Genomic DNA, 50,974 nt, shown 5'->3' on the forward strand with positions numbered 1-50,974 from the left:
ATTAGTTATTTTTTTCTCATAAAGACTCATTTTTTGATTTTAAAAAAATATTCTAAAAAATAGAAAATCAGAGAAAATCAGAGAAAATCAGAGAAAATTTAAGAAAAATAGAGAATTTTGCAAGTAAAAAGCAGCACATCGAGATGAACTGCTTTGTTAAACAATTGGTAAAATTAGCTTAGCCCGTATTACGTAAACCAGCAGCAATACCTGCAATACTTACCATAAGTGCATGGTCAACAGGAGTATGTTCTGCCTGACGCTCAGCGAGATAATCTCGGCGGCGTTTCATGAGTTCAGCCTGTAAAAGATGCAAAGGAAGTAAGTATGGTTTACGAACCTGCATTGATTGATCAAGAACTTCGTTATTGCTAAGAAGCTTTGATTCATCTTTCAATTTAAGTAGTGTTTCAACAGCATCTTTTAAGCGCTGACGTAATTGATTACCGAGCACTTTTAAATCTTCATCTTCAGTCAAATGAGACTCGTAATAGAGTGCAATGTTGGCATCGGATTTAGACAATACCATTTCCAGCATATCAATCAGCGTCTGGAAATAAGGCCATTGCTGGAGCATTTCATCAAGCGTTGCTTTTTGCTGATCGGCAATCACTTCATTAATTGCAGCACCAGTACCTAGCCATGCAGGTAACATCAAACGGATTTGAGTCCATGCAAATACCCATGGAATCGCACGTAAAGACTCAATACCACCACTCACTTTACGTTTTGCTGGACGCGAACCTAGTGGCAACATTTGTAACTCAAGCTCAGGGGTAACAGTACGTAAATATTTTACGAAGTGTGGGTTTTCACGCACTGTTTGACGATACACCTTAACAGAATGATCTGTCATACGGTTCATGATTTCACGCCACTCGGCTTTAGGCTCTGGTGGCGGTAATAAAGTCGCTTCGAGTGTTGCTGCGGTATAGATTTCAAGGTTTTGCATGGCAATTCCTTCTAAACCGAACTTGAAGCGAATCATTTCACCTTGTTCTGTAACACGAATTGCACCAGAGATAGAGCCAGGGGGTTGTGAAAATAGTGCCTGTTGGGTTGGAGCACCACCGCGACTGATTGAACCACCACGGCCGTGGAACAGAGTCAACTGTACGCCGTGTGTTTGAGCAATTGCAGTCAGCTCTTCTTGAGCACGATATTGGGCCCAGTTAGCCGACATGAAGCCAGCATCTTTTGCAGAGTCGGAGTAACCGATCATGACTTCGTGTTTACCCTGAATGTGCTGCTTATACCAATGCATATTGAACAGCGTATTTATGGTAGTTGCAGCGCCATCTAAATCTTTTAAAGTTTCAAATAGAGGAACTACACGTAAAGGATGTTGAATACCTGCTTCTTTTTGCAACAGCAATACAGCTAAAACATCACTTGGATATTCAGCCATAGAAATAATATAAGCCCCTAAAGATTCAGGCGGTTGGTCTGCCAAAGTACGCATGGTTGCAAATACTTCTTGGACATCTGGGTGTCCAATCAAACTGCCTTCAGGTTCATTAATATATTTCGGTAAAAGCGGGCGTTTACTTTGTAACTCCTGAATCAGGAAGTTTTGGCGCGCTTGTTCAGTCCACGATTCAAAATTACCTAAACCTAAATATTCGGTAATTGCTGAAATCGCTTGGCGGTGACGACCTGATTCTTGGCGAATGTCGAGTTTAAGTAGTTCGATACCAAAACAGTTCACACGGTAAATAAAGTCGAGAAGTTGACCATTCGCAATCTCAGGCAAGTTGCTGTCGATTAAAGAGCGATAGCACAGCAATAATGGTTGTAAAAGCTCATCTTTGCTTTTAATGACATTGCTGTCGTCTGCTTCTAAGCCTTGCAAGCGTTGAGCTAACCAGTGGCGAGTCGCTTTTAAGCGTTCGCGTGTTGCACGTAAATATTCACGATAAGGTTCTGCATGTTGGTTACCAATAGCCTGAATCATTTCTTCGGAACAGGTTTGGATCGAAAGTTCCCAACGTAAGTTTTCGATATCTCTTAGGTAAAGGTCGGCAGCTTGCCAGCGTGATAACCACAGCACTTCTTGTGTAATTTGATGAGTAACATTTGGGTTGCCATCACGGTCTCCACCCATCCAAGATGCGAAACGTACCGGTGCAATGTTAAGTGGTAAGTTTTGTTGGCAATTTTCTTGGACCAACTCATTTAACTCGCGAACAAATTTAGGTACAGCATTCCAGAGCGTTTGTTCGATGGTTGCAAAGCCCCATTTTGCTTCATCAACAGGAGTCGGGCGGTGTTGACGAATTTCATCTGTTTGCCATGCTGAACTAATTTGTTGTTTTAAGTTGGCAAGCGCGCTTTGACGTTCACGTGGAGTAAGTTTTTGCTGATCAAGCTGTGAAAGGCAGGCATTGATATCATCATATTTTTGAATGAGAGTACGCCGGCTGACTTCAGTCGGATGTGCTGTAAGGACTAGCTCAATATTAAGATCACAAATTTGCTGGAATAGTTTTTCTGTCGAAATACTTTTGTCTTTAAATTTTTGAAATAGATGAACAAGTGGATTTGGAGAATTAGCCTCCGAATCAAACTCTGCCTGTCTGCGGCTACGCACTACATGATATTGCTCGGCAATATTGGCAAAATTTAAAAAATGAGAAAAAGCGCGGGTAAGAGGTAATAGCTCTTCATCGGGCAATTCTAAAAATAATTGTTCTAATTGCTTTTCGGCTTCAGCTTGACCATCACGTGCACCTTTGGCAAGAGCACGGATTTGCTCGATCTGATTAAACAGTTCTTGTCCTGCATGTTGTTTTAGGGTTTCACCTAACAAATTGCCAAGTAAACGGACATCCTCACGCAGTGGCGCATCGATTTGCTGAACCATGCTATTTTCTCCTGTTCTTATTCTTATCGAATATAGCGCGATTAACAAACATTCCAAGCTTTGAGCGTAAGAAAATGTGAATTTTTGCTTAAAAAATAACATTTAATTCGCTTATTGCGACTTAAAAGTAGACATGCACTCAGTGCAACTTTTAGCAATCGGACTTTGGTTTAATTCCGATATTTGAGCAGGAATAACGTAATTGCATCTCGAATAATTCGCTCTAGCTCTTGTGCATTAGGTACAGCAATAATTCTAAGTAGAACCTTATGGTGACGTACACCAAGCAACAAAGTTAAAAGAAGCTCTGTTTGATAAATTGGATCATCGGCTTGGATAAAACCTAATTCAGCTGCTTTTTGGAAGAAAGCAGCTAACTGATTTTGAAGTCGAGTATGAGATGCAGTAAAAAATTGTTCAGCTAAAGGGCTTTGTTCTGCTGCGAGTTCAAATAATACATGTTCAAGCTTTAGTGCTTCAGGTGAATAAATAATCTGTAAGGCGCGTGAACATACAATAAAGAGTGCTTGATAAAAGTCTGCTGATGCATCTAATTCAAATTGTTTAGGACTCAATGTCTCTTCACAGGTTTCTGTAATCGCACAGATAAACAGGTTCGCTTTGTCCTGAAAGTGGTTATATACCGTGAGTTTAGTGACACCTGCTTCCTGTGCAATCTGGTTCATGCTAGTACCGTGATAGCCAGATTTTAAAAAAATAGCTTTCGCGGCTTGTAGGATACGAGCACGTTTTTCTAGATCTTTGGGGCGACCACTTTGATTAACTGTTTGCACAAAATCCTCTGATAAAAATTTAAAAAAATAGCAATTTATAAGTTTTTCTTTAATTAATGTACCGATGAGTATATTAATTAAAAAATAAACAATTTATGATGCAAGCATATTGTGCCTTAAAAAATCAGTTTGAATAAGAGCGATAAGATATGAATCTGTTAAAACCTCTCATCATGAGTATGGTGATTGTTTGTACGGTCACATTAATGGGGTGTAGTAAAGAAGCCCCAAAAACAGAAGAAATACCCTATGTGATGGTGGCTCAACCCTTGACCACCCTCAATGAACAAAAAAGCTATGCAGGGGATGTGCAGGCCAGACAACAAACGGCTTTAGCATTTCGGGTCGGTGGACAGGTTACGGCACGTTATGTAGATGTCGGTGATCGAGTTAAAGTCGGACAAGTTTTAGCAAAGCTTGACGTGGCAGATGCTCAGCTACAATTAAATGCCGCTAAAGCCCAACTGGACAATGCACAGGCTTCAGCAAAAACAGCAGCAGATGAACTTAAACGTTTTCAGCAATTATTGCCGATTAATGCGGTGAGCCGTTCGCAATTTGATACGGTAAAAAATCAATATGACGCTGCACAAGCGGCTCTACAGCAAGCTCGTTCTAACTATGAAGTTTCTGCAAACCAAACAGGTTATAACCAACTCGTTTCCAATAAAAACGGGGTGATTACTGTGCGAAACATTGAAATTGGACAAGTGGTTGCTGCGGGTCAAGCGGCTTATCAACTGGCCATTGATGGAGAGCGTGAAGTTGTCATTGGCGTGCCAGAACAAGCGGTTGCCGAGATCAAGGTTGGCCAAGCAGCTTGGGTAACTTTATGGTCTAAACCGAATGACCGATTTGTTGGTTATGTGCGCGAAGTTTCCCCAGCGGCGGATCAGTCCCGTACATTTACAGTCAAAGTTGCACTCAAAGAAGGTCAATCTGCTATTCAGCTTGGACAAAGTGCACGCGTATTTTTTAGCTCGACTCAAACCAATGTGATGAGTGTCCCACTTTCGAGTGTTTCGGCAACAGATAATCAGCCTTATGTCTGGGTGGTTAATGCGAATCAGACTTTACGTAAAGTACCTGTAACGATTGGTGCATATGGCAAAGATAGCGTACCTGTGTTATCAGGTTTGGCCCCAAACGATTGGGTCGTGATTGGCGGTGTACATTTGCTACGTGATAAACAGAAGATTCATCCGATTGACCGTGAAAACCGCGGGGTGAAAATTCAGGGAGCAACCCAGCCATGAAATTCAATCTCTCGGAATGGGCATTAAATAATAAAGGCATCGTCCTTTATTTTATGCTGTTGCTTGGCATTATTGGTGCAATCTCTTATTCAAAATTATCACAAAGTGAAGACCCACCCTTTACCTTTAAGGTAATGGTGGTACAGACCTACTGGCCTGGGGCGACTGCCAAAGAAGTTTCTACTTTAGTTACGGACCGTATCGAAAAGGAACTCATGACAACAGGGCAGTATGACAAGATTATGGCTTACTCCCGTCCAGGCGAGTCGTTGGTCACTTTTGTGGCCAAGGATTCACTTACTTCTGACAAGATTCCCGATGTTTGGTACAACGTTCGTAAGAAGGTCAATGATATACGCCATGAACTACCAAACGGTGTACAAGGTCCATTTTTCAATGACGAATTTGGAGACACTTACGGCAATATTTATGTACTGACAGGCAAAGACTTTGACTATGCGCTTTTAAAAGAATATGCAGATCGTTTGCAATTACAGCTTCAACGCGTCAAGGATGTCAGTAAGGTTGAACTCATTGGTCTACAAGATCAAAAAATCTGGATTGAGATTTCTAACACCAAAGCGGTACAGCTTGGTATTCCGGTGACTGCGATTCAAGATGCCTTACAAAAGCAAAACAGTATGGCAAGTGCAGGTTTTTTTGAAACAGGCACAGACCGCATTCAGATTCGCGTAAGTGGTCATTTACAAAACATTGATGAAATTAAGAAAATGCCTTTACTGGTAGGTGATAAAACCATTCAGCTCGGAGATGTCGCTGATGTCTACCGTGGTTTTAGTCAACCTGCTCAGCCACGTATGCGTTTCATGGGTGAAAATGGCATTGGTATTGCTTTATCGATGCGTAAGGGCGGTGACATTATTGCTTTGGGTAAAAATCTCGACACAGAATTTGCCCAACTGCAAAAAACTTTGCCTTTAGGCATGAAGCTCCAAAAAGTTTCTGACCAACCTGTAGCAGTACAACGCAGTATTCATGAGTTTATAAAGGTACTCGCTGAAGCAGTTATTATTGTCTTGTTAGTGAGTTTTTTCTCTTTAGGTTTCCGTACAGGATTGGTTGTCGCTTTTTCTATTCCTTTAGTTTTAGCAATGACCTTTGCGGGTATGAGCCTATTCGATGTTGGCCTACATAAGATTTCACTGGGTGCCTTGATTCTGGCGCTGGGTCTGTTAGTCGATGACGCCATTATTGCCGTCGAGATGATGGCAATTAAGATGGAGCAGGGTTATAGCCGAATTAAAGCCGCCGGATTTGCGTGGAAAACAACAGCGTTTCCAATGCTCACCGGAACACTGATTACTGCGGCTGGTTTCTTACCGATCGCTACGGCTCAATCTGGTACAGGTGAATACACTCGCTCTATCTTTCAGGTGGTGACGATTGCCTTATTAGTCTCTTGGGTTGCAGCAGTTTTATTTGTACCTTATTTAGGCGAAAAGCTATTACCCGATTTTACTAAAACAGGTCATCAAGCACCTTGGTATGTCCGTTTATGGGCGAGGTTAACCAAAAAACCGCAACCACAAACTGTGGCCATTTCACAGGACCATCACTACGATCCTTACCAATCTAGCTTCTATTTACGTTTTAGAAAGATGGTCGAGTTTTGTGTGACTTACCGTAAAACCGTAATTGCGACAACGGTGGGTATTTTTGTGATATCTGTGTTGATGTTTAAGATCGTTCCTCAGCAGTTTTTCCCACCTTCGAACCGTGCCGAGATTTTAGTCGATTTAAAACTTGAAGAAGGCGCTTCCTTAACAGCGACAGAACAAGCTGTGAAAAAGGTTGAAAAATTCCTGTCTAAACAAAAAGGTATTGATAACTATGTGGCATATGTCGGTACAGGTTCACCACGTTTTTATTTACCGTTAGACCAGCAATTACCGCAAGCCAGCTTTGCTCAGTTTGTTGTACTCGCATCATCGCTTGATGATCGTGATGAAATTCGACGCTCATTAGACACACAAATTAAGCAATTACTTCCGCAAGTTCGTACTCGCGTGTCATTACTGGAAAATGGCCCACCTGTTGGTTATCCATTGCAATATCGTGTGTCGGGTGAAGATCAAAATCTGGTCCGTCAAGAGGCACAGAAAGTCGCTAAACTGGTTAGCGAAAATCCAAATACCACCAATGTGCATTTAGATTGGGGTGAGCCGAGTAAGATTATTTCAATTCAAATTGACCAAGATCGTGCTCGACAAATGGGTGTTTCTAGTGTTGATTTAGCGAACTTCATTAATGCATCAATTACAGGGAGTGCGATTGAGCAATATCGTGAAAAGCGTGAACTCATCGAAATCCGTTTACGCGGTGATCAGAGCGAACGAGTTGAAGTGGCTTCCCTAGCAAGTTTAGCTGTACCAACAACCAACGGAACGACTGTGCCTTTAGCCCAGATTGCTAAAATTGAATATAAGTTTGAAGATGGTTTAATTTGGCATCGTAACCGCTTACCAACCATTACTGTTCGCGCAGATATCCGCACTCAATTACAACCAGCTACAGTGGTTGGCGAGTTAGCTGAATCAATGGATAAGTTACGTACTGAATTACCAAGTGGTTATCTGGTTGAAGTTGGTGGAACTGTAGAAGAGTCTGCACGTGGGCAAAATTCCGTTAATGCGGGTATGCCACTGTTCTTGGCTGTGGTCATGACATTACTGATGATTCAGCTCAAAAGCTTATCACGCGCGACCATTGTGTTGTTAACAGCTCCGCTGGGTTTAATTGGTGTGGTTTTATTCTTGCTCCTATTTAACAAACCATTTGGCTTTGTGGCGATGTTGGGCACAATTGCGCTCTCTGGGATGATCATGCGTAACTCGCTTATTTTGATTGATCAAATTGAACAAGACAGGCAAGCAGGGCATCCAACATGGGAAGCAATTATTGAGGCGACAGTGCGTCGATTCCGTCCGATTATTTTGACTGCTTTAGCCGCAGTTTTGGCCATGATTCCACTTTCACGAAGTATTTTCTTTGGTCCGATGGCAGTTGCGATCATGGGCGGATTGATTGTTGCCACCTTACTGACATTATTTTTCTTACCTGCGCTCTACGCAGCGTGGTTTAAGGTGAAAAAAACCGCATAAAATACATAAATTTTTTGTGAATAAAGGTGCGAAATATTGAAAACTCCAATATAGTAGCACCTGTCTTTACACAAAAAATACAGGATTATTTCACTGCATAAAAAATAGGCTAAGTGCAGTGAATTGAGGTGAAATACAGATGGGGCAAGACCATATCGAACAGCATCGCCGTTATATAGTAATTTCTTATGCGTTCATGTTTCTTGCATTGTTTACGGTTATTTTTGCGGCCTTTGCTTATTTGGTCGCTCGTAAAGTGGCGGTTGTAGATAATGCAGAAGTTTGGATTCATGCGCATGCACTATGGATTATGCGAAACGGGATTCTATTTCTTTGTATGGCAATTTTTGCTGCGGTCTGGTTTATTCCGCTCTTCTTTTTTGCATGGGACAGTAACCTTTGGGTAACCGCCTCTACGGTTGCTGGTGTAGTATTTAGCGCTATTGCGTGGTTATTTCTATTAAATGCATGGTTAAAAGGCTTGTCTAAATATTTAAAAAATAAGGCAGTTTTTTAATATATCTATTTTTTAAACATTTTACCCTTGTAAATTCGGCTAAAGCCCCCCATTTAGTCGGCAATAGAGTATTGATAAAATTCCGTGAGGAGCACCGCCAAAAATGGCTAAACGTGATTATTATGAGGTTTTAGGCGTTTCAAAAACCGCAAGTGATGATGAGATCAAAAAAGCCTACCGTAAATTGGCGATGAAATATCATCCAGATAGAAACCCTGACAATGCCGAAGCTGAAGATAAATTTAAAGAAGCTGCTGAAGCTTATGAAGTTTTATCGGACAGCGAAAAGCGCAGCATGTACGATCGCATGGGTCATAATGCGTTCGAAGGCGGCTTTGGTGGCGGCGGTGGTGGTGGTTTCGGCGGATTTAGTGCAGAAGACATTTTCAGCCAGTTCGGTGATATCTTCGGTGGTGCATTCGGTGGTGGTGGACGTCAACAGCGTCAACGTCGCGGATCAGATTTACGTTATGTAATGGAACTTACCCTTGAAGAAGCTGTAAAAGGGGTGAAAAAAACCATTACTTTTACTGCTCCAGCACCATGTGATGTGTGTGATGGTAAAGGCTCTAAAAATCCAAAAGATGTTGAAACTTGTAAAACTTGTCATGGTTCAGGACAAGTTCGTATGCAGCAAGGTTTCTTCTCTGTACAACAAACATGTGGTACTTGTCGTGGCCAAGGTAAAATTATTAAAAACCCTTGTCAGGCATGTCATGGTTCAGGTGTAGCCGATCGCCAGCAAACGTTGGAAGTTACAATTCCAGCGGGTGTAGATAATGGTGACCGCGTTCGTTTGAGTGGCAAAGGCGAAGCAATTCGTGATGGCCAATCAGGTGACTTGTACGTTGAAGTGGTTGTTCGCGAACACGAAATTTTCCAACGTGATGGTGCCGATCTTTATATGGATGTACCAGTAAGCATTGCTGATGCTGCACTGGGTAAAGAGCTTGAAATTCCAACATTGGAAGGTCGCGTTAGCTTGAAGATTCCTGAGGGAACTCAAACAGGCAAATTATTCCGTTTACGTGGCAAAGGCGTTCGTCCAGTACGTAGCAGCATGGTAGGTGATTTACTCTGCCGTATTGTGATTGAAACACCGGTCAACTTAAATTCTCGTCAACGTGAATTACTTAAAGAGTTGCAAGCTTCTTTTGATGGCGAAGACAGTGCTTCTTCACCAAAGAAAAAATCATTCTTTGATCGTTTGTTCGATTAATACGTGATTAGATAAGAAATTAAAAAGAAGGCGGATATTGATAAAATATCCGCCTTTTTATTGCGCTGATTCATCTTATTATTTTTATTCTGCTTAAAAGTAAATTACGTCTGCTTACTCTGTAGGGTGAGCAACATCGATGTCGTCAACACTTACAGTCGGTTCGCTAGAAGCAAGAGTCGGAGCACTTTCGATAGCTGGTGAGGCTACTGTTACTGCCTGTACGGCTACTTTAGGTACTTCTGCTGTTGTTTCGCCAATAATCGGGTCAATATCTTCAACTTTAACGTCTGTATTGGCATCGGTTGCTACACTTGGTTGAGCTGTAGGCGCTGCTGTTTGAGTGCTTACGTTAGTTGTAATACGTGCTTTAGATAAGCTCTCTAATGTGTCTCCTGGCTGGATTGCAGGCTCTGCAAACGCCACTGAACTCATAATCCCCATCATCACTGTGAAGCCAATAATTCTCGAATGCATGCTGAACTCCTTATAGTCATCTTTTTTTCATTCGTGGCTGAGTAGTGTGCCGATCAATTCTTTAACTTTTGTGAAAACAGATTAAATTTCAGCTGATATTAAAAAATAATTTTTACTTTTTATCGTGAGCAAAGAGTTTTGATATAGTAGACAAATTACGTAAAACAGAAGATTGGAAAGGATTATGTCAGCAGCTCCACGCATTGGTGTTTTAGGTGCAGGCGGTCGTATGGGCCGTACGCTTATTCAAGCAGTTCAACAGGCAGGCTATCAATTGGCTGCTGCAGTAGAGCGTCCGGAAAGTAGTTTGGTCGGCACTGACGCAGGTGAGCTTGCTGGTATTGGTTCAGTGGGTGTGAAGGTTTCAGGAAGCTTGTCAGATGTTCTGAAAGACTGCGATGTAATTATTGATTTTACTGCGCCGGTTGCGACTGCTCAGCATTTGAAGCTTTGCCGTGAAGCTGGGGTTGCCATGGTTATTGGCACAACAGGTATGTCAGATGAGCAAAAAGCTGAGTTAGACGAAGTTGCGACTCATACACCTGTGGTTTACGCTGCGAACTATTCGGTAGGCGTAAATGTATCAATCAAGTTACTTGAGCTTGCAGCAAAAGTATTTGGCGATACAGTAGATATTGAAGTCATTGAAGCTCATCACCGTCATAAAGTAGATGCGCCGTCAGGTACAGCGCTAATGATGGGTGAAGCGATTGCAGATACTTTAGGCCGTAACCTAAAAGAAGTTGCTGTTTATGGACGTGAAGGACACACAGGCCCGCGTGACCGTCAAACGATTGGTTTTGAAACTATCCGTGGTGGTGATATTGTTGGCGAACACACTGTGATGTTCATTGGTGAGGGTGAGCGCGTTGAAGTGACTCATAAAGCAACGAACCGTATGAACTTTGCTGCTGGTGCAGTACGAGCTGCGGCATGGGTTGTGGGCCGTGAAGCGCGTAAATATGACATGAAAGATGTTTTAGGATTGAACGACGTACAGGTTTAAAACCCTGTCCGTATTCCATGTGTAGCGAGAAAAACAAGATAGAGCAGAACATGAATAAAAAACAAATTGCCCTGACCACTCTTCTTTGTTTAAGTAGCCTCTGGACGGGGGCTGCTTCTACAGAAAAAGCTAAATTAAGCTTAGACCGCAATAATATTAAAGTCTGGACCTATCAGAAGACTGATAATCCAGTCTTTCAATATAAAGCAGAAACGACATTTGATGTGCCACTCGAACGTGCTGTCGCCGTGATTTTAGATGTGAATCGTGCCGATCAGTGGGTGCCTTATATGGGCAAAGTTGAAATGTTGTCTCAAGATGAGAAAAAAGGTGAGTTCACACTGTATATGGTGTTGGATTTTCCATTTCCTTTGAAAGATCGTGATGTGGTTGTAAAAGGAAAAATGAGCAAGGCTGCAAATGGCGTTGTGACAATTAAAAATACTGCAATTAGCGGAAATTATCCGATACAACCCGATGTGGTGCGCTTAACACGCTATGAAGGGGACTGGACATTCCAGAAACTTGCAAATAATAAGGTGAAAGTAACCACCAGTGGTTATGCTGACCCAGCTGGTGCAATTCCATTAAGTTTTGTGAATATGTTTGTTCAACAGCAGCCTTACCAGATGTTGCTTAAAATGAAGCGAGAAGTAATGAACCCTATTTATGAACAGCCTAAACTGCCTGATATTTTAAAATAAATAAAGCATAAAAAAGCGCCTGATTTCAGGCGCTTTTTATTAATCTGAACACTGCTGTAATGCTTGGGCGGGACTACTCTCGCGTTTGATCTGGAATAACACCAATAACAAACCTAACCCTGCTAACAATGCACCAGCAAATGATACTGCGCTATAACCCCAACCTAAATCGAGTACTAATGCGCCTGCTGCTGCTCCAACTGCGTTACCTAAGTTAAAGGCACCGATATTTACTGAAGAAGCAAGGCCTGGTGCTTCGTGAGCGACAGACATTACTCGCATTTGTAAAGGTGGAACTAAAGCAAAGGTTGCTGCACCCCAGATTACTAATGCAATGGCTGCTCCAATTTGGCTTTGTGCAAGGATTGGGAAAATCACCATCATCACAATCAACAGAACCAAGAAGCCAATCAGGGTTTTATTGATAGACAAATCTGCAAAGCGACCACCTAAATGGTTACCAATTGAGAAACCGACACCAATCAACATCAGCATAAACGTAATGAAGGTCGGTGAAGCATGCGTAAACTCAGTCAAACTTGGCGCAATATAGGTATAGAGCGTAAACATTGCACTTGCACCGAGTACGGTGGTGAGTAGAGCAAGTATTACAGGAGTGCGCGTTAACACTTTTAACTCAGCTTTCACATTCGGTTTCTGGGCAACCATACCTTGTGGTAATGCTTTCCATAAAGCGAGCATAGTAATCACACCAAGCAATGAAATCGCAAGGAAAGACATACGCCAGCCAATGTTTTGCCCAACCCATGTTGCCAAAGGTACACCGCCAATATTGGCAATGGTTAAGCCCATAAACATGGTTGCTACAGCACTGGCCTGTTTATGTGCGGGCACAATGCTTGCTGCTACAACTGAACCGATCCCGAAGAAAGCACCATGGTTCAGGCTTGTGATGAGACGCGCACCTAATAAGCTCATATAGCTTGGTGAAAATGCCGCTATCAGGTTACCTACCGTAAAGATCGCCATCAGAAAGATAAGCGCATTACGTCGTGCAAAACCACCAAACCATAGGGTCATGAACGGAGCACCTAGCATGACGCCAAGTGCATAGCCCGTAATTAACATTCCGGCTGTTGGAATTGAAATCCCTAAATCATTAGCGATATTCGGCAATAATCCCATTGGTGAGAATTCCGTGGTGCCAATGGCAAAGGCGCCAATTGCCAATGCCAATAACGAGAATGCCGTATTTGATTGAGTGTTCATGAGTTTAGTCCCAAACTGGTGCCCATGGCTCTGGGCTAACTTCACGACTGTTACGATCAAGTTCGGCAATCATTTGCATTTCAGCTGAAGTTAACTCGATATCCTGTGCTTTTAAATTGCTCATCAGGTTTTCACGTTTAGTCGAAGATGGAATGACTGCAAAACCGCGTTGCAATGCCCATGCCAGTGCAATTTGCGCTGTCGTTGCTTGATGAGCTGCTGCAATTTTAGCTAGAACTGGGTCTTGAAGCACTTTACCGTACGCAAGCGTCATATATGAAGTGACATCAATATTCTTCTCTTGTAAGAAGTTCACAAGTTTGTGGTTTTGAAGATAAGGGCTTAGCTCAATCTGATTAGTTGCAATATGCTCTGCACCAATTGTGTCAATTGCTTGTTGGGTAAGCTCAATATTGAAGTTTGAGATACCAATTTGTTTAGTAAGGCCTTGTTGCTTTGCCTCAAGTAAAAGCTGCATGATTTCAGGAATCGAAACGCCTAAGTCCGGTGCTGGCCAGTGAATCAACGTTAAATTGACATGGTCAGTACGAAGCTTTTGTAAGCTCTCTTTTAAGCTTGGAATAAACTTATCTTGAGCAAAATTATCTACCCAGATTTTTGTGGTTAAAAATAAATCCTGACGTGATATGCCGCTTTCAGCAATGGCTTGACCAATCGCTGCTTCATTGTCATAAATTTGAGCAGTATCAATTGCACGGTAACCTACATCTAAAGCATTTTTAACCGAATCAATCACCGCTTGCTCTTTTAGACGGAAAGTTCCTAGGCCAAAACGTGGGATATTCATGTGTTCACCTGAATTTAAATAATTGTTTAACTTGAGATGCATTTTGCTCGGATTATTGTTGCGAAAAAATAGATGAATAAGCAAAATATCTTTGATCATTAGTCAATAATAGAATAAGCCATGAAATCAACAATTGAAGAACTTGTTGCCTTTATCACAATTATTGATACAGGCTCATTTGTAGCTGCAGCAGAGCATTTAAAACAAACACCTTCGGGGGTCAGTCGCTCTTTAACACGCTTAGAGACTAAGTTAGATGTGACCTTGTTAGAGCGAACGACACGTAAGTTGAAACTGACTCAAGAAGGGCAACAGTTTCTGGTAAAGGCCCGTAAAATCTTAAATGAGCTGAATGCAGCTGAAGAAGAACTACAAAAATCTGATCAGGGTACGGCAGGACTCATTCGTATTGATTCGGCTACTCCGTTTGTTTTACACGTGATTGCCCCATTAATGCATAAGTTTCGAGAGTGTTATCCAAATATTGAAATTGAGTTAAATAGCAATGATCAGGTGATTGACTTGCTGCAACATAAAACTGATGTGGCATTTCGGTTTGGGGAGCTTAATGATTCGAGTCTTCATGCCAAACTAGTTTGTAAAAGTCGCTTATTTATTGTGGCGAGCCCGGAATATTTAGTGATTAAGGGCACTCCAACACAACCAGAAGAACTCGAACAACATGATCTGATTGGTTTTACCAGACCTGCCTATATTAATAGCTGGCCGATTAAAGTCGGTGATGAATATTTTTTTGCACAAGCAAATATTAAAGCTTCTAGCGGTGAGACGGTACGCCAACTCACGATTAGAGGCCATGGTATTGCTCGGCTATCTGAATTTGAAGTTTGGAAAGATATTCAAGAAGGCCGATTGATTGCATTATTCGAAGACCAAATTGAACATCAATATCAAAGCATCCATGCTGTGTATTATCAACAAGAGCATCTACCAAAACGAATCCGTTTATTCATTGAGTTTTTGGTAGAACAGTTAAAAGATGGTTTTAAAAGCGCTCTCTAAAAGTAGCATACCCATCAGTTGGAAAATGAACTTCTAAAATTGGAGTGATTTGTCCCTCTGGGGAATGCTGTGCCAGAAAATAGCTTTTTTGCTGTTGTCGGCAAGTAAAATATAGTTTGGAATAGGCCGAATTCACCATGACAACTTCATTTGAGCTATTACGCTGATATTGATAATGAGAAATCGTACTAGACTCATCATCAGTGCGCTGCTCCATTTTATAGTCTTGTTGATTGGTTATTTTTAAATAACCTTCAATCAGGCTTTGGCAAACGGTATGCCTGTACTGCTCGTTTTGTGGCTCAGTTTGGCAACCTGCTAAAACAACAGTAAATAACAATATAGCTTTTAATTTCATGTTCTTGCTACTCTTGGAGTTGATTTATATAGCGTAAAGGTGTTCTATAAACCAGTACAGATACAGAAATTTTTAAAAAAGCAGCACAGAATGACTTTTCAATATCAGGTTCTTGCGAATCAATTAGCACATCGAATTTATCAAGATGAGCTCAAACCTCATCAAAAGCTGATTTCTTTACGAGATTTCTCTCGTCAGCACAGTATTAGCTTAAGCACGGCAAAAAGTTGCTATGAGTTGCTTGAGGCGAGGGGGCTCATTTATGTAAAGCCAAAGTCGGGTTATTTTGTGGTTGCTCGTACCCAGTCTAGCCCTATTCCTGATAGCCCCGATTTTTTGTCTTTACCTCGGCAAGTTTCAAATCTAGAGTTGCATAACCAAATTCAAGAAGCAGCCTTACAAAGCCATCTTGTACCGTTGGGTTCGATTCAGTTGACGCCGCATTTTATTCCGATAGAGGGTTTACGTCGTTCTATTCAACGAGCTTTAAAAAATTGCCAGCCCCAAGACTTTCTCTATTGTAATAAACAAGGACATGAGCAATTAAGAAAAGCACTTTCTGATCATTGGCGTGAAGATGGAATCTTCATTGCGACGGAAGATATTTTTATTACCAATGGTTGCATCCCTGCTTTGTCTTTAGTGATTCAGCACCTAACAGAAGTAGGCGATAGTATTTTGATTCCGACACCTACTTTTAATGGGCAGCTACAGCTTTTAGCAAGTTTAAAACGGCAGATTATTGAAATTCCAGCGCATCATCGTGGCATTGATCTTGAACGTTTAGAATCATTGATGCAGCAGGGTTTGGCGAAGATTTGCCTGATGACAGCCAACTATCAAAATCCTTTAGGATATTGTTTAAGTAATGCAGAAAAACAAAAGATTGCTGAATTAGCTGCAAAGTATCAGTGCTTTATTATTGAAGACGATATTTTTGGTGAATGTGGCTACAGCAACGAACGCCCGCTACCGATTCGCTATTGGGACCGTGAGGGCTATGTCATTTGGTGTGGGTCGGTTTCTAAGTCGCTATCGAGCGCATATCGGGTAGGGTGGTTCTGCCTAAGTGCAAAGCTACAGCATTTAAGGCTTGAGCTGCTGGCAAGCAATATTGGCGTAAATACACCGCTACAATTAGGCTTAGCTGATTTTATTTATAGTCGTGGTTATCGAGAACATTTAGAGCAGCTACGACCCAATCTAATGCGACAAGTCGAGCAATATCGCAGTTGTATTTTAAGAGCCTTTGACGGCCTTCCGATTGCGTTAAGTCAGCCAGAAGGCGGCTATGCACTCTGGATACAGTTACCTAAGGACGTAGATACTTTAGCGCTGTATTACACTGCGAAAGCTCAAGGAATTACCGTGGTACCGGGCCATGTTTTTGGTGAGGATGAACGATATCGACATTTCATTCGTTTAAATGCGGGGCATGAATTAACAGCAGATGTCCGCCAAGCAATTAGTGACTTAGCGGACTGGTCACGACAACAGATGAAAACCGTAAGTTAGTATTTATTCTGCAAAGTCTGCTTTCAGCACAATGCGATAGCGTGCTTGACCTGAGTGTAAACGTTCAATTGCCTCATTAAGTTCTGACATTGGAAATAGCTCAATTTGAGGCGCAATTTTTTTGCGTGCCGCAAACTTTAAAAGTTGACGCAGGGCAGCTGGTGAACCCGTAGGTGAGCCTGTCACTGACTTAGCACCACTAATAAGTGAACCTACAGAGACAGGAACAGGTTCAAGGGTCAGCCCCAAGAAATGCAACGAACCGTTTGGTGCTAGCGTAGAAATGAAAGCACGCCAATTTAAAGTCACGTTTACTGTGCTGAGCAATAAATCAAATTTCCCTTTTTGTGCTGTTACCGCGTCTGTATCGCGGCTATTCACGACATGATCTGCTCCCATTGCTTTAAGTTCCTCTGTTTTATCAGGGTTGGAACTAAATGCAGTGATCTCACAGCCCCAAGCTTTAAGGAGCTTAATGGCTATATGACCTAAGCCACCAATGCCAATCACACCGACATGATGTGTTGCTTGAATCTTATGTTTAAGGAGTGGGTCAAAAACGGTAATTCCGCCACAAAGTAAAGGACCAGCACTTTCAGCGTCTAAATCATCAGGGAGGGGAATAGCCCACTGCCAGCCTGCACGGACTTTATCCGCAAAACCACCAGCATGTCCCACGATTGTTGCTACATTTCCGCCAGTACAAAGTACTTGCTGACCACCAATACATTCATCACAGGCTTGGCAACTTTCAGCGGTCCAGCCAATGCCGACACGTTGCCCGATTTGTAGACCTTTGGCTTCTGAACCCAAAGCAACAATTCGTCCAATAATTTCATGACCCGCAACCACAGGGTACACAGTTGAACGCCATTCATTGTTCAAAACAGAAATATCAGAATGACATAAACCACAGTATTCAACTTTTACCTCAACTTGATGCGGCTGCAATTCACCTGCGTCAAATTGGTAAGGAACCAGTTTCTCACCTGCCTGCATTGCAGCATAAGCCTGAATCGTATTATTGCTCATCGGAAACTCCTTAAGCGGCTTTGAACCGTTATGGTGGGTTATGAAGCTTTAAATTGACAATCGTTTTCATGATCATCGACCATGCCTACTGCTTGCATAAAAGCATAACAAGTGGTTGGGCCGACAAATTTGAAGCCATTCTTCTTAAGAGTTTTGGAAAGTTTTACGCTGAGTTCAGTTTGTGCAGGAGCCTTACGATAATCTACAACATCATTGTGTTGTGGAGCTGCATCTACAAACTGCCAAAGCCATGTTGGAACGTCACCCACTTGTGCTTTGAGCTCTTGCCAAGCAATTGCATTATCACGAATAGCTTTGAGTTTGCCTAAGTGACGAATTAAACCCGCATCTGATAATTTTAGTTCTAAAAAGTCATCTGTGAATGAAGCGATATCTGCAATTGGGTGATTAAAGAAGTGCTCTCGGTAACTTTCTCTTTTTTTGAGTACGGTAATCCAAGATAAACCAGCTTGCTGGCCTTCAAGGCAAAGCATTTCAAATAGTCGAGCTTCGTCGTGTTCTGGTTTGCCCCATTCTTCATCGTGGTAAGCAATATAGAGAGGATCGTTGGAACACCATCCGCAGCGTTGAGTTTTCATGTGATGATGCTCCTTATATTTATCTTAGAATTTTAAAGTTTAAACAGCACCCATTCATTTGGGCGCGTATCCCAATAATACAGTTCAGCTTGAGTTAAGTCTTCAAACTTTAGCCAAAAGTCTTTACCAACTTTATCTGAAAAACCGGTACTGATTAGCAGGGCATCATCACTGATTTCCATGATCCAGCCTTGATAGCTATTGCCATTTAAAATGATCTTTTGCTGATTGCCTGACTCGGCAAACTCTACTAAGCGATTGATCAGCGCTTCCGACATAAAGTGTTCCTAGCGTAAATAAGAATAAGGGTTAACAGCACCACGTCCTTTACCATCTAGATAAAGTCCGTAATGAAGATGAGGTGAAGTATAACGTGCATTGCCCGTATTACCGACATAACCGATTAGATCACCTTTTTTGATGTAGTCACCTACATTTAAGCCACGTTTGTGACCATCAAGATGAGCATAATAATGCCATGTTCCCGCTGGGCCTAAAATCCAGATGACTTTGCCACCTAAGTTGTTATTACGAAGATCGGCAACGAGTCCTTCGGTTGCACTGTACACTTTGGTTCCACGTGGAGCCAAAATATCAATTCCTTCGTGATTACGACCCTGACTGCGAGCAGCTCCCCATGTGTCTTTTAATTCATCTCGATCGACACCTTTCACTGGAACTGGAAGTCGATTCGGAAGCTGCATACTTTTGAGCTTGCTGACTTGAGCGGGTGGAAGAGGGGCAGGTTTTTTGGGTGCACTGGCACAGGCAGCCAATAGAATAATGAGAAAACCAAGTGAGAAATGAGAAACAAAACGTCGCACAAAATACTCCCTGTCACAGCCATATCAAAATTATTTTACCCACTATGTCACGAACGACTCGTCGAGATCAATTTTTTCATAGCTGTTGGAACACCTTTAGAAATAGCTTGTTCTGGGCTTAGCCATTGGCCTTCAAGTTCAATTGCTAGATGTTCTTTTTGGTCAGGTTCCACGTGGAACACATGAGCATTAAGTAACCATGTGAAGTGAGTGAAGCTATGACTAATTTGAAAGGTCTGTGGTTGAGGTTGCAGTTTAAATTGCTGACTTAAGCTTAGTCGCTCATGTTCATTTTCTAAAATAGGTAAACAGATTAAACCGCCCCATAGACCATGAGCTTGGCGTTGTTGCCAAAACCATTCGTCTTCGCACTGAATAATAAGAACATCTGCTGTTCTAACAGGTGGTGTTTTTTTCGGTTTTTTAAAAGGTAATTCTTGTTCTAAACCTTGCTGGTAAGCTTGGCAATGTTTTTGCATTGGACAATATAAACACAGCGGTTTTTTTGGCGTACAGATGGTCGCACCGAGATCCATAATTGCTTGAGTGTAATCATGGTTACGCTGGGTTGGGCAAAGCGCTTCAGCGAGTTTCCACATTTCACGTTCGTGTAGAGGTTTGCTTAAATCATCTTCAATAGCAAAGAAACGGGCTAAAACGCGTTTCACGTTGCCATCCATAATGACGCCGTACTGACGTAAACCCAAAGACATGAGCGCACCTGCGGTAGAGGGACCAATGCCGGGTAGTGCAATCCATTCTTCTAGTGTTTCAGGAAACTTGCCCTGTTGAGTAACAAGACCAGCAGCTTTATGCAAATTGCGTGCACGAGCGTAATAGCCAAGACCAGCCCAATAAGGCGCTACTTCATCCCAAGTTGCATGACCTAACGTCTCTACAGTGGGGAAGCGCTCCATAAAGCGTTCAAAATATTGCAGAACCGTTTTCACCTGAGTCTGTTGTAGCATAATCTCAGAAACCCAAACCTTATACGGATCATCTGCGACTTGCCAAGGCAAATCATGACGACCATGTTGATCGAACCAGTTTAAAAGGGCATCAGAAAAAGAAAATTCAGGCATGAACAGCTATAGACGAGAAGTAAGGGTTAAATTATAGCTGAAATTTAGATGAAATTTTGTTTAAAGCAAGCGAACAGCGAGAGTATGTTAAAACAGAGATTACCTGATAATGAGCAATCTCTGTTTCATGTATAAAAAGGATTAATCCTTTTGTACACCCCAACGTTGGTCAAGTTTCAACGGTTGGTTTTTGTAGTATGGAATGACATGAATGTGGAAATGATCAGAATTTTGTCCGAACACTTCACCATCATTGAAACCAATATGGAAACCGTCTGGTTGATGGCGAAGTTGTGTTTCGTGGCGCGCAATTTCAAGAAGTGTAAGCAAGCCTTGATGTTCTTTAGACGTGATATCAAAAAAAGAACGAACATGTCGTAGTGGTGTTACCACACAGTGGCCTTTAGATAGCGGATTAGAATCAGGCAAAATTACAGCAAATTCATTCTTATCAATGATGTCATATTCATCAAATTCGCAATACGGACATTTCTTGTCAGTCATTGTTGTATCCTCTCATGTTATTCCATTAAACCCCGAGTGCGGGAAATAAGACTAGGCTTTGCTCTAGCTCAACGGGAGTATAGTTATTGAAGTATGGTTTAAAAAATACAGTAAAAATATTGCAAAGTCATAAACATTTAAGGGAGCAAATGCGAAAAAACATTTGCTCCAAATTGGCTTCTTTTATTTTAAAGTACGATCTAACAAAGCGTACATTTTAGCAAGGCCTTGTTTTTCAGCTTCGCTATTGTAGCCAAGGTCTACACCGTTTGCTTTCGCTTTTTCATCTGCAAGCGGGTTACTAAAGCCATGTTTAGCACCTTCTAAAACCACTACTTCGTGTTTAACCTCAGCAGCTTGCATCTCTTTTTCAAAATTAGCAACATCTTCTAAGGTGACCATGCTGTCTAGTTCACCATGTAGTACTAAAACTTTACCTTGAATGCTGCCTTTTTGAGCAGGTGCTTTCGGAGCTAATGTAGCATGGAACGTTATAATTGATTTAAGTGGCGCACCTGAACGAGCAAGGTCTAATACGACTTTACCACCATAACAAAAGCCAATTGCAGCAAGTTTTTCACTATTTACTTCTGGTTGGGCCGCTAAAGTTTGAAGCGCTGCATTGGCACGATCAGTAACTGTGTCTAAATTTTCAAATGTTTGCATCATCCATTCATAGGCTTGAGCGGCAGTCGAGGTCACTTTTTTATCGCCATACATATCAATTGCAAGCGCAGCATAGCCATGTTCAGCAAGCTCACGTGCACGTTGTTCAGTATATTCGTTACGACCCCACCACTCAGGACCAACAATCACACCCGCAACAGGTGTTTCACTATCTGGAGCCGCAAAGTAACCAATTAAATGGCTGCCATCTGGTGCAGTATATTGAATTTCACGGGTTTTAATTGCTGTACTCATGACCTTAATCCTGAAATTTAAAGAGATTTAAACACGCTTGATTAAAGCATAAAAAGATAAAAGTAATATCAATAACTGTGTAAGAATCTACATCAAAAGAAAAGATAGAAAACTTCACGCAATAAAAAAGAAGGAAACGAGTTCCTTCTTTTTAGGTGATCATGATTAGGTTACGTTCTGCCTCGCGAAATGAATCCAATTACGGCGAGAATTACAGCCACAACTAATAAAATCACGGCAAAGTCTTTAGATAACCCTGCAACACCACCAAACCCTAATAGACTGGCAATGAGTGCAATCACTGCAAAAATGATAGCCCAACGGAACATATGCTGTTCTCCTTATTTTTTCATTGTCGTTTTACTATATAGCGTGTTTTTTGCACCGAATGTGTCGTTTATGTGGTTGAAATGTATATTAAACAATCATTTTGTGATGTTAGGAATACAGCTTCTTTTTTTGTAAGGATCACTTCAATGCTATACTTAAACACTGTTTTATCTCATCAGCTGCTAAAAAAATATGTCTACCGAGACCTCACTTCGTCCACTCTTCTGGAAAAACTATCCACTAGAGCAACTTACTCAAATTGAGTGGGAAGCTTTATGCGATGGGTGTGGTTTATGCTGTCTGGTTAAGCTTGAAGATGAAGATACTCATGAGGTGGCTTATACCAAAGTGGCGTGCAAGTTACTTGATTGTGGGACAGGGCGTTGTTCGGACTATTCAAATCGTCAGCAGCAAGTACCTGACTGCCTGCAATTAACGGTTGAATCTTTAAAAACAATTCACTGGTTACCATCGAGCTGTGCTTATAAACGTTTGAATGAAGGAAAAAATCTACCTTCTTGGCACTATTTGAATACAGGTTCTAGACAAAGCGTAGTTAACGCAAAAAAGTCAGTTGCGGGACGTTGTATTTCTGAAGTCGATGTTCATGAAGATGATCTTGAAGATTACGTTGTAAGATGGGTGCGTTAATATGCTCGTGATGGGCATTTTTAATTACAACGTATTATAAAGTAACATTTTATCGTAAATTTTTTGCTCATCTCCGTTATATAACAATAAAAACAAAAGGAGATAAAAATGATGAGACGACTAACAGCCCCTTTATTATGTAGTAGCTTTCTTTTGTTAATGGCGTGTGGGTCTAATAATACCAATTCAAAAAACCTTGAACAAAATACGGCTGCAAAAACAGAGCAGACCGCCTTAACCAAACAATCTTATCAAACTGAAATATTTGCCCAATTCAATGAACCTTGGGCTTTGACCAGCTTGCCTGATCAGCGTTTATTGGTGACTGAACGGCAAGGTAAATTAAAAATTTTTAATCCTAAAAATAAACAGATCTTGGATGTTCAAGGCGTTCCAGCAGTGAACTATGGCGGACAGGGCGGTTTAGGAGATGTTATTTTGCATCCTGACTTTGCTCATAATCATTGGGTTTATCTCAGCTACGCTACAAAAGGACAAGGCGGATCTGGCGCTGTTATTTCACGCGCAAAGTTGGATTTATCTAGCCCCAATCAGCCAAAACTTACAGATGTGAAGCAGATTTGGCAGCAAGTACCCAAAGTTTCAGGACAAGGTCATTATGGACATCGTATGCTTTTTGGTGCTGATGGTAAGCTGTGGGTCAGTTCTGGTGAACGGCAAAAGTTTGACCCTGCTCAAAATATGAAAAGTAATTTGGGTAAAATCTTGCGTTTAAATGAGGATGGTTCAGCGGTTGTAGATAACCCTTTTTATAAGCAAGGTGGGGTCACTGCTGAAATATGGTCATTGGGACACCGTAATCCGTTAGGTATGGCTTTTGACCGCCAAGGACAACTCTGGGTAGTTGAAATGGGGCCTAAAGGTGGTGATGAGCTTAATATCATCGTAAAAGGTGAAAATTATGGTTATCCAATCGTTTCAAATGGAGATCATTATTCGGGCCAACCTATTCCAGATCATCACACTCACCCAGAATTTAAAGCACCTGAAATTGACTGGACTCCCGTAATCTCTCCGTCGAGCCTAATCATTTATCGCGGACAACAATTTCCTGCATGGAAAAATAGGGCGTTAATTGGCGGGTTATCTTCTGAAGCAATTATTGTGGTGGATTTAGAGCAGAAACCCGTGAAAGAAGTGCAAAGACTAGATATGAAAAAACGCATTCGCGGGTTACATGAAGCACAAGATGGCTCGATTTGGGTCATTGAAGACGGCTCAAATGCGCGATTACTTAAGCTGAGTAAGAAACCATCTTAATGAGAACCAGCCTGTAAATAACGGATGTGTCTCATAGATTCAAATTGTAGATTTCTGTGAGACACAATAGACTATAGTGAAAAGACGATAAAGCCATTTGAGATGTCAGACACCCATATTCCACTTCCTGAACGCCTGCGCCCGAGAGACTTGTCTGAAATTATTGGGCAAGATCATTTATTAGGTGAGCATGCGCCCTTACGTCAAATGATCGATCAGGGGCATTTGCCTTCTATTATTTTTTGGGGACCACCAGGCGTTGGTAAAACAACAATCGCTTTGCTTTTGGCTCAAGCGATAGATCGCCCATTTGTGAGCTTATCTGCGCTGAATACGGGCGTAAAAGAATTACGTGAAATAATTGCAGAAAGTGGTGATTTACTGACACCTGTGGTTTTTATTGATGAAATTCACCGATTTAATAAATCACAGCAAGATGCTTTATTGGGTGCAGTTGAAAAAGGCAAAATTACCTTAATTGGCGCGACGACTGAAAACCCATCTTTTGAGGTGAACAGTGCGCTTTTATCTCGTTGTCAGGTCTACACTCTAAATAGTTTAGATAGTGAAGCAATTCAGACACTCCTCAATAATGCTCTTCAAGCCGATAAATTCTTAAAAGAGCGTTACATTCATGTTGAAGAATATGATGCTCTCATTCAGTTTGCAGCAGGCGACGCTCGTAAAGCGCTTAATTTACTGGATCTGATCGCAAGTACCTTTGAACCAGAAATTGAAAATACGATTACCAATGCAGTTGTGGTGAAAGTTGCGCAGCAAAATATTGCGCGTTATGACAAATCTGGTGAACAGCATTACGACCTAGTTTCAGCCTTTATTAAATCAATTCGGGGTAGTGATCCAGATGCAACCCTGTATTGGATGGCACGTATGCTCAAAGGCGGAGAAGATCCGGTTTTTATTGCAAGACGTATGCTGATTGCAGCCTCAGAAGATATCGGAAACTCTAACCCTAATGCACTATTACTTGCAGGTGAGTGTTTCCGCTCTGTACAAGCGGTAGGGATGCCTGAGGCTCGAATTATTCTGGGCCAAACTGCGGTTTATTTAGCAACGAGTGCAAAAAGTAATAGTACTTATTTAGCGATTAATAAGGCTCTGGAACTTGCTGAAAAAACGGCAAATTTACCTGTGCCTTTGCATTTGAGAAATGCGCCGACCAAGCTTATGAAACAACAAGGCTATGGAATTAACTATCTCTATCCGCACGATTATCCTGAGCACTTTGTACTGCAAGACTATTTGCCGCCAGAGTTAAAGGGAACCAAAATCTATGAGTCTGCAAGAAACAAGCGTGAGGTTGAAGGTGAGCGTTTACAGCAACGCAGATGGCAACAGGAACAATAGTTCTCGCTATTCCAGTTCCTCAGTTACCTGACCATAAATCAGTAGTGTAAACACGCCTGTACCACCAATAATATTGCCAATGGTGGTCGGGATCAGGAAAGTAAACAGATAGTCATTAATAGAAGCCTCTCCTTGCCAGACGAGATAGGACATTTCTGTAGAACCCACCACTACATGGGTAAAGTCACCCAGTCCTATCAGATACGTCATGAAAAAGATGAGTAGGAATTTATTAGTAACTGAAGGCAACATCCAGACCAAAGCTGCAATTAACAGCCCTGACATAATACCTTTGAGCATATTTTGAGTTGCAGAAAAGGAACCGACATGGTGGGCGAGTTCATCCAGTGCCTTGTCAATATCTGGAGTAAACAGGTGAGTAGTTAAGAAAAATAAACTCGCCAACGCTGTCCCAATGATATTACATAGAATCACAATCCCCCATAATCGGCCGACTGCTCGTAATTTATCGAAGGTAAAGGGTTTGAATAAAGGTACAACTGTGGTGATGGTATTCTCGGTAAAGAGTTGCATGTGACCCAAAATAGCGATCAGGAACCCAATGGTATAACCGATATTGGTGATTAAATCGGTCCAGATCGCATCAGTTGGGAGATAAGAGGCAATAATCGCTTTAAATACAAATGAAAAACTGATGACTAAACCCGCTGCAATCCCTGAAAAGATCAGGGCAGCTGTTGGACGATCCAGTTCTTCGGCACCATCACGGCGGATAATTTCATAGACCAAACGGGGTGACAGCTTCTCATGTTCTTCAACTGCTATTTTTTCACGCCAGCTTAAGGTTTTCTCGACCTTTTTTTCCTCTATTTCATGATCCATCAGGTTTACTCCTCACTGAATAAATAATTTATATTTCTTATTTTTATTCATTGATAAGGCAGTACTCAGGATAAATCCAGTCGATTCCTAACAGCTTTATGTGTCTTTTTATAAATTGAATGTGAAGTGGTAGCAGATTATCAGCAATAAGATTAAAGAAATGTATAAGCCCTTAACGTACGGATCAGTGCCATATAGTCACCTTGGGAGGCTTTAGAAATAACAGTTTCGACTTCTGCATGACTCCAGCCTTGTTTTAAGGCGGAATTGCTAAAGTTAGTTAATAAGACCAAAGGATTTTCACCAAAATGGACTGGATGATTCATTAATCTCTTTTCAAGCTTAGACATTTCCATAGCTTTACCCTAGTTTTGAAATTTAATTATTGTGAAGTGCTTAATGTTTTTTTAGATTTTAGTGTTTTAAATTGAGTTTATGCAAGTGTTAATTCATTTGAATAGACAAATCTGTCTATATTATTTGTTTTCTAAAGTACCTCATATAAAAAAACCGGGCTAAAGCCCGGTTTTTCATGAAGTTTGAACGATTAGATAGCAGATAAATCTACGCCTAAACGAGCAGCAACTTCTTCATAAGCTTCAACAACACCGCCTAAACCTTGACGGAAACGGTCTTTGTCGAGTTTCTTCTTAGAGTCTTTATCCCATAGACGGCAGCCGTCTGGAGAGAATTCGTCACCAAGCACAATACGGTCATGGAAAACACCGAATTCAAGCTTGAAGTCCACCAAGATCATGTTGCCTTCAGCAAATAATGCTTTTAATACATCGTTTACTTGGTAAGTTAACACTTTCATTTGCTCTAATTGTTCAGCAGTCGCCCAATCTAAAGCAATCGCTTGAGATTCGTTAACCATTGGGTCGCCTAGACCGTCATCTTTATAGAACAATTCAAATGTAGGAGGAGTTAACTCTTTGCCTTCTTCTACACCTAAACGACGGCATAGAGAACCAGCTGCGTAGTTACGAATTACACATTCAACTGGAATCATTTGAAGTTTTTTAACAAGCACTTCAGTTGGAGAAAGCAATTTTTCAAAATGCGTTTCAATACCCGCAGCAGCAAGTTTTTCCATAATGAAGGCGTTAAAAAGGTTGTTCACCTTGCCTTTACGATCTAGTTGTTCGATTTTTTCGCCGTTGAACGCAGAGGCATCATCACGAAAGACTAAAATCAGATGGTCGGCATTGTCTGTTTCATATACAGATTTTGCTTTACCAGTATAGAGCAAGGTTTGTTTTAACATGAGGGAACCTTTTAAAAAAAATGCCTAGTAAACGACTAGGCTGGCCAATTTTGGTAAATCTGGTTTAACACTTCAGCAGCCACATCTGGGCTTGCAAAAGTGTTATCTACATTAAATAGAGCAAGAGTATGACTTGAACCCACACCCGTGAGTTTAAGCACATAAGTATTGTCATTTACTTTAATCGTCGCTTGATTACTACCTTGAGCGATGATGTTGTAATTTAAAGTACTTAATGTCGCTTTGGTGTATTGCCAGATCTCGGTCGTATTCCCATCAACTTTTAATAATGGGTTTTTATTACCGTCGGTCACAAGCTGAGGACGTCCAAGCGCAGTTGTCGTTTGAGCAGATGCATCTGCTGCTGCATTGTTACCCTGAGTTTGTTCAGGGCGTGGCAATGCAAAACGGTTACCACGCTGGTTTTCAAACTTCGGCGCGTGCTCGATAGCAAGCTGGTCAACAGTTGGTGCAGGGTACAAAGGCGTCACTGGTCGTACAGTTGCGTCGGCAGGATACTCAAGCGGGGCAAGTTGCTTGGCATTTTTATAATCTAAAGAGTGATTATTAATTGCGAAGCGACCACAACCAGCTAAACTCAAGGCTGAAACTGCAAGGACTAAACCAAGACGTAATTGCATCATAAATTGCTCTTATTAAATAATTCCCGCATCTTTTAGGGCATTGCGGAGAGGTTCGCGATATTGCTCAGCGAGAGGAGTGAGTGGTAAACGAATACCAGTATCAATCAGTCCCATCTCATGTAGTGCCCATTTCACAGGAATTGGGTTTGATTCGCAAAATAGAATATTGTGTAAATTTGCAATCTTATTGTTAATCGTCTTCGCTTCTTGTTCATCTTTGGCAATTGCAAGAGCACATACTTCGCTCATTGCTTTAGGCGCAACGTTTGCTGTCACAGAGATATTACCGTCTGCACCAAGAAGCATAAGTTCCCATGCAGTATCATCATCACCTGAATATACAGCCATTTTGCCGTTTAAAGCCTCGATTAAAGCTTTACCACGAGGTACATCACCTGTCGCATCTTTAATACCGACAATATTAGGGATCTCTGCTAAACGTACAGCTGTATCATTTGCAAGATCTACACCCGTACGGCCAGGTACGTTATAAAGAATAAGTGGTAATTCTACGGCTTCAGCAATCGCTTTATAGTGTTGGTAGAGGCCTTCTTGAGTTGGCTTATTATAATATGGTGTAACAAGTAGGGCTGCATCTGCGCCAAGATCTTTAGCCGCTTTAGTTAGTTCGATTGCTTCACGGGTTGAGTTTGCACCAGTACCGGCAATAATTGGAATACGTTTATTGGCTACACGAATAATTTCTTTAATAACCTGTGTGTGCTCTTCCATGCTCAATGTTGAGGCTTCGCCGGTTGTACCGACGGCTACAATACTGTTTGTACCTTGTTCTATGTGCCACTCAACCAGCTTCTCAAGACCCTTCCAATCTACACCACCGTCTTTCAACATAGGTGTGACGATTGCGACGATTGAGCCTTGAATGGTCTGTGCTTGCTGAGTCATTTTTAAAAATATCCTATTTATCCATCCGAATCTGAGGTAAGAAAAACAAAATGTGGGATGGTTGCAGTATTTTGATTGTCCAGTTCTAACAATAACAGATTGTTGAATGACAATTATGCAAATTATGACTGATCAGACGCATAAGAACAATACGCCTAACGGATAATCGCGAGGTAAACTTGAGGAAAAGATAGGATGTTTTCATTATTGTCAGCTGAGAGAGGCCAGTAAATATAACAATAGAGCCTGATTCGACTGGACCTTACTTAATATGTACTTTTTTTATGGCAAGATAGAATGCAATTTCCCGATTGGGATTGAAGATGACATGAAAATGAATAAACAACCAAAAAATGCGGTTTTAATCGTAGTTGATGTACAAAATGGTTTTACACCGGGTGGAAATTTAGCAGTTGCCGATGCTGACACAATTATTCCAACGATTAACCAACTTGCTGATTGTTTTGAAAATGTTGTTCTAACGCAAGATTGGCACCCCGATAATCATATCTCTTTTGCACAAAACCATTCGGGCAAACAGCCATTTGAAACCATTGAACTCGACTATGGACCACAAGTGCTTTGGCCTAAGCATTGTGTACAAGGCACCAAAGATGCCGAGTTCCATCCGAATTTAAATATTCCGAAAGCTCAACTGATTATTCGAAAGGGCTTTCATGCTCATATTGATAGTTATTCGGCTTTTATGGAAGCAGACCATGCCACAATGACGGGTTTAACGGGTTATTTAAAAGAGCGCGGCATTGATACGGTTTATGTAGTCGGAATCGCCACGGACTTTTGCGTGGCATGGACTGCCTTGGATGCAGTTAAACAAGGTTTTAAAACTTTAGTGGTTGAAGATGCTTGTAAAGGGATTGATCTGAATGGCTCGTTAGAGCACGCGTGGCAAACCATGCAGCAACAAGGTGTTGTTCGCATTCAATCGACTGATCTGTTGAGTGGGCACTAAGTCTATCTGGTCTAGTATTTTAATTTTTAGGGATAGAAAGTATGTCTGCATTACTGTGCTTTACCCAATTTATTCAAAAAACGTTTGCCCTATGGGTGATAGTTTTTGCAGCACTAGCGCTATGGCAGCCTGAGTTTTTTGTCTGGCTCAAAGCGTACATTCCATGGATTTTGGGCATTATTATGCTCGGCATGGGAATGACCATGACTGTAGACGACTTTAAAGGGGTATTACAAAGCCCTAAAGCTGTGTTGATTGGAGTGGTTGCCCAGTTTGTGGTGATGCCCGGTTTAGCATATGTTCTATGTAAATTATTTAACTTACCGCCTGAAATCGCCGTTGGGGTTATTTTAGTCGGGTGCTGTCCCGGTGGAACTGCTTCAAATGTGATTACCTACATGGCCAAAGGCAATGTGGCTTTATCGGTGGCCTGTACTTCAGTTTCAACACTTTTAGCGCCTATTTTAACTCCAGCGATTTTTTATTTACTTGCTAGTCAATGGTTAAAGATTGATGCAGCTTCGATGTTTATTTCGATTTTGCAGGTGGTTCTGCTTCCTATTGTCGTTGGTCTAATTTTAAGAACGTGGCTCAAGCGTCAAGTTGAATCCTATATTCAGGTCATGCCGTTAGTTTCCGTTATTGCAATTGTCGCGATTGTGGCCGCGATTATTGGTGGCAGTAAAGCAGCCATTCTTCAATCGGGTTTGCTCATTTTAGCTGTGGTGATCTTACATAATGGATTTGGATATTTATTAGGTTTTGCAGCAGCGCGATTCTTTAAATTGCCTTATGCAGACAGTAAAGCCATTGCCGTTGAGGTCGGTATGCAAAACTCAGGCTTAGGTGTTGCGCTTGCAGCAGTACATTTTGCGGCTTCCCCGATTACCGCAGTACCAAGCGCGATTTTCAGTCTTTGGCACAATATTTCTGGGCCTGCACTGGCGACTTATTGGGCAAGTCGTACAGAGGTAGGCAAATCCATTCAAGTAAAAGCTGACTAATTCACTAAAGAGGATGGGTTACTAACCAATCTTCAATCTCATTTTCAGAAATTACCTTAAAACCATGGCGCTGTAACAGTGCTGTGGTAATTCCAGTTCCCACAATTTTTTCACCTTGAAAAGTCCCGTTATAAATTTTTTGGCTACCACAAGAAGGGCTATTTTCCTTTAAGACCACACAGCTCGCTTTTATTTGCTGTGCAATTTCTAAAGTGCGGTAAGCGCCTTTTAAATATAAGTCTGTTACATCTAAACCAGATGAATCGGTAATTATGGCTTTGCCATCAAGCACATCTTGCCCTGTTCCTCCCACAATTTCTGCGGGTAAGCGCGGAGTGCTAAAACCACCTAATAATTCTGGGCAAAGTGCATGAGCTTTTTTATTAATTACCAGTTGTTTAAGTAAAATATTTAGGCAAGATTTACCATCGTAACGGACGGGTTCACCAATTAAACATGCACTGACTAAAAGCATAGTTTTCCAAAATCAAAACAATTGAGGCTTATTGAATATAAAGAATCATAAACAGAATATGAAAGATGACAATTCATTTTAAAAATAGACAAATTAAAAGATTACTAAAATTATGCAATTCATAATTAAGTTATGTATTGCATAATTTAATTGTTTTTAGTAGCATCTAATTCAAGGTAAATGGCCATTGGAGATCCAACAAGGATGTTGGTCTCCATAAATCTATAAATGATTTTTAGGAAAAGACGATTTTTAAGGGTTTATTGAAAAATCTCAATCGTACTTTTAGATAAGAAAGGACAGTGTGTATGGAAAACAAACACCACATGGAACGGAAATTAATCATCAAAGGCTTCACGCTCATCATATCTTCGTTTTAATGATTCGTTTTTTTCTCATAGGATGCGTTGGGTTAAGGCATTTTGACGGTTCAAATACTCACCCAATGATTACGTATTCTATAGAGAAAGGAGCTGAGTTCATCAGCAATAGAGATAAACGGAACAGGTAATCACCAGAGGGAAACTAGATGGATATTTTAGAGAACCCATTAGAATTATGCGGTTTTGCATTTATTGAGTTTGTTTCAAAGGAAAATGAATTAGATCCAGTTTTTGAAACAATTGGCTTTTCAAAAGTAGCCAAGCATAAATCGAAAGAAGCGTACTTATGGCGTCAAGGAAATATCAATATTATCCTGAATTATCAGCCAGAATCTTATGCTTCATTCTTCTTTAAAGAACATGGTCCATCTGCATGTGCGATGGGTTTTAAAACACGTGATGCAGCAAAAGCTTTCCAAAAAGCAGTAGAGCTTGGCGCTGAACCAATGTATTCAAAAGTTGGGCCAATGGAGCTTAACATTCCGGCAATTAAAGGTATTGGTGGCATGCCAATCTTCTTAGTTGACCGCGATATTTATGAAAATGACTTTACTTTCTTTGATGATGCTCAAAGACACCCAGTAGGTGCAGGTTTAAACGAGATTGACCATTTAACTCATAATGTCTACAAAGGCCGTATGGAGTATTGGGCAAACTTCTATGAGAAAATCTTTAACTTCCAAGAAATTCGCTACTTTGATATTAAAGGCGAATATACAGGCTTAACGTCTAAAGCATTAACAGCACCAGACGGCATGATCCGTATCCCGTTAAACGAAGATTCAGACAAAGGAAACGGCCAAATTGCAGAGTTCTTGTCTGATTTTAATGGGGAAGGTATTCAACATATCGCGTTTATTTGTGATGACTTAATTTCGACTTGGGATAAGTTAAAAGGCCTTGGTCTGAAATTTATGACACCGCCGCCAAACACCTATTATGAAATGCTGCCAGAACGTTTACCTGAGCATGGTGAACCGACTGACGAGTTAAAACAGCGTGGTATTTTGTTAGACGGCAATACTAAAGATGGTCAGAAGAAATTGTTATTGCAAATTTTCTCTGAAAATATGATTGGTCCAGTCTTCTTTGAATTCATTCAACGTAAAGATGATGATGGTTTTGGTGAAGGTAACTTCAAGGCGTTATTTGAGTCGATTGAACGTGACCAGATTCGCCGTGGTGTTTTAGAAACTAAATAAGCTAAACTTTATTCCTGATCTAAAAAAACCAAGAGTTTGATCTCTTGGTTTTTTTTATGGCTATTGATTAGCGGCTTTTAATATATTGATTAATAAGCTTCACTTCATTTTTTAAGATTTCAATCGTTTTACTGTGAGGGTCGACTGGTAAAAACATTTCGCTATCCAGTGCGACAATACAAAATTCAATGCTTCGATTTGAGTTAAACACAGGTAAGCCCACGGCATTAATTCCTGTCAGTAAATCACCTTTTGCTGCCGACATTTCTTGCTGGCGAATGGTTTCTTTAAGCTCTGTAAACGCTTCCCAGTTTTGCGGTGCAATGTTTAGACCAAGCTCTTGATGTTTTTGCCATTCTGTTTCCATTAAGGGGCGAACAAAATGCTCTGGAAGATAAGAAGCAAATAAACGTCCCGCAGCAGAATTGACTAAAGGCATAATTGAGCCGACTTTAGTGACAATCGAAATAGGGTGGTTTGATTCAATTGATTGAACAACCACAGGGCCCTTAGGCGACCATTTACTAATTTGTATGCCGCAACCAATTTTGTTTTGTAGATCGTAAATTAAATGCTGTACCAGCTGTAGTGTATCGCTATGCTGAACACAGTTGAGACCTAAGCGCCATGCCTGATCACCCAAAGCATATTGCCCATCATCAAGTTGTTTTGCATATTCCATGCGAATAAGGCTAACCAGATAGCGATGTACCTTGGCAGGATGCATTTCTAGCTTACTAGACAAATCTTTGAGAATAATAGGTTGATTGTGCTCTAAAAGGGCGTTTAGTACAGATAAACCGACTTCAAGTGATTGAACCCCCCCAGATACTTTTTCTTCAATCATTTAAATACCCTTAATAAAGTTACTTCAGCTGTTAAACAGCGCTGTTCAAAACATAAATTGAAATTGCTGCGATTTACATCATGCCTGAGCCTAGTGAGAAATAGAAATCACCTTTTTCTATTAGCGAAATTGGCATGTTTAATAATCAACAATTTTCTAAAGTCACGGCACTCTCATTTATAGCGCGATTTTCTAAAAATTTAGCAGTTTTAAATAATATAAATCGGCATTGATATAGAACCGTTCATTCAAACAATTCTAATCAATGCCGACTTTTTAGATCGCTCTTTTAAAATTAGCTTCCTAACTCTGCTTCATGTAAGAAATGAGTGTGGTGCGGAGCGCGTTTAGTTTTGCTCCATTCCTCTAGCATTTCAGCTTTCATTTCTTCAGTAATTTTTGCAATTTTTTCTTCAGCATGTACATCGTTATAAGTCAGTTCTAAACGATGGCCATTTGGATCGAAGAAATAAATTGAGTGGAAAATGCCATGATTGGTTACGCCCAAAACTTTCACGCCATTTTCTTCTAAATGTTGCTTAGCAGCCATTAGGGCATTTAAGTCTTCAACTTCAAAAGCAATATGTTGTACCCATTGCGGGGTATTTTCGTCTCGGCCCATGTCTGGTTGAGTTGGCAATTCAAAAAATGCTAAAACGTTGCCTTGGCCGGCATCTAAGAATAAGTGCATATATGGATCAAATGCCTTGGTAGAAGGCACATGGTCCTCAGCAAAAGCTAAAATAAAGTCCATGTTGAGCATTTTTTTATACCACTCAACGGTCTCTTTCGCATCCTTACAACGATATGCAACGTGATGTATTTTTTTAATGGCAAATGTCATATTAAAACTCCTTTTTACTATTCCCAATCTGGTTGTTGTTCTGGCGCCGCGTTATAGAAGGCTGGGATAGACAAACAATGGTGATAAATCGATTCAATTTTTGGAAACGCAGATAAATCAATCTTGAAGCGTTTCGCGTTGTAAACCTGTGGAATCAGACAGCAATCGGCAATTGTGGCTTCGTGTCCAAAGCAAAATTGTCCGTTTGAATCTTGAAGTAGCTGTTCGAGATTTTGAAAGCCTTCAATAATCCAGTGCTGATACCAATAATTTTTCTGCTCATCTGAAACATTTAAGTCATTTTTTAAATATTTCAGTACGCGTAAGTTGTTTAAGGGGTGAATATCGCAAGCGATTGCTTGGGAAAAAGCACGGATTTTGGCTCTCTCTTGCACATCACTTGGAAGTAATTTGGTTTCTGGATATTGCTCATCCAGATATTCCAAAATACTTAACGATTGAGACAAGGTTAAATCGCCGTCAATTAAAGTCGGGACTAGAGCACTGCGGTTTAACTTTAAATAGTCTTCGCTTTGCTGTTCGTTTTTTACCAGATGAACTGGAACAGTCTCATAAGCTAAACCTTTAATGTTTAGACCAATCCGTACTCTGTAGGCTGCAGAGCTACGAAAGTAACTATACAGCTTCATAGTCTGGCTCCGAAGTTTCTGCAAAGTCGAACGTTAATGCAGGAAGAACCGTATTTCGAACTTCACCGAAGCCAATTCGAATACCATTTTTCTCACAGTGGCCTTTCATAATGAGTGTATCGCCGTCTTGCAAGAAACCACGAGTTTCGCCGTTAGCCAGTGTCAGAGGTTTAGTGGTGTTCCATGTAAGCTCAAGCAAACTGCCATACGAATCTGGTGTAGAACCTGAAATCGTGCCTGAACCCATTAAGTCACCAACCTGAACGTTACAGCCGCCAATGGTGTGGTGAGTGAGCTGCTGAGACATAGACCAATACATATATTTAAAATTGGTTTTACAGATCACATCAGCTTGCGCCGATTTCGGGCTTTGAATTTCAACACTCAAGTTAATGTCATAACTGTTGGCGATATTTTCTTGTAAATAAGCTAAAGGTTTAGGCTCTTGTTTTGGACCTTCAACTTTAAATGGCTCAAGTGCTTCAAGTGTTACCACCCAAGGTGAGATGGCACTGGCAAATGATTTTGAATTGAATGGACCTAGAGGCACATATTCCCATTGCTGGATATCGCGTGCTGACCAGTCATTGAGTAATACCATTCCAAAAATATGGTCCCACGCATTTTCAATCGAGATCGGTTGACCAAGTGCCGTTGGTTTACCAATAACAAATGCTGTTTCAAGTTCAAAATCGAGTTTACGCGATGCAGAAAAAACTGGGCGCTCTTCATTTGGAAGTTTAATTTGTCCAGATGGACGCACGACTTGAGTGCCACTGACTACAACAGAGCTAGCACGGCCGTTATAACCAACAGGCAATTCAGTCCAGTTTGGCAGTAAAGCATTTTTTGGGTCACGGAACATACAGCCCACATTGGTTGCATGCTCTTTAGAAGAATAGAAATCGGTATAACCAGGCACCTGAAGAGGTAAATGCAAAGTAACGCTGTCTTGTTTAACTAAAACTTCTTGGCGTAATGCTTCATTTTCTTGAAGCGTTAAATTTTCAACCGAAAGAAGAGACTGTAATGTTTTACGAACTTTAGACCAGTTGGCTTTGCCAGACTCAATAAATTTATTCAGTGTCGGCTGGTTAAAGTATGTGTCTTGTTGTGAGAGTTTTAAAAGACCGTGCTTTTCAAGAGCAGCGAGATCAAGTACCCAATCACCAATAGCTACACCAACCTGACGCTCGCCATCAGCTGTTTTACTAAAGATACCGTAAGGCAAATTATGAATAGTGAAATCTGATTGAGGTGAAACTTCAATAAAAGAGTTTAGTTTTTGTTCCATTTTCGCGTCCTTGTCTTTATCTCGGGTCTTATACAAATAAAAGTTCGGTCTAGGACTGAGCTACTCAATAAGTTTTTAACCTTTGCTTAGATCATCTTTTGTCTTATGAGTTTGATATAGACCGAGCACAACCAATTGCTTCATGTCTCTATAATACTGAATTCACCAAATTACGCAATACATAATTTAATTACACATTTCATAATAATTGTCATTTCTTGTATTTTCTGTTTTCATTCGCGGTCATGAGAAAAGTCACGCAATTATTTTTTCATGAATATCTATGAAAGTTTGATCAATTTATGATATACGTAATTTATTGGAAAAAAATTACGTGACACGGATGAGAATAATCATATGTCAGCACAAGAGCAAGGAAACCTGAAACATGGTTTGAGTAATCGGCACATCCAGCTTATTGCATTGGGTGGGGCGATTGGCACAGGGCTTTTTCTTGGTATATCACAATCGATTAAATTAGCAGGTCCATCGGTCATCCTCGGTTATGCCATTGCAGGATTTATTGCTTTTTTAATGATGCGTCAGCTTGGTGAAATGGTGGTTGAAGAGCCTGTAAGTGGGTCTTTTAGTCATTTTGCCTACAAATATTGGGGACCATTTGCAGGGTTCATGTCTGGATGGAATTACTGGGTACTCAATGTGCTCGTCTGCATGGCTGAATTAAGCGCAATTGGTCTTTATATTCAATATTGGTGGCCACAAATTCCAACGTGGGCATCAGCTTTAACCTTCTTTGTCCTAATTAATGGCATTAATTTGCTACATGTTAAGTTTTTTGGCGAAATGGAATTTTGGTTCTCTATTGTCAAAATCTTGGCGATTGTGGGAATGATTGGTTTTGGTTCATATTTACTTGCAACCGGTACAGCAGGTCCACAAGCAAGCATTTCTAACCTTTGGGCACTCGGTGGCTTTTTCCCATTTGGTGTTGAAGGCTTAGTCATGGCAATGGCAGTCATTATTTTTGCTTTTGGTGGTATCGAGCTTTTCGGTATTACTGCGGCTGAAGCACGTGATCCTGATAAAACTTTACCTAAAGCTGTAAATCAAATTATTTACCGTATTTTGATTTTCTATATTGCGACACTTTTTGTTTTATTCTCGCTATTCCCTTGGAACCAGATGGCAGAAGGCGGCAGTCCGTTTGTAATGGTATTTGCTTCTTTAGATAGCCAAGGGATTGCAACGTTACTTAACTTCGTTATTTTGACTGCTGCTGTTTCAGTTTATAACGGTACAAGTTATTGCAGTAGCCGTATGCTATTGGGCCTTGCACAACAAGGAAATGCACCAAAAGCATTTGCACACATTAATAAACGCGGTATTCCAACCAATGCAGTGATTCTTTCTGCTGCGGTGACTATTTTATGTGTATTGTTAAATTATATTTTCCCTGAAAAAGCTTTTGGTTTACTCATGATGCTTGTGGTTGCAGCCATTGTGATTAACTGGGTTGTAATTTCGTGGACGCATTTAAAATTCCGTAAATATATGCAAAGCCAAGGTCAAACCACTAAGTTTCCAAGCTTTATGTACCCATTTAGCAACTATTTATGCATCGTGTTTATGTTGGGCATTTTAATTGTAATGTCTTTAACACCAGATATGCGTACTGCAGTCATGATGATTCCTGGTTGGATCTTATGTTTGATGGTAGCGTATCAATTTAAACGCCGAAAATTAAAAGCTGAGCAGTCTTTAACTGCTGTTAAAGCGGATATTTAATAAGATAGTAAGTTGTAGTTATCAAAAGGACGTATTTCATACGTCCTTTTTTATTTTTAAAATTTAGCAACAGAAATTAAAAGATTTTATCATTGTTATAATATAACATTTCTTCAATTTAATGATGAGCAGTTTTCCCATTTTTGGCGAAGATAGAGCATATTTATGAAACGTTATTTAGGTTTACTTTTATTATCTCTCACAGCTTGTAGTACTCAAACTCCCAAACCCACAACTCCTTTGAACACTCAGACGTCCTTACCGCAGCCTAAAAAAATAGTGGTTAGAATAAAACAACAACCTGAAGATTATGTTGCTTGGTTAGCATCATCAGATCACGGACAGTCTGTACAAGCTTATAAGCAGTTTCTTAAGCAAAAAGGGCTTGCCAATTTAGTGCCAGATTATGAGTTATTACGTTCAGCTCGAGATTGGCAAAAATGTGGAGTTGAACCCTATGCGGTGCCACCGAGAGAGATTTGGTCCAATATTGTTCCAACGCTTAGCATTTTAAAAGCATTAGTTGATGATGGTGTGATTAATGATTTTGAAGTGACATCGGCCTATCGAGCTTTATCTCTAAACCGCTGTGCGGGAGGTGCAGATGCTTCTCGACATGTCTTTAATGCAGCGCTTGATTTTCGAATTGGAGCAGAACAGCCTACCGATTTAGACCAGTTCAATATTCAACAAACCAAAACTAAACTTTGTCAGTTCTGGGAAACCAAGGGCCAAGCACTTAATATGGGGCTAGGTGTTTATGCTTCGGGACAAATCCATATTGATAGCCAAGGATTCCGTTCATGGGGACCTGACCATCACTATCGAACCTCGATTTGTCAGTAACTATAAAAGCAATTTTTTCAAAGACTAAAAGAGTTGGCTTAAATAAAACTAGAATAAAAACTTGATCAATAGTTATGTTATAACATAACATAACATAACATAACATTATTGTGGTTTAGAAATAGATTACGCCTGTGATCTGGCCATACTTAAATGGCCAGCCATGATCAGTTTAAATATTATTCAAAGAGATCAAGCCATGCGCACTGCAATCGCCAACTCATTTGCCAAGCTTCCCGTCACTGTTTTATCTGGCTTTTTGGGTGCAGGAAAGACCACATTACTCAACCACATTTTAAATAATCGTGAAGACCGCCGTATTGCCGTGATTGTCAATGATATGTCAGAGGTGAATATTGATGCGGCATTAGTACGCGAAGGTGGGGCGGAGTTTTCAAGAACCGATGAAAAGCTGGTTGAAATGAGTAATGGCTGTATCTGTTGCACGCTACGAGAAGATTTATTGGTTGAGGTTAAACGTTTAGCCGATGAAGGACGCTTTGACCAATTGGTGATTGAGTCGACAGGTATTTCTGAACCGCTGCCTGTTGCAGAAACCTTTACCTTTGAAGATGAAGATGGAAACTCACTCAATGAGTTTGCTCGACTCGACACCATGGTTACGGTAGTCGATGCTTTTAACTTTCTTAAAGATTACGGTTCAATCGATTCCCTGCAACAACGTGGAGAGTCGCTAGGCGAACAAGATGAACGAACTGTGGTAGATCTTCTTATCGATCAGATCGAGTTTTGTGATGTGATTATGCTGAATAAAATTGATTTGATTGATCAGGCTCAGCAAGACCAACTCATCGCAATTTTAAAAACTCTAAACCCGCGTGCTCGAATTGAAATTGCTCAATTTGGAAAGATCGCTTTAGATAAAATCTTAAATACACAGCTATTCGATTTTGATGAAGCTGCACAAGCGCCGGGATGGTTAAAAGAGTTACGTGGAGAACATACGCCAGAGACTGAAGAGTATGGAATCAGTAGCTTTGTTTACCGCGCGCGTCGACCTTTCCATCCAGAACGTTTTTATGATTTGGTGCAGGCTGAATGGCCGGGTGTCGTTCGTTCTAAAGGTTTTTTCTGGTTGGCTGCTGAACCGACATTGGCTTACTCATGGTCACAAGCGGGTGCGATGGCACGACATGGCTTGGCAGGTTATTGGTGGGCCGCCGTTGCAGAAGAAGACTGGCCGAGTGACTTAGACAGCATCGAACAAATTAAAAAGGTTTGGGATGCACGCACAGGTGATGCACGTCAGGAACTGGTTTTAATTGGTATGCAAATGGATGAGCAAGCCTTAATAGAACGCTTAGACAGTTGTTTATTAAGTGATGAAGAAATGGCTTTAGGACCACAAGCTTGGCAGAGCTGGTCTAATCCTTTTAAGCAAGAAGATGAAACCATGTTGATCGCTTAACAAAGTAAAGCCCCTATTTTAAAGGGGCTTATTTTTATGATTTGTCTTTAATGAAAACCTTTCGAATATAGCTGTTAAGCGGTGTTGAATAATATTTTTCAATTACTGCGCTAATGATGAAAGTTAGAACCAAATAGCCAATTAAAAGCATAATTTTGATGCTAGAGTCGGTTTGAGCTGGAATAAAAGCAACCTTCATAAGGCCCAGCACAACCAGATGAAACAAATAAGTTTCGTAACTTCTTTGCCCCAACCAGACCATGATTTTTGTAAATAGGCTATGCGTTTGCGTTCTGGAAGGATGTTGAAAACACAAAATCAGTAAGCCTGTGGCAAGAGCAAATAAGCTAATACCCCATGTACTCACTTCTTTAATTGGGGCATATAAATATAGAGCAACCATACTCAAAATAATGAACCACGAAAGAGGTTTTTTATAGTGCCAATTTGGCTGATATTTATGAGAGAAAATCGCTGTTAAACAGCCAATTGCTATACCATCAAAACTCGAAAAATAATGATATAAATAAGCACCGCTTTCTTCTCCAAAATGAAGAGATCTAAAATAAGGGCCGTATAAAATCACTCCAACAAGTACTGCAACAAAGACCTTATTACTGCGGGTAAGCAGGCACAATAATGGAAAAACAAAGTAAAAAACTTCTTCTACAGAGAGCGACCACAACACCCCTAAAGCATAGTTTACCCAACCGAATTTAATAATCAGGATATTCATCCAGAAGGTTAAAGCCGCAAAAATTGTTAGTGGATATGAGACCTCAATGCCATTCGGAGCTTGGTTCATAAAGGGTTTTAAGTCAAATGAACCAAGTATGCTTACACCTAAAATGAGTAATAACAGACACGGTAAAATACGCGCTGCTCGTCGGATATAAAAATGCTTGAGGTTAATTGCGGAAAATTGTTTGTCTCGTTTTAAAGTGTGATGGGTAATTAAAAAACCCGAAATTACAAAAAACATGGTGACGCCATAATTTCCGTTTCTTGCGATGACTGTGCTAAATGCTTCACCTAAGAAATCAAAACCTAACCATGTATCTTTAAGTTTATAGGGAATATTAAAATGATGTAAAAGAACCAAAAGGATAGACATTCCTCGAAGAATATCTATTTTATAATTACGCATTCGATGTGCTTCCAGTTTTATTAATATACTGTGTGGCAGAAGAATACTATCGATCAGTTATTTTAAATAAAAATTTTAAGCAGCATTTCGTAAATCAGAAAAGACGATACTTTTTACATCCTTGAGTTGAGCACGGGCATAGCAGAAATAACTATTAAATAAATATTGATAAAGCCTTTATATATTTGAATTTCTCTACATAAAACTTTAAATTAGCTCTTATCGAGCTATGCTTATTTTTTAAACTTTTTAAAATCTATTTAATTCATAAATTAACATGTTGTATGTGGTTGTATATACATAGCATGTCAACTAAAATACCTTTTTGCCTGCCGCCTTTTTGAGTATTTGTTATGCCCAGAACATCAAAACAAGAACATGCTGAGCTTTCGATTGAAGCTGATAGTCCAGTTCCTTTATATCAACGCGTAAAACAACTGATTTCACAAAAAATTTATGAAGGTTCATGGGCTGTAAATAAAAAAATTCCTTCGGAAAGTGAACTGGTTAATCAACTCGGTTGTAGCCGTATGACTGTAAACCGTGCGCTTCGTGAATTAACGACTGAAGGGTTGTTGGTTCGAATTCAGGGCGTTGGTTCTTTCGTTGCTGAAGGGCAAGGCCGAACTGCACTTTTTCAGATTAATAATATTGCCGATGAGATTATTGCACGAAACCATAAGCACCACGCTGAAGTTTTAGTCTTAGAACAAATTTATGCAAATGCAGAGCAAAGCGTGTTAATGCAGACTCGCGAAGGGCAAAGATTATTTCATTCGATTATTGTGCATTATGAAAATGATGTACCTGTTCAGGTCGAAGATCGTTTAGTCGACGCAGCGCTCATTCCAGATTATCTACAACAAGATTTTAAAACCATTACCCCAAATGCTTACTTAATGGCGAAAGCACCTGTGTCCGAAGGTGAGCATATTGTTGAGGCAGTTTTAGCATCGCCGCAAGAGTGTAAATGGTTAAAGATCACTAAAGCTGAGCCATGCTTACTGATTCGCCGCCGCACGTGGTCAAACAAACAACTCATTTCAAGTGCGCGTTTGATTTATCCGGGTAGCCGCTATTATCTCGAAGGGAAATTTAATCCATGATTGAATTGATCAGGGCCGATCAATATACAAAAATGCTTTGGAAAAATGGTGCAGGCTTTACTTTAGAAATTGCTCGAAGCCAAGGAGAAGCTGATTTCGATTGGCGCATTTCGATGGCTGATGTGACAACTTCTGGGCCATTTTCGCTATTTCCCAATAAGCAACGGATTATTAGCGTGCTTAATGGACAGGGTATGGTGCTGCATGTCGATGATCTTCCTGCTAAGAAGCTAAACCAAGGCGATATTTTTGCTTTCCATGGTGAAAGTCAGGTCCAAAGTGAACTGATAGATGGGGCAATTCGAGATTTAAATTTAATTTATGATCCTGCAAAGTTTCATGCCCGCTTTCAGATAATAGACGGTGCAGAAGCACAAACCTTTTTAAGTTCGGCAGACCTGATTTTCATTTTTAATAGTGGTTCCGAAGCAGAAGTCGCGATTGAGGACAAAACCCTTTTGCTTGCTGCTCACGAGACTTTAAAAATTGAGAAAACCACTGCGATTACCTTAGTGCATTTCCCTCAAAATTGGGCAAAAAATTGTTATGTTATTGAGTTAATTCAACGTTAAAACTAAATAAATTATTTTTTAAAAGCACATGTCTCGTGAAAAGATATGTGCTTTTTTTATGCAAAATATAAAAATAAATTATTTTAATTCATTGGCTTATTAAATTTTTTTAAAAAAATATGAGCAAGCCTCTTCCCGCCGTAAAATATTTGTGTAGTATATGGATGTATATACAAGTTAATACATTACTATACAAATGCAGAACAAGTGATGTTCTGCTGATGTAAGCTCAAAGGAAGGAGTCCGCCTGTGACAACAACAACGACAACAAAATTTCGTGATGTAGAAATTCGTGCGCCACGCGGCACTGAATTGACGGCTAAAAGTTGGTTAACTGAAGCTCCATTACGTATGTTGATGAATAACCTTGATCCGGACGTTGCAGAAAACCCGAAAGAGTTGGTTGTATACGGTGGTATTGGCCGTGCAGCACGAAACTGGGAATGTTTCGACAAAATTGTAGATACTTTAAAAAATCTTGAAACTGATGAAACTTTATTAGTTCAATCAGGCAAACCAGTCGGTGTATTTAAAACTCATAAAGATGCACCGCGCGTTTTAATTGCAAACTCAAACCTTGTACCGCACTGGGCAAACTGGGAACACTTTAACGAATTAGACGCTAAAGCTTTGGCAATGTACGGTCAAATGACAGCGGGTTCTTGGATCTACATCGGTAGCCAAGGCATTGTGCAGGGTACTTACGAAACTTTCGTTGAGGCAGGCCGCCAACACTACAATGGTGATTTAAACGGTCGTTGGGTTCTTACTGCTGGTTTAGGCGGTATGGGTGGTGCTCAGCCTTTAGCTGCAACACTTGCTGGTGCGTGTTCTTTAAACATTGAATGCCAACAAGCAAGTATTGATTTCCGTTTACGTACGCGTTATGTAGACGAACAAGCGACTGATTTAGATGATGCTTTAGCGCGTATTGATCGTTACACGAAAGAAGGCAAGGTTATTTCAATTGCACTTCATGGCAATGCTGCAGAGATTTTACCTGAGCTTGTTCGCCGTGGTGTACGTCCTGACATGGTAACCGACCAAACAAGTGCACATGATCCACTCAATGGCTACCTACCAGTAGGCTGGACTTGGGATGAATACCGTGAACGCGCGAAAACAGAACCAGAAGCTGTTGTAAAAGCTGCAAAACAGTCGATGGCGAAACACGTACAAGCGATGCTCGATTTCCAAAAAATGGGTGTTCCAACATTTGACTATGGTAATAACATCCGTCAAATGGCGAAAGAAGAAGGTGTAGAAAACGCTTTTGATTTCCCTGGTTTCGTACCTGCTTATATCCGTCCATTGTTCTGCCGTGGTATTGGTCCATTCCGTTGGGCTGCGCTTTCTGGTGACCCAGAAGACATTTATAAAACAGATGCCAAAGTTAAAGAGTTAATTCCTGATGATGAACATTTACATCACTGGTTAGATATGGCACGTGAACGCATTAGCTTCCAAGGCTTACCAGCGCGTATTTGCTGGGTTGGTTTAGGCTTACGTGCAAAACTTGGTTTGGCATTTAACGAAATGGTTCGTAGTGGTGAATTATCAGCACCAGTTGTGATTGGTCGTGACCACTTAGACTCAGGCTCAGTTGCGAGTCCAAACCGTGAAACTGAAGCAATGCAAGACGGCTCAGATGCAGTATCAGACTGGCCTCTATTAAACGCATTGTTAAATACAGCGGGCGGCGCAACTTGGGTGTCTTTACATCACGGCGGTGGGGTAGGTATGGGCTTCTCTCAACACTCAGGCGTTGTGATTGTGTGTGACGGTACAGATGACGCTGCTGCACGTATTGCTCGTGTACTGACCAATGACCCTGCAACAGGTGTTATGCGTCATGCCGATGCCGGTTATGAAATTGCGATTAACTGTGCGAAAGAGCAAGGCTTAAACTTGCCAATGATCACTCAATAAAAACACATGGAAGAACTAGCGGTGCTTTTTGCAATTGTGAAAAGCACTGTCTCAGCAGAATATAGTGCAAAAAATTAGGAAGCCAACATGGAATTACTGATCCAACCGGGAAAATTAACCTTAGCTGATTTACGTCAAGCTTACCTCAACCCGATTAAAGTTAAATTAGATGACAGTGCTTCAGCTGCAATCAACGCAAGCGTGGCTTGTGTAGAACAGATTGTAAATGAAGGGCGTACAGCTTACGGCATTAACACAGGTTTTGGTTTACTTGCTTCAACCAAGATTGCTCCTGAAGATTTAGAACAATTACAGCGTTCGTTAGTTCTTTCGCATGCAGCAGGTGTAGGTGAACCACTTGATGATGCAATGGTTCGTTTAATTATTCTATTGAAAGCAAATAGCTTGGCACGTGGCTTCTCAGGTATTCGCCGTAAAGTCATTGATGCTTTGTTGGCTTTAATTAATGCTGAAGTTTATCCGCATATTCCTCTTAAAGGTTCAGTGGGCGCTTCAGGTGACTTGGCACCACTTGCCCATATGTCATTGATTTTACTTGGTGAAAGTAAAGCGCGTTATAAAGGCGAATGGTTACCAGCAGTTGAAGCTTTAAAAATTGCAGGCTTAGAACCAATTTCTTTAGCAGCGAAAGAAGGCTTGGCACTTCTAAATGGTACCCAAGTTTCGACTGCTTATGCTTTACGTGGCTTGTTTGAAGCTGAAGATTTATTTGCTGCTGCGACAGTTTGTGGTGGCTTAAGTGTTGAAGCAATGCTGGGTTCACGCTCACCGTTCGATGCACGTATTCATGAAGTACGTGGCCAACGTGGTCAAATTGATGTTGCTGCGGCTTATCGTGACCTATTAACAGACTCAAGTGAAATTGCACATTCACACGAAGACTGTAGCAAAGTTCAAGACCCGTATTCTTTACGTTGCCAACCACAGGTGATGGGTGCATGTTTAACCCAAATCCGTCAGGCTGCTGAAGTTTTAGAAATTGAAGCAAATGCTGTATCTGATAACCCACTTGTTTTTGCAGAACAAGGTGATGTGATTTCTGGTGGTAACTTCCATGCAGAACCTGTAGCAATGGCGGCAGATAATTTAGCATTGGCAATCGCAGAAATTGGTTCACTTTCAGAACGTCGTATTTCGATGATGATGGACCGCCACATGTCACAGCTTCCACCGTTCTTGGTTGCTAATGGTGGCGTTAACTCAGGTTTCATGATTGCTCAAGTGACAGCAGCAGCTCTTGCAAGTGATAACAAAGCACTTGCACATCCAGCGAGTGTTGATAGTTTGCCAACTTCAGCGAATCAGGAAGACCATGTATCAATGGCGCCTAACGCGGGTAAACGACTTTGGCCAATGGCTGATAACGTTCGTGGCATCTTAGCTGTTGAATGGTTAGGCGCTTGTCAGGGTCTAGACTTCCGTGAAGGCTTAAAAAGCTCGCCTAAACTTGAACAAGCTCGTAAAATCTTGCGCGATCAAGTTCCTTACTACAGTGAAGATCGTTTCTTCGCTCCTGATATTGAACAAGCAAGTGAATTACTTTCGAGTGGTTGTTTAAACGAGTTACTTATTCCAAAACTACTCCCTAGTCTATCTGAAGTGTGATTGATAAAACGGTCACATGGAGTGGCCGAATCCAACTAAATATCCTCAAGGATTGGAGATTATAATGTCACAAGACTCTACATTACAGCGGGGGCTAAACACCCGCCACATTCGTTTCTTGGCATTGGGCTCAGCAATTGGAACTGGGCTTTTCTATGGTTCGGCTACTGCCATTAAAATGGCGGGGCCTTCGGTCTTACTAGCGTATATCGTTGCAGGGATTGCAATTTATATTGTTATGCGCGCACTGGGGGAAATGGCTGTCCATAACCCTGTATCCGGTTCATTTAGCCACTATGCATCACAATACATAAGTCCTTTGGCCGGTTTTACCACAGGTTGGACTTATGTTTTTGAAATGGTGATTGTTGCACTTGCCGATGTCACCGCTTTTGGTATTTATATGGGGTTCTGGTATCCCGATGTACCACGGTGGATCTGGATTTTATCTCTGATTATGTTCTTGGGTGCCATTAACCTGATTCACGTTAAAGTCTTTGGTGAACTCGAATTTTGGCTTTCCATCATCAAGGTGAGTGCCATTGTTGCCATGATTGTGGGTGGAATAGGCTTAATGTTCTATGGCTTCCATGCTGACCATAGCAATGTTGTTCCGGGACTTCAAAACTTATGGATTTATGATGGCTTCATGCCGCATGGTATTGCAGGCTTAGTTGCATGTTTATCTGTGGTTGTATTTGCTTTCGGTGGTATCGAAATTATCGGTTTAACTGCTGGCGAATCACAAGATCCGAAAACGACTTTGCCAAAAGCAATTAATGCTGTTCCAGTACGTATTTTACTTTTCTATGTACTGACCATTTTTGTTTTGATGTCGATTTTCCCATGGAATCAAATTGGTAGCCAAGGTAGTCCATTCGTACAAATTTTTGAAAATTTAGGCATTAAATCTGCCGCGAATATTTTAAATATTGTGGTGGTGACTGCTGCGATTTCGGCAATTAATAGTGATGTATTTGGCGCCGGCCGTATGCTTTATGGTATGGCAAACCGTGGTCAAGCACCTCGAATCTTCCAAAAATTATCACGTAATGGCGTGCCATGGATGACTGTTGTGGTTATGGCTGGTGTGCTATTGATTGGTGTAGTGCTGAATTACCTAATTCCTGAAAATGTATTCATGATCATTGCATCAATTGCAACGTTTGCAACTGTTTGGGTCTGGCTCATGATTTTGCTTTCGCAAGTTGCGATGCGCCGTAAATTATCTACTGCTGAAATTAAAGCACTTGATTTCCCTGTATGGGGTTGGCCATATGCACCTGCGTTCGCGATTGGTTTTATGGTGTTTATTTTAGTCATGATGGGTTATTTCCCTGATTCACGTCCTGCAATTTATGTAGGTATAACATGGCTTGTTCTTTTAACTATTGCTTATCGCATATGGGTAAAACCACAGCAAAACTTGGGAAAGGAAAGTAATCCTATCCAGCAAAATGTTGAGATAGAAAGCTAACAAATGAACTGCCCAATGGTTTAACTATTGGGCAGTTTTGAGGAAAGGCTCATGAAAAAACTTTGGCAAAATTGCCACATTGCGACCATGCAAAATGGGCAATACTCTTACATTGAAGATGCTGCAATTGTCACAGAAGGGCATCTCATTCAGTGGATTGGAAAACAACAACAACTTCCTACTGACACTTATTCCGAAACAGTTGATTTAAAAGGCGCTTGGGTGACCCCAGGACTCATCGACTGCCATACGCATAGTGTATTTGGTGGCAACCGTAGTGTTGAGTTTGAAAAACGCTTGCAAGGTGTGAGCTATGCGGAAATTGCAGCGAGCGGTGGTGGCATTGCCAGTACAGTACGTGCAACGCGTGAAGCAAGCGAAGAACAACTATTAAATTCAGCACTTAAACGTATTCGCTGTATGCAACAAGACGGTGTAACCACCATCGAGATTAAGTCTGGTTACGGGCTCAATTACGAAAATGAGCGCAAGATGCTGCGTGTGATCCGTCAAATTGGTGAAAAATTACCGATGACGGTAAAAAGCACCTGTTTGGCTGCTCATGCTTTACCGCCAGAGTACAAAGACCAAAGCGATGCTTATATCGAGCATATCTGTACGGAAATGCTGCCTAAACTACATGCTGAAGGTTTGGTCGATGCAGTTGATGCGTTCTGCGAGCATTTAGCCTTTTCACCTGCTCAGGTCGAACGTGTTTTTAAAACGGCACAATCTTTGAATTTACCCGTTAAGCTTCATGCGGAACAGCTTTCATCACTAGGTGGTTCAAGCTTGGCAGCACGTTATCATGCTTTGTCGGCTGACCATTTAGAGTACATGACCGAAGATGATGTCAAAGCTATGGCAGAGTCGGGTACGGTTGCTGTGTTATTGCCGGGCGCCTTTTATCTATTACGTGAAACACAATACCCACCGATTGAAAGTCTCATTAAACATGGCGTGCGTATTGCGCTGTCGAGTGATTTAAATCCGGGTACATCTCCAGCACTTTCTTTACGTTTAATGCTGAACATGGGCAGTACGCTATTCCGTCTTACGCCTGAGCAAGCTTTAGCTGGTGTCACCATTCATGCTGCACAAGCACTCGGTTTAGAGCAAACGCACGGCAGTCTGGAGCAGGGCAAAGTCGCTGACTTTGTGGCTTGGGATATTGAGCATCCATCTGAAATTGTTTACTGGCTGGGCGGAGATTTGCCTAAGCGAGTCATTCAGCATGGACAAGAAGTTATTTTTTAAACGGTGTCACATGAATCACACATTTAAATGGCAAGGTCGCCATGATGGCGAAGGTGAAGCACACCAACGGATTCACCATATTATGAATAAAACCCAACACGCCGAATTTGCGCTGATTGGTTTTAGCTCTGATGAAGGCGTGAAACGTAATAAAGGCCGAGTCGGTGCTGCGGATGCTCCAGATGCAATCCGTAATCAGCTTGCCAATTTACCTATCCATCGTCCCGTGAGTATGGTCGATTTGGGTACGGTAACTTGTGAATATGGCAATTTAGAGCAAGCCCAAACCGAGTTGGCGGAGCAAGTCGCAACTAGTCTACAAAATGGTTTAAAACCAATTGTACTTGGTGGTGGACATGAAGTTGCATTTGGTAGCTTTAGTGGTCTATTCCAATATGTACAAGCTCACGCGCCAGATAAAAAAATAGGCATTATTAATTTTGATGCCCATTTTGATTTACGTGAAGCAGAGCATGCAACTTCTGGAACACCTTTTTTACAGGCAGCTCGACTTTCAGAACAACATCAAAAACAGTTTAATTATTTATGTATTGGGGTAGCCAACCATGCCAATACTAAAGTTTTGTTTGATACAGCGGATGCTCTGAATTGTTCATATTTACGTGATCATGAGGTTAATATTTTTAACCTAAACAACGTGCTCGCGGCGGTTGATGCTTTTATTGAAAAAGTCGACTGTTTATATATCACGATCGACCTTGATGTATTTGCTGCTGCGGTTGCGCCAGGAGTAAGTGCACCTGCTGTAAAAGGAATTGATTTAGCCACTTTTGAAGCAATTTTTAAGCATATTCAAGAGACTGGCAAAATCAAACTTTTAGATATTGCTGAGTGCAATCCAAAATTTGATTTAGACAATAGAACAGCAAAACTGGCTGCATACATTGTGTATCAATATTTGTTTTCTTGAGAAACAATTTTTAGTCTAGAAATGAAAAGTGCACTGAGATCGCTCAAGTGCACTTTTTTTTGACTTTCTGGTAAATTAAAGTCAGATTCGGA

At 40.9% G+C, this 50,974-nt stretch carries 49 protein-coding genes; 24 read left to right on the forward strand and 25 right to left on the reverse strand.

Annotated features, from left to right (window positions below):
• Positions 1-178: 178 nt before the first annotated feature.
• Together ppc and NL42_RS06440 are read right to left on the reverse strand one after the other, a co-directional pair.
• Positions 179-2,863 (reverse strand): phosphoenolpyruvate carboxylase, encoded by a 2,685-nt coding sequence (gene ppc / locus NL42_RS06435; RefSeq protein WP_461312164.1) that lies wholly within the window; start codon positions 2,861-2,863, stop codon positions 179-181.
• 170 nt (positions 2,864-3,033) lie between these two features.
• Entirely contained in the window at positions 3,034-3,657 is a 624-nt protein-coding gene (locus NL42_RS06440) for a TetR/AcrR family transcriptional regulator (RefSeq protein ID WP_461312165.1), read from the reverse strand.
• Between the two features lie 149 nt (positions 3,658-3,806).
• On the opposite strand from NL42_RS06440, the gene NL42_RS06445 reads away from it, so the two are divergent.
• The 4 genes from NL42_RS06445 (at position 3,807) to dnaJ (ending at position 9,771) form a co-directional block, all read left to right on the forward strand.
• Entirely contained in the window at positions 3,807-4,913 is a 1,107-nt protein-coding gene (locus tag NL42_RS06445) for an efflux RND transporter periplasmic adaptor subunit (RefSeq protein WP_461312166.1), read from the forward strand.
• Complete coding sequence (locus NL42_RS06450; protein ID WP_461312167.1) at positions 4,910-8,035, forward strand: efflux RND transporter permease subunit; 3,126 nt, start codon at positions 4,910-4,912, stop codon at positions 8,033-8,035. The genes NL42_RS06445 and NL42_RS06450 overlap by 4 nt, the downstream gene beginning before the upstream one ends.
• Before the next feature lie 139 nt (positions 8,036-8,174).
• Positions 8,175-8,552, forward strand: a complete 378-nt coding sequence (locus NL42_RS06455) for a hypothetical protein (RefSeq protein ID WP_016139760.1) — start codon at positions 8,175-8,177, stop codon at positions 8,550-8,552.
• A gap of 103 nt (positions 8,553-8,655) precedes the next feature.
• A complete protein-coding gene (dnaJ, locus tag NL42_RS06460) occupies positions 8,656-9,771 on the forward strand; it encodes a molecular chaperone DnaJ (RefSeq protein WP_336166885.1) in 1,116 nt (371 codons plus the stop codon).
• Positions 9,772-9,885: 114 nt separating this feature from the next.
• Here dnaJ and NL42_RS06465 read toward each other — a convergent pair whose 3' ends face one another.
• Entirely contained in the window at positions 9,886-10,248 is a 363-nt protein-coding gene (locus tag NL42_RS06465; protein WP_461312168.1) for a hypothetical protein, read from the reverse strand.
• A gap of 184 nt (positions 10,249-10,432) precedes the next feature.
• Between NL42_RS06465 and dapB the strand changes: the two genes are divergently transcribed.
• On the forward strand, positions 10,433-11,254 hold the full coding sequence (dapB, locus tag NL42_RS06470) for a 4-hydroxy-tetrahydrodipicolinate reductase (RefSeq protein WP_016139763.1): 822 nt from the start codon (positions 10,433-10,435) through the stop codon (positions 11,252-11,254).
• A gap of 50 nt (positions 11,255-11,304) precedes the next feature.
• Positions 11,305-11,958 (forward strand): START domain-containing protein, encoded by a 654-nt coding sequence (locus NL42_RS06475; protein ID WP_461312169.1) that lies wholly within the window; start codon positions 11,305-11,307, stop codon positions 11,956-11,958.
• Between the two features lie 39 nt (positions 11,959-11,997).
• Here the strand turns inward: NL42_RS06475 and NL42_RS06480 are convergent, their stop codons facing one another.
• Both NL42_RS06480 and dkgB read right to left on the reverse strand, forming a co-directional pair.
• The gene (locus NL42_RS06480; RefSeq protein ID WP_461312170.1) at positions 11,998-13,188 is read right to left on the reverse strand and encodes an MFS transporter; all 1,191 of its coding nucleotides are present in this window, start codon (positions 13,186-13,188) and stop codon (positions 11,998-12,000) included.
• A gap of 4 nt (positions 13,189-13,192) precedes the next feature.
• Positions 13,193-13,996, reverse strand: a complete 804-nt coding sequence (gene dkgB / locus NL42_RS06485) for a 2,5-didehydrogluconate reductase DkgB (protein WP_461312171.1) — start codon at positions 13,994-13,996, stop codon at positions 13,193-13,195.
• A 120-nt stretch (positions 13,997-14,116) separates the two neighbouring features.
• Between dkgB and NL42_RS06490 the strand changes: the two genes are divergently transcribed.
• Positions 14,117-15,019 carry a LysR family transcriptional regulator gene (locus NL42_RS06490; protein ID WP_461312172.1) on the forward strand — a complete coding sequence of 301 codons (903 nt, stop codon included), beginning with the start codon at positions 14,117-14,119 and terminating at the stop codon, positions 15,017-15,019.
• Here the strand turns inward: NL42_RS06490 and NL42_RS06495 are convergent.
• Positions 15,003-15,377: a hypothetical protein gene (locus NL42_RS06495; RefSeq protein ID WP_461312173.1), complete on the reverse strand. Its 375-nt coding sequence runs from the start codon at positions 15,375-15,377 to the stop codon at positions 15,003-15,005. The two genes, NL42_RS06490 and NL42_RS06495, sit on opposite strands and share 17 nt — an antisense overlap.
• Positions 15,378-15,467: 90 nt before the next feature.
• Here NL42_RS06495 and NL42_RS06500 point away from each other — a divergent pair, with 90 nt between their 5' ends.
• A complete protein-coding gene (locus NL42_RS06500) occupies positions 15,468-16,892 on the forward strand; it encodes an aminotransferase-like domain-containing protein (protein WP_461312174.1) in 1,425 nt (474 codons plus the stop codon).
• Positions 16,893-16,895: 3 nt separating this feature from the next.
• Here the strand turns inward: NL42_RS06500 and ahr are convergent, their stop codons facing one another.
• The 8 genes from ahr to NL42_RS06540 form a co-directional block, all read right to left on the reverse strand.
• Positions 16,896-17,924 carry an NADPH-dependent aldehyde reductase Ahr gene (gene ahr, locus NL42_RS06505; protein WP_461312175.1) on the reverse strand — a complete coding sequence of 343 codons (1,029 nt, stop codon included), beginning with the start codon at positions 17,922-17,924 and terminating at the stop codon, positions 16,896-16,898.
• Between the two features lie 38 nt (positions 17,925-17,962).
• Positions 17,963-18,523: a DNA-3-methyladenine glycosylase I gene (locus NL42_RS06510; protein ID WP_461312176.1), complete on the reverse strand. Its 561-nt coding sequence runs from the start codon at positions 18,521-18,523 to the stop codon at positions 17,963-17,965.
• 32 nt (positions 18,524-18,555) lie between these two features.
• Entirely contained in the window at positions 18,556-18,801 is a 246-nt protein-coding gene (locus NL42_RS06515) for a hypothetical protein (protein ID WP_001287364.1), read from the reverse strand.
• A gap of 9 nt (positions 18,802-18,810) precedes the next feature.
• Positions 18,811-19,347, reverse strand: coding sequence for a M23 family metallopeptidase (locus NL42_RS06520; RefSeq protein ID WP_461312177.1), 537 nt, complete (start codon positions 19,345-19,347; stop codon positions 18,811-18,813).
• Positions 19,348-19,394: 47 nt separating this feature from the next.
• The gene (mutY, locus tag NL42_RS06525; protein WP_461312178.1) at positions 19,395-20,429 is read right to left on the reverse strand and encodes an A/G-specific adenine glycosylase; all 1,035 of its coding nucleotides are present in this window, start codon (positions 20,427-20,429) and stop codon (positions 19,395-19,397) included.
• Between the two features lie 141 nt (positions 20,430-20,570).
• On the reverse strand, positions 20,571-20,933 hold the full coding sequence (locus NL42_RS06530; protein WP_005300389.1) for an HIT family protein: 363 nt from the start codon (positions 20,931-20,933) through the stop codon (positions 20,571-20,573).
• A gap of 183 nt (positions 20,934-21,116) precedes the next feature.
• Positions 21,117-21,854 carry a dienelactone hydrolase family protein gene (locus NL42_RS06535; protein WP_461312179.1) on the reverse strand — a complete coding sequence of 246 codons (738 nt, stop codon included), beginning with the start codon at positions 21,852-21,854 and terminating at the stop codon, positions 21,117-21,119.
• A gap of 170 nt (positions 21,855-22,024) precedes the next feature.
• Positions 22,025-22,183 (reverse strand): DUF1328 domain-containing protein, encoded by a 159-nt coding sequence (locus NL42_RS06540; protein ID WP_002053759.1) that lies wholly within the window; start codon positions 22,181-22,183, stop codon positions 22,025-22,027.
• Positions 22,184-22,376: 193 nt separating this feature from the next.
• Between NL42_RS06540 and NL42_RS06545 the strand changes: the two genes are divergently transcribed.
• From NL42_RS06545 to NL42_RS06555, 3 genes are all read left to right on the forward strand, one after another.
• Positions 22,377-22,835: a YcgN family cysteine cluster protein gene (locus tag NL42_RS06545; protein WP_016139773.1), complete on the forward strand. Its 459-nt coding sequence runs from the start codon at positions 22,377-22,379 to the stop codon at positions 22,833-22,835.
• Between the two features lie 108 nt (positions 22,836-22,943).
• Positions 22,944-24,116, forward strand: coding sequence for a PQQ-dependent sugar dehydrogenase (locus tag NL42_RS06550; RefSeq protein WP_461312180.1), 1,173 nt, complete (start codon positions 22,944-22,946; stop codon positions 24,114-24,116).
• A 102-nt stretch (positions 24,117-24,218) separates the two neighbouring features.
• Positions 24,219-25,484, forward strand: coding sequence for a replication-associated recombination protein A (locus NL42_RS06555; protein ID WP_461312181.1), 1,266 nt, complete (start codon positions 24,219-24,221; stop codon positions 25,482-25,484).
• Positions 25,485-25,490: 6 nt separating this feature from the next.
• Here the strand turns inward: NL42_RS06555 and NL42_RS06560 are convergent, their stop codons facing one another.
• The 5 genes from NL42_RS06560 to dapA all read right to left on the reverse strand — a co-directional run bounded on the left by NL42_RS06560 (position 25,491) and on the right by dapA (position 29,144).
• The gene (locus NL42_RS06560) at positions 25,491-26,327 is read right to left on the reverse strand and encodes a formate/nitrite transporter family protein (RefSeq protein ID WP_461312182.1); all 837 of its coding nucleotides are present in this window, start codon (positions 26,325-26,327) and stop codon (positions 25,491-25,493) included.
• 152 nt (positions 26,328-26,479) lie between these two features.
• Complete coding sequence (locus NL42_RS06565) at positions 26,480-26,683, reverse strand: hypothetical protein (protein ID WP_461312183.1); 204 nt, start codon at positions 26,681-26,683, stop codon at positions 26,480-26,482.
• 191 nt (positions 26,684-26,874) lie between these two features.
• Positions 26,875-27,594 carry a phosphoribosylaminoimidazolesuccinocarboxamide synthase gene (purC, locus tag NL42_RS06570; protein WP_016139778.1) on the reverse strand — a complete coding sequence of 240 codons (720 nt, stop codon included), beginning with the start codon at positions 27,592-27,594 and terminating at the stop codon, positions 26,875-26,877.
• Between the two features lie 35 nt (positions 27,595-27,629).
• Positions 27,630-28,235, reverse strand: coding sequence for a lipoprotein-34 precursor (NlpB) (locus tag NL42_RS06575; RefSeq protein WP_461312199.1), 606 nt, complete (start codon positions 28,233-28,235; stop codon positions 27,630-27,632).
• 15 nt (positions 28,236-28,250) lie between these two features.
• Positions 28,251-29,144, reverse strand: a complete 894-nt coding sequence (dapA, locus tag NL42_RS06580; protein ID WP_446090982.1) for a 4-hydroxy-tetrahydrodipicolinate synthase — start codon at positions 29,142-29,144, stop codon at positions 28,251-28,253.
• Positions 29,145-29,472: 328 nt separating this feature from the next.
• Between dapA and pncA the strand changes: the two genes are divergently transcribed.
• Positions 29,473-30,117, forward strand: coding sequence for a bifunctional nicotinamidase/pyrazinamidase (gene pncA, locus NL42_RS06585; RefSeq protein ID WP_461312184.1), 645 nt, complete (start codon positions 29,473-29,475; stop codon positions 30,115-30,117).
• A gap of 41 nt (positions 30,118-30,158) precedes the next feature.
• The gene (locus NL42_RS06590) at positions 30,159-31,121 is read left to right on the forward strand and encodes a bile acid:sodium symporter family protein (protein WP_461312185.1); all 963 of its coding nucleotides are present in this window, start codon (positions 30,159-30,161) and stop codon (positions 31,119-31,121) included.
• A 4-nt stretch (positions 31,122-31,125) separates the two neighbouring features.
• Here NL42_RS06590 and NL42_RS06595 read toward each other — a convergent pair whose 3' ends face one another.
• A complete protein-coding gene (locus tag NL42_RS06595; protein ID WP_461312186.1) occupies positions 31,126-31,596 on the reverse strand; it encodes a 2-thiouracil desulfurase family protein in 471 nt (156 codons plus the stop codon).
• Positions 31,597-32,125: 529 nt separating this feature from the next.
• Between NL42_RS06595 and hppD the strand changes: the two genes are divergently transcribed.
• The gene (hppD, locus tag NL42_RS06600; RefSeq protein WP_461312187.1) at positions 32,126-33,181 is read left to right on the forward strand and encodes a 4-hydroxyphenylpyruvate dioxygenase; all 1,056 of its coding nucleotides are present in this window, start codon (positions 32,126-32,128) and stop codon (positions 33,179-33,181) included.
• 67 nt (positions 33,182-33,248) lie between these two features.
• On the opposite strand, the gene NL42_RS06605 is transcribed toward hppD, so the two are convergent.
• The 4 genes from NL42_RS06605 to fahA all read right to left on the reverse strand — a co-directional run bounded on the left by NL42_RS06605 (position 33,249) and on the right by fahA (position 36,816).
• Positions 33,249-34,028 carry an IclR family transcriptional regulator gene (locus NL42_RS06605; protein WP_336166836.1) on the reverse strand — a complete coding sequence of 260 codons (780 nt, stop codon included), beginning with the start codon at positions 34,026-34,028 and terminating at the stop codon, positions 33,249-33,251.
• 295 nt (positions 34,029-34,323) lie between these two features.
• Entirely contained in the window at positions 34,324-34,872 is a 549-nt protein-coding gene (locus NL42_RS06610) for a VOC family protein (RefSeq protein ID WP_461312188.1), read from the reverse strand.
• 17 nt (positions 34,873-34,889) lie between these two features.
• On the reverse strand, positions 34,890-35,522 hold the full coding sequence (gene maiA, locus NL42_RS06615; protein WP_013196544.1) for a maleylacetoacetate isomerase: 633 nt from the start codon (positions 35,520-35,522) through the stop codon (positions 34,890-34,892).
• Complete coding sequence (gene fahA / locus NL42_RS06620; RefSeq protein ID WP_461312189.1) at positions 35,509-36,816, reverse strand: fumarylacetoacetase; 1,308 nt, start codon at positions 36,814-36,816, stop codon at positions 35,509-35,511. Before fahA ends, maiA begins: the two co-directional genes overlap by 14 nt.
• A 357-nt stretch (positions 36,817-37,173) precedes the next feature.
• On the opposite strand from fahA, the gene NL42_RS06625 reads away from it, so the two are divergent.
• From NL42_RS06625 to zigA, 3 genes are all read left to right on the forward strand, one after another.
• Positions 37,174-38,562 carry an amino acid permease gene (locus NL42_RS06625; protein WP_461312190.1) on the forward strand — a complete coding sequence of 463 codons (1,389 nt, stop codon included), beginning with the start codon at positions 37,174-37,176 and terminating at the stop codon, positions 38,560-38,562.
• 165 nt (positions 38,563-38,727) lie between these two features.
• On the forward strand, positions 38,728-39,408 hold the full coding sequence (gene zrlA / locus NL42_RS06630) for a D-Ala-D-Ala carboxypeptidase ZrlA (RefSeq protein ID WP_461312191.1): 681 nt from the start codon (positions 38,728-38,730) through the stop codon (positions 39,406-39,408).
• 163 nt (positions 39,409-39,571) lie between these two features.
• A complete protein-coding gene (gene zigA, locus NL42_RS06635) occupies positions 39,572-40,837 on the forward strand; it encodes a zinc metallochaperone GTPase ZigA (RefSeq protein WP_461312192.1) in 1,266 nt (421 codons plus the stop codon).
• 34 nt (positions 40,838-40,871) lie between these two features.
• Here zigA and NL42_RS06640 read toward each other — a convergent pair whose 3' ends face one another.
• Positions 40,872-41,984, reverse strand: coding sequence for an acyltransferase family protein (locus NL42_RS06640; RefSeq protein WP_461312193.1), 1,113 nt, complete (start codon positions 41,982-41,984; stop codon positions 40,872-40,874).
• Positions 41,985-42,337: 353 nt separating this feature from the next.
• On the opposite strand from NL42_RS06640, the gene hutC reads away from it, so the two are divergent.
• The 7 genes from hutC to hutG all read left to right on the forward strand — a co-directional run bounded on the left by hutC (position 42,338) and on the right by hutG (position 50,882).
• The gene (gene hutC, locus NL42_RS06645; RefSeq protein ID WP_005066641.1) at positions 42,338-43,090 is read left to right on the forward strand and encodes a histidine utilization repressor; all 753 of its coding nucleotides are present in this window, start codon (positions 42,338-42,340) and stop codon (positions 43,088-43,090) included.
• The gene (locus NL42_RS06650) at positions 43,087-43,662 is read left to right on the forward strand and encodes a HutD/Ves family protein (RefSeq protein ID WP_461312194.1); all 576 of its coding nucleotides are present in this window, start codon (positions 43,087-43,089) and stop codon (positions 43,660-43,662) included. The genes hutC and NL42_RS06650 overlap by 4 nt, the downstream gene beginning before the upstream one ends.
• Before the next feature lie 249 nt (positions 43,663-43,911).
• On the forward strand, positions 43,912-45,591 hold the full coding sequence (gene hutU / locus NL42_RS06655) for a urocanate hydratase (protein ID WP_004640122.1): 1,680 nt from the start codon (positions 43,912-43,914) through the stop codon (positions 45,589-45,591).
• Positions 45,592-45,678: 87 nt separating this feature from the next.
• Positions 45,679-47,217, forward strand: coding sequence for a histidine ammonia-lyase (hutH, locus tag NL42_RS06660; protein WP_461312195.1), 1,539 nt, complete (start codon positions 45,679-45,681; stop codon positions 47,215-47,217).
• A 64-nt stretch (positions 47,218-47,281) separates the two neighbouring features.
• A complete protein-coding gene (locus tag NL42_RS06665) occupies positions 47,282-48,694 on the forward strand; it encodes an amino acid permease (RefSeq protein WP_461312196.1) in 1,413 nt (470 codons plus the stop codon).
• Between the two features lie 51 nt (positions 48,695-48,745).
• Positions 48,746-49,951: an imidazolonepropionase gene (hutI, locus tag NL42_RS06670; RefSeq protein ID WP_461312197.1), complete on the forward strand. Its 1,206-nt coding sequence runs from the start codon at positions 48,746-48,748 to the stop codon at positions 49,949-49,951.
• A gap of 10 nt (positions 49,952-49,961) precedes the next feature.
• Complete coding sequence (gene hutG, locus NL42_RS06675) at positions 49,962-50,882, forward strand: formimidoylglutamase (RefSeq protein ID WP_461312198.1); 921 nt, start codon at positions 49,962-49,964, stop codon at positions 50,880-50,882.
• Positions 50,883-50,974 lie beyond the last annotated feature (92 nt).

The sequence above is a fragment of the Acinetobacter sp. GN11 genome (genome assembly GCF_054823985.1).

What these genes read in the sequence shown, in the direction of transcription:
- zigA (WP_461312192.1), top strand. Translation starts at nt 39,572, where the DNA reads ATGATCAGTTTAAATATTATTCAAAGAGATCAAGCCATGCGCACTGCA.
- NL42_RS06495 (WP_461312173.1), bottom strand. Translation starts at nt 15,377, where the DNA reads ATGAAATTAAAAGCTATATTGTTATTTACTGTTGTTTTAGCAGGTTGC.
- NL42_RS06510 (WP_461312176.1), bottom strand. Translation starts at nt 18,523, where the DNA reads ATGAAAACTCAACGCTGCGGATGGTGTTCCAACGATCCTCTCTATATT.
- NL42_RS06560 (WP_461312182.1), bottom strand. Translation starts at nt 26,327, where the DNA reads ATGGATCATGAAATAGAGGAAAAAAAGGTCGAGAAAACCTTAAGCTGG.
- NL42_RS06450 (WP_461312167.1), top strand. Translation starts at nt 4,910, where the DNA reads ATGAAATTCAATCTCTCGGAATGGGCATTAAATAATAAAGGCATCGTC.
- NL42_RS06640 (WP_461312193.1), bottom strand. Translation starts at nt 41,984, where the DNA reads ATGCGTAATTATAAAATAGATATTCTTCGAGGAATGTCTATCCTTTTG.
- NL42_RS06465 (WP_461312168.1), bottom strand. Translation starts at nt 10,248, where the DNA reads ATGCATTCGAGAATTATTGGCTTCACAGTGATGATGGGGATTATGAGT.
- NL42_RS06565 (WP_461312183.1), bottom strand. Translation starts at nt 26,683, where the DNA reads ATGGAAATGTCTAAGCTTGAAAAGAGATTAATGAATCATCCAGTCCAT.
- NL42_RS06610 (WP_461312188.1), bottom strand. Translation starts at nt 34,872, where the DNA reads ATGACATTTGCCATTAAAAAAATACATCACGTTGCATATCGTTGTAAG.
- NL42_RS06550 (WP_461312180.1), top strand. Translation starts at nt 22,944, where the DNA reads ATGATGAGACGACTAACAGCCCCTTTATTATGTAGTAGCTTTCTTTTG.
- NL42_RS06445 (WP_461312166.1), top strand. Translation starts at nt 3,807, where the DNA reads ATGAATCTGTTAAAACCTCTCATCATGAGTATGGTGATTGTTTGTACG.
- fahA (WP_461312189.1), bottom strand. Translation starts at nt 36,816, where the DNA reads ATGGAACAAAAACTAAACTCTTTTATTGAAGTTTCACCTCAATCAGAT.
- ahr (WP_461312175.1), bottom strand. Translation starts at nt 17,924, where the DNA reads ATGAGCAATAATACGATTCAGGCTTATGCTGCAATGCAGGCAGGTGAG.
- maiA (WP_013196544.1), bottom strand. Translation starts at nt 35,522, where the DNA reads ATGAAGCTGTATAGTTACTTTCGTAGCTCTGCAGCCTACAGAGTACGG.
- NL42_RS06540 (WP_002053759.1), bottom strand. Translation starts at nt 22,183, where the DNA reads ATGTTCCGTTGGGCTATCATTTTTGCAGTGATTGCACTCATTGCCAGT.
- NL42_RS06480 (WP_461312170.1), bottom strand. Translation starts at nt 13,188, where the DNA reads ATGAACACTCAATCAAATACGGCATTCTCGTTATTGGCATTGGCAATT.
- mutY (WP_461312178.1), bottom strand. Translation starts at nt 20,429, where the DNA reads ATGCCTGAATTTTCTTTTTCTGATGCCCTTTTAAACTGGTTCGATCAA.
- NL42_RS06475 (WP_461312169.1), top strand. Translation starts at nt 11,305, where the DNA reads ATGAATAAAAAACAAATTGCCCTGACCACTCTTCTTTGTTTAAGTAGC.
- ppc (WP_461312164.1), bottom strand. Translation starts at nt 2,863, where the DNA reads ATGGTTCAGCAAATCGATGCGCCACTGCGTGAGGATGTCCGTTTACTT.
- NL42_RS06490 (WP_461312172.1), top strand. Translation starts at nt 14,117, where the DNA reads ATGAAATCAACAATTGAAGAACTTGTTGCCTTTATCACAATTATTGAT.
- NL42_RS06590 (WP_461312185.1), top strand. Translation starts at nt 30,159, where the DNA reads ATGTCTGCATTACTGTGCTTTACCCAATTTATTCAAAAAACGTTTGCC.
- zrlA (WP_461312191.1), top strand. Translation starts at nt 38,728, where the DNA reads ATGAAACGTTATTTAGGTTTACTTTTATTATCTCTCACAGCTTGTAGT.
- NL42_RS06455 (WP_016139760.1), top strand. Translation starts at nt 8,175, where the DNA reads ATGGGGCAAGACCATATCGAACAGCATCGCCGTTATATAGTAATTTCT.
- hutG (WP_461312198.1), top strand. Translation starts at nt 49,962, where the DNA reads ATGAATCACACATTTAAATGGCAAGGTCGCCATGATGGCGAAGGTGAA.
- NL42_RS06515 (WP_001287364.1), bottom strand. Translation starts at nt 18,801, where the DNA reads ATGTCGGAAGCGCTGATCAATCGCTTAGTAGAGTTTGCCGAGTCAGGC.
- NL42_RS06605 (WP_336166836.1), bottom strand. Translation starts at nt 34,028, where the DNA reads ATGATTGAAGAAAAAGTATCTGGGGGGGTTCAATCACTTGAAGTCGGT.
- NL42_RS06625 (WP_461312190.1), top strand. Translation starts at nt 37,174, where the DNA reads ATGTCAGCACAAGAGCAAGGAAACCTGAAACATGGTTTGAGTAATCGG.
- pncA (WP_461312184.1), top strand. Translation starts at nt 29,473, where the DNA reads ATGAAAATGAATAAACAACCAAAAAATGCGGTTTTAATCGTAGTTGAT.
- dnaJ (WP_336166885.1), top strand. Translation starts at nt 8,656, where the DNA reads ATGGCTAAACGTGATTATTATGAGGTTTTAGGCGTTTCAAAAACCGCA.
- hutC (WP_005066641.1), top strand. Translation starts at nt 42,338, where the DNA reads ATGCCCAGAACATCAAAACAAGAACATGCTGAGCTTTCGATTGAAGCT.
- NL42_RS06555 (WP_461312181.1), top strand. Translation starts at nt 24,219, where the DNA reads ATGTCAGACACCCATATTCCACTTCCTGAACGCCTGCGCCCGAGAGAC.
- NL42_RS06650 (WP_461312194.1), top strand. Translation starts at nt 43,087, where the DNA reads ATGATTGAATTGATCAGGGCCGATCAATATACAAAAATGCTTTGGAAA.
- NL42_RS06665 (WP_461312196.1), top strand. Translation starts at nt 47,282, where the DNA reads ATGTCACAAGACTCTACATTACAGCGGGGGCTAAACACCCGCCACATT.
- dapA (WP_446090982.1), bottom strand. Translation starts at nt 29,144, where the DNA reads ATGACTCAGCAAGCACAGACCATTCAAGGCTCAATCGTCGCAATCGTC.
- hutI (WP_461312197.1), top strand. Translation starts at nt 48,746, where the DNA reads ATGAAAAAACTTTGGCAAAATTGCCACATTGCGACCATGCAAAATGGG.
- NL42_RS06575 (WP_461312199.1), bottom strand. Translation starts at nt 28,235, where the DNA reads ATGCAATTACGTCTTGGTTTAGTCCTTGCAGTTTCAGCCTTGAGTTTA.
- NL42_RS06535 (WP_461312179.1), bottom strand. Translation starts at nt 21,854, where the DNA reads ATGAGTACAGCAATTAAAACCCGTGAAATTCAATATACTGCACCAGAT.
- NL42_RS06595 (WP_461312186.1), bottom strand. Translation starts at nt 31,596, where the DNA reads ATGCTTTTAGTCAGTGCATGTTTAATTGGTGAACCCGTCCGTTACGAT.
- NL42_RS06530 (WP_005300389.1), bottom strand. Translation starts at nt 20,933, where the DNA reads ATGACTGACAAGAAATGTCCGTATTGCGAATTTGATGAATATGACATC.
- NL42_RS06545 (WP_016139773.1), top strand. Translation starts at nt 22,377, where the DNA reads ATGTCTACCGAGACCTCACTTCGTCCACTCTTCTGGAAAAACTATCCA.
- purC (WP_016139778.1), bottom strand. Translation starts at nt 27,594, where the DNA reads ATGTTAAAACAAACCTTGCTCTATACTGGTAAAGCAAAATCTGTATAT.
- hppD (WP_461312187.1), top strand. Translation starts at nt 32,126, where the DNA reads ATGGATATTTTAGAGAACCCATTAGAATTATGCGGTTTTGCATTTATT.
- dapB (WP_016139763.1), top strand. Translation starts at nt 10,433, where the DNA reads ATGTCAGCAGCTCCACGCATTGGTGTTTTAGGTGCAGGCGGTCGTATG.
- dkgB (WP_461312171.1), bottom strand. Translation starts at nt 13,996, where the DNA reads ATGAATATCCCACGTTTTGGCCTAGGAACTTTCCGTCTAAAAGAGCAA.
- NL42_RS06500 (WP_461312174.1), top strand. Translation starts at nt 15,468, where the DNA reads ATGACTTTTCAATATCAGGTTCTTGCGAATCAATTAGCACATCGAATT.
- hutH (WP_461312195.1), top strand. Translation starts at nt 45,679, where the DNA reads ATGGAATTACTGATCCAACCGGGAAAATTAACCTTAGCTGATTTACGT.